A 42,297-nucleotide genomic window follows, 5' to 3' on the forward strand; every position below is an offset into this window, starting at 1 on the left:
GTAGGCGTCGGTGAAGCGCCCCTGCGCGATGAGCCGGATGTACTCCGGCACGTTGGTGTGGGCCGGACAGGCCCACTGGCAGTCCACGACCTTGTGGTAGTAGGCCGGGTCGGACAGGACGTCGGTGGGCCGCATGCGTGACCTCCGCAGGTCGTCGCGGTAGAGGCCCGCCGTCCCGGACCTGACACGCCGGTCGGAAGGCCCGGTCTATACTGCGGAGGGGTCGGCGGGCGGGGCAAGGAAGGGGGGTGGGTCCCCCGCCCGAGCCCGCCGTCCGACGCTACCGCACCCGCCGCCCCTTGCCCTTGAGGAAGTCCATCATCAGGTACTGCCCCAGGGTGAGCGTGGTGGTGAAATACGCCTTGCCGCGCGCGATCTGCGAGACCTTCTGGACGAACTGCACCAGGGCCGGGTCGCGGGCCAGCATGAACGTGTTGATCAGGATCCCGGACTTCCGGCAGGCGGCCACCTCGCGGAAGGTGCGCCGGAGGATGTTGGGGTCCAGCCCGCCCGAATTGGTGTAGATGCGGCCGTCCGGCAGCGTGAGCGCGCTGGGCTTCCCGTCCGTGATCATGATGATCTGCCGCATGTCCTTCTTCTGCGCGAGCAGGATGCGGCGTGCCATCTCGAAGCCTTCGGCCGTGTTGGTGTGGAACGGCCCCACCTGGGCGCGCGCGAGCTGCGACAGCGGGATCTCGGTGGCGCGGTCGCCGAACGTGAGCACCCGGAGCGAATCGCCCGGGAACTGCGTGCGGATCAGGTGGGACAGCGCCAGCGCCACCTTCTTGGCCGGCGTGAAGCGGTCCTCCCCGTAGAGCACCATCGAGTGCGAGATGTCGAGCATCAGCACGGTGGCGCAGGACGAGCGCCGCTCCGTCTGCACCACCTGCAGGTCGGAGTAGTCCAGCGGCAGCGGGAAGCCCAGGCCCTCCCGCTGGATGGCGTTCTTGAGCGTGGCCGGGATGTCCAGGTTGAGCGTGTCGCCGAACTCGTACGGGCGGCTGGCCGCGTCCGCCTCCACGCCCGTGGACAGGTCCGCCGTTTCGTGCTGCCCGGAGTCCGCGCTGCCCACCGCCGACAGCAGGTTCTTGAGCGCACGGTAGCCCAGGAAGTCCATGCCCTTCCCGGTCAGCTCGAAGTTCACGGACAGCGCGGCTTCGCGCGCTTCGTCGATCCGCTCCTGTCCGGTGACGTCGTAGGTGGCGCCGGGGAGGCGGGGCTCGCCCTCGCCCAGCGTGATGAAGCCCTCCTCCACCAGGCGCTTGACCAGGTCGTCCAGCATCTCGGCGATCTTCTGGCGCACGGCCTCGTCGCCTTCGCCTTCCCCCCGCAGCTCCGCCAGCATCTCGGGCGTGAGCTGCCCGCTCTTGAGGAGCGCCTCCAGCAGCGCGCGCTTCAGCGCGTCCGAGGAGTTGGTGTCCTCGTCTCCCGACCAGCCCCAGTAGGGATGGAAGTGGGGACCGCCGGCGAAGCCGGCGTCGAGAAGGAAGTCGGCCAGATGCTCGAGCAGCGACTCCAGGTTGAGCGCGTCGAGCCAGCCGCCCGTGAACTTGCTGTACGTGGTGAAGCGCATGGGTCCTCCGATGAAGCCGTTGCCGACCATACCCCGCGGGCGGCGGGTTGCGCCATCGCGCCCTTGGCCGCGTCCGCGCTCCGCCTACCTTGGGGCCATGCCCTCACCCGACCCCGCCGCGCTCCGCGCGCGCCTCCTGGCGTGGTACGACCGCGCCCGGCGCGACCTGCCCTGGCGACGCACGTCCGATCCGTACCGGGTGTGGGTGTCGGAGGTGATGCTGCAGCAGACCCGGGTGGAGACGGTCATCCCGTACTACGAGCGCTGGCTGGAGCGCTTCCCCACCGTCTCGGCGCTGGCCACCGCCGACCTGGACGATGTGCTGCCGCTGTGGAAGGGACTCGGCTACTACTCGCGCGCCCGCAACCTGCACCGGGCCGCACAGGCTGTGTTGGAGCGGCACGGCGGGGAGGTTCCCGCCGAGCCGGACGCGCTGCGCGCGCTCCCCGGGGTGGGGGCCTACACGGCGGGCGCGGTAGCCAGCATCGCGTTCGGACGGCCCGAGCCGCTGGTGGATGGCAACGTGCGGCGGGTGCTCTCGCGCTGGTACGACCTGGAGGCACCCGGCGACCGCGAGGTCTGGGCGCTCGCGCGCGACCTGGTGGACCCCGAGCGGCCGGGCGACTTCAACCAGGCCCTGATGGAACTCGGCGCCACCGTCTGCACGCCGCGCGCGCCCCGGTGTGAGGGCTGCCCGGTGGAAGGGTCCTGCCTGGCCCGGGCCCGTGGCACGGTCGAGCTGCGCCCCCCGCCCCGGAAGCGCGGGCCCGTCCCCCACGTGCACGTGCTGAGCCTGGTGGTCTGGACGGCCGAGGCGCGCACCCTCCTGGTGCAACGCCCCGAACGGGGCCTGCTGGCGGGCCTGTGGGAGTTTCCCGCCCGGGAGCTGGCCGGGCCGCCCGATCCGGGCCGCTGCGCCAGCCCGCTCCCCCCCGTGGAGCACGTCTTCAGCCACCTGAAGGCCACCTACCACCCCCTGCTGATCCGCATGGAGGACCCGCCGGATTCGGCCGAAGCGGCCCTGGAGCGGGTGGGGGCGGAGGGGGCCCGGCCGCGTTGGGTCACGGTGCCGGAGGCGGAGGTGTTGGCCCTGCCGGTGGCGCAGCAGAAGATCCTGGCGGCGTTGGTAGGGGTGGAGCGGTAGGGGATGACGGAGCGAGGCGAGCCGCAGGCGGTGGCGCAGCGGCAACGTGCCAGGTAGCCCTCGGACGGTCTACAGCGATGGTGCATAAGACGATGGACGTCGAGAAGCTGCTCGAGCAACTCGCCGACACGGACCACTTCGTGGTGTGTCGCGCACTGAAGACGCTCCGAGCGTTGTCCGCGCCGAGTGCCGAAGTAGTCGACCGCGTCCTCGCGCTACTCGCGTCCCCCGTGATCGCGGTGGAACAGAACGCCCTCGACACGCTCGCCTCGTTCAGGCATCGGGCCTTGCACGTCCATTCACGCATCGTCGGTCAGTTGGCGCGGCGCATCGGGGATGGCAGAGGCTGCGACTACAGTTGCTGCGGATACGCAGCCTACTACGCGCCCGTCGAACGGTACATCGCGACGCTGCTAGCGATCGCAGACCGCGAACGCATCGAGTGGGCTCTCACCGCGGATGTCGAGTACCTGGAGAAGGAGTCCATCCACGAAATCCGCTTTCTGGTCGCGGAGTTCTAGGCCGCGGAGCCCGGCGTCCGACTGGCGGGATTGTGCCGTCTGCGGAGGATCCGTCAGGGGGCGGCATGCTCGTTGCTTGATCCGGGGGATCGACCCTCGCTCCCCCAGGCCCATGCTCCGACCCGCCTTCCGCATCACCGCGGTGACCGTCGCCGGGATCGTGCTGATCCTCTACCTGGACGGGCAGTCCGAGCCCGTGGCGCTGACCCCACACGGGTCGCAAGCCCCTGCCTTCGCCTCCGCCACCGGGGCGGCCGGGTGGTTCCAGGGGGTCCGCCCGCGCTGCAATGCGGTCGAGGTGGAGACGGCACTCCGGTCCACCCCCGCCCCTTCCGGCTGGGAAGGGCGGGGGTTCGAGGCGGCCTGTCTGGCCCTGGCGGGGCGCACCGAGGCGGCCCGGACCCGGATCGCCGGGCTGTCGGGAGACGAGCGCTGGCGCGCGGCCGGCATCGTCTTCGATGTGGGGCACCCGGTGGCGGACGCCGGCGACGACGTCTCGGCCGCGCCGATCATGGAGCTGGTGGTCGAGTTCTGGCCCAACCACTACATGGCGCTCTACCACGCGGGTGCTGCGCGCACGGCGCTCGGCGAGGCCGAGGCGGCCCGGCCGCTCCTGGAGGCGTTCCTGCGCGAGTACCCTGGACAGGACGGGTGGACGCGCAGCGCGGAGCGGATGCTGGAGCGTTGATCCGAGGCGGCGTGATCCCTTCGCGCGGGGATGTCGCATTGGAGGACATCGATCTTCCGCCCTGGAGGGATCCATGTCCGCGTCGCACCCGCGCTCGCTTCGGCGTTCACCCGCCGCACCCGCTCGCATCCCGTTGCCTCTCGCCGTACTCCTCCTGGCCCCCGTCGTGGCGTGCGGGGACTCCGGCACCGCACCGCAGACGCCCGATGATCCACCACCCGTCCTGCTGACCGGAGAGGCCGTCGACGGGACGGGCGACGCCTTGGCCGACCCCGCGCTGACCGTCCTGCCGGACCTCCGTTCCGCTCGCCTGGAGAAGGAGGGGGGCGTGGTTCGGGTGCAGGTCCGATTCGCAGACGGCACCTACGACCCGGCGCTCCACGTCGTGCTCGTGCTCATCGACACGGACCTCGATCCCACGTCCGGTCTGGCTGGGGATGGGATCGGCAATGACGACACCCTGCTCGGCCCGGACCGGGTCCTGTTCCTGGATGCTCGGACGCCCCAGAACTCGTTCGCCCTCTCGTGCGCAGCGCCGACCATCGACGCATGTACGGGGATCGGAGGTGCGATCGTCAGCGTCACTCCGCTCCCCGGGCAGGGGCTGGACGTGGTCGCGCTGGAGGACCTGGGCGGTCCGGAGCAGCCGGTGGCCTTCAAGGTCGCCGTCTTCGCCCTCGAAGGTCTCTCGGAAGAAGGCGACCTCTTCCTGGACTACATGACCGACGTCGGGGACGCCCCGACGCGCGTGCAGTAGCGCCTCAGTGCTTCCCCCACACCTTCTCGCCCGCCTCGACCTGCAGCGCCAGCCGGTTCTGCCGCGGGGGCAACGGACACGTGGCGAACTCGGTGAAGACGCAGGGCGGGTTGTACGCGCGGTTGAAGTCCACCACGGTGCGCCCCTGCGCATCCGGCGCATCCACCCACAGGAAGCGTCCGCCTCCGTAGGTGGAAGCGCCGTTGGTCTCGTCCGCGAAGGCGGTGAAGAAGTTCACCGTGTCGTCCGAGTCCTTCCACAGATCGAGTCGGAACAGATCTCCGTTCACCTCGAACTCGACCGAGCCGGGAGACGGCGTTCGTCCGATGGTCCCCAGGATGTTCGGGACCTCGATGGTGTCCGGGGGCTGGTTCCACACGAAGCGCGCCGGCACCCACCATTCGCCGGTGACGGGGAAGCGCTCGATGCCATCGAACTCCGTACGAATCGGGCTGTCCGCGTCCTGCAGACGGACCGCGAGCCGCTCGTCCCGCTGGATCACGTGCCACTTGAGCGAGCCGTGCTGCAGATAGACCGGGCCGCCCCCGTCACCGGTGAGCATGGCGAAGGAGACGGGCTCGCTCTCACCGGAGAGGATCTGCACGCCGTCGGCGGCATCGAACCGTACGACGGCGCGCTCGGGCCCGCGGGTGAGGGTGAACGTGCCGAGCAGGGGCGGGACGCCGGGTGCGTCGTACACGAACGAGTTGCCCGGCGCGCTGCCCATCGTGCTCTCACCTTCGGGCAGCCAGAACAACCCCACCAGCGTCAGCCAGCCGTCCCGGGTCGTGAGCTTGGCGATCCGCCCGTCCATGTAGCGGTCGGCGTTCGCTTGGATGACGGCCCCATCCGGCCGCTCCAGCGGAGCGGGTCCACACGCGGACAGCAGAAGCGGCAGGAGCACCGGGAGCGGTGCGGCGGAGAGCGGGCCACGCAGCGACGATCGATGCATCGGATCAACCTCCCACGCGTTCGAGGCCTCGGCGCGCACGGTCCCGCCAGGGATCGAGGGTGGGGTCGCCGTCCTGCAAGAGGGTGAGGAAGCGCTGGTAGTGCAAGCGGGCGGCAGCGAGGTCGCCGCGCGCCTCCAGTGCCTCGGCCACGGCCAGGGAGCGCCGCGTCACCCACGCCAGGTCCGCCCACCGCCGCGTGGACAGGCGCCGCAAGGCGGCGTCATCGGCGACCGATCCTCCAGCCGCGGCCGCATCGTGCGTGAAGCGGTATGCCTCCAACGGGAACGCGAGCGAGGGCGCGGCCGTCTCCGCGGCGGACAGACCCGCCGCCAGCGCCGCCAGCCCTGCGGCGGTGTCCCCCTCCGCCAGGGTGACCCATCCCTCCAGCAGCGGCAGCAGGTCCGGGCGCGGCGGGGACGCCGTCCGCAGCTCGGCCAGGGCGGTCCGCGCCCCGGCCACGTTGCCCGCGGCCACCCGCAGCGCGACGGGAGCGAACGCGGTGGTCACCGGGTCCAACGGAGCGGAGCGTGCGAACCCACCGACGGAGGTGCCGAGAGCGGTCGTATCCGCGAATCCGCTCAGCACCAGGCTCTGGCGGGTCAGCGCCGCGAATCCAGGGGCCGTGGGTTCAGCATCGCGCAGCACCTGCTGCGCCTGCTCGATGCGACCCAGCGCGGCGTAGTAGCCCGCGAAGGCGTTCAGGACGCCGCCGCGCACGTCGGACGGAAGCATCGAGACCGCCTGCTCCATGAACGCGACGACGACGTGGGGTTGGCCACTCCCCGCGTTGAGATGCCCGATGGCCATGAACTGCGTCTGGTTCGGGCTCTCCTGGAGCATGCGCGTCATGACGTGCACGACGGTGTCCGCGGAGCGGCTGGCCGGCGGCCCCCAGAGCGTGCGTCCGGCCGCTGCCAGGAAGGCCAGCTCTCCGACCCGGGCGCGCCCACCCGCCTGATCCAGGTAGTGGTGGAAGCGCGCGCTGTCTCCCAGCGCCAGGGCCAACTCCGCCGGGTGCACGACCGCGGGGGTCAGGCTCGGATCCAGCTCCAGCACGCGGTCGAACGGGGCATACAGCGGTGCGGGGTCCCCCGCCTGGTTCTCCGGGGCGTGGAAGCGCACATCCCCCAGCAGGAACCACCCCTCGGCATCGTCGGGATGACGCGCCGTCAGCGCCTCGAGCGTGTCGCTCGCTGCGCGGTAGCTGCGCTCCACGAAGTCCTGCGTGGCGCGCACCAGGCTGCGGTCACGGTCGGGCAGCCGCTCGGAGAGGCGCGCCGCCGCGGCCGCATGCTCGGTGGCCCGGGCCGATCCCAGCTGCTCCTGCCACCCGTACGTGCTGGCCAGACGCAGGTGCGCGAGCGCGAACGCCGTGTCCTCCTCCAGGGCCGCTTCGAAGCGTACGGTGGCCGAGTCCCACAGCGAGCGGCGATAGAAGGCCTCGCCCGCGAGGAAATGGCGCACGGCGCCCGGGGCGGCGGTGGTGACGCTGGCGACGTCGAAGGACGGGAGCGGTGCACGTGAGCGCCACACGTCCCGGAGCAGCGCCAACGAGAGTGAGTCGACGAGGGAGAGCAGCGCGGCGGAGGGGCCGTTGACCGAGACGTCGGCCAGGCGTTGACCGTCCACGTTGTCGAGCTGGGCCGCGATGCGCACTTCCTCTCCGGCCTGGACCACGCTGCCCTGCAGCACCGACCCGGCACCCACCTCGAGCGCGAGCCGGGAAAGGGCGCCGGTCTCCAGCACGGCCTCCTCCGCGTACCGCTGGAAGGCGGCCAGCACGGTGCGCGGATCGACGGTACGGATGTCGCCGACCTGATCGAGGTTGGTGGACAGCAGGTCCACCATCCCTTCGCCCAGGTCGCCCACACCCACGCCGGTGACCCGGAACGGCAGCACGGCGATGACGTCCGCGCCCACCGCCACGTTGCCCGCAGACACGCTCTGGGGGCGAAGCCACAGGCCCGCGCCCGTGATGACCGCGCCCACCAGGAGCAGCGCGCCAGCGAGCCGCACCACGCGCGCGCCCCGGCCCAGCGGCGGGAGGACGGCCCCGTCCGGGAGGTCCTCCGTGCGCTCGACCCCGCCCCGGTTCACGTCGAAGACCCAGGCGAGGCCCAGCGCCACCGGGAAGCCGATCAGGACGGTCAGCACCGCCGCCCGCATCACCCAGCCGGGCGTGCCCAGGGCCGGCAGGACGATGTCCAACCCCTGGAGGACGGCGAAGGCGGCGGCCGCGTAGAAGGCGGCCACCTTGTAGACCCGGCGGCGTTTCAGCTCGCTCAGGAAGCGGTCCAGATCGCTGCTGCTCATGGGGGCACCTTACCGGCGGCCGGCCCCGGGCCGCCAGAGCGCGCGGCGGCCCGGGCCGAGCCTGCGATCAGACCCGCGGAGCGCGCGGACCGTGGCGCGAGGAGGGATCGCTGCCCCTCAGCCGGTCATCGGGTCGAACCCCTTGAAGGGCGGGCCCTGACGCTCCTGCAGCGGCTTGCGGTACATCCCCGTCTCGGTGCGCGAGATGCGGCGCTGATGGACGAGCGCCTCCAGGACCAGCTCGCAGGCGGCGGCCTGTACGCCGGACGACGCGCTGCGGGGCGCGAGCCCGACCGTGTGCACCAGGTCCAGCAGACCGGGCACGCCCTGGAAGCCCTTCATGCAGGCGTCCGCGGAGGCATCGTCGGAGATCTGGAGCGCGGAGCCGGTCTCGAAGTGCTCCACGATCCCGTCCACGTCGGAGCCGCCCGCCCGCTCGCGGAAGACCTCGTCGGCCGCGGCCCGGATCAGCTCCTGGCTGATCTTCATGGCGCCCTGCATCTCGCCCTCGTACTCGAGCTCCATCTTGCCGGTGATGGCCGGCAGCGCGGCGTAGAGATCCGTCACGCGCGGCACGGCCACGTCCTCGCTCAGGCGCAAGGCACGCCGCTCGGCGTTGGACACCACGCTCTCGAGCGCCGTGATGGGCATGCGCTGGCTCACCCCGGAGCGCTGGTCGATCCGTTTGTCACGCCGCGCCCGGAACGCCACGCGCTCCACCACCTCCGTCACGAACTCGGGGATCTCCAGGGTCGCGCCGTCCCGCTGGGTCCAGGCCTCCTGCAGCGTGATGTCCACGCCGGTCTGGACGTCCTCGGGATAGTGGGTGCGGATCTCCACGCCGATCCGGTCCTTGAGCGGCGTGATGATCTTCCCGCGCGCCGTGTAGTCCTCCGGGTTGGCGGTGAAGACCATCAGCACGTCCAGCATCAGCCGGATGGGATAGCCCTTGATCTGCACGTCCCCCTCCTGGAGGACGTTGAAGAGCCCCACCTGGATCTTGCCGGACAGATCCGGCAGCTCGTTGATGGCGAAGATCCCGCGATTGGCGCGCGGCAGCAGCCCGTAGTGGATGGTGAGCTCGTCTCCCAGCAGGTGTCCGCCGCGGGCGGCCTTGATGGGGTCGAGATCGCCGATCATGTCCGCGATGGTCACGTCCGGCGTGGCCAGCTTCTCCACGTAGCGGGCGTCCCGGTCCACCCACACCACGGGCGTGTCGTCCCCCTGCTCGGCCACCAGCAGGCGACCGTACTTGGAGATCGGGTGGAAGGGATCGTCGTTGACCTCGGATCCCTCCAGCACGGGGATGGCGGGGTCCAGCAGGCTCGTGAGCTGGCGCAGGATGCGGCTCTTGGCCTGTCCGCGCAGCCCGAGGAGGATGAAGTCGTGGCGGGCCAGCAGCGCGTTGACGATCTGCGGCACCACCGTGTCCTGGTAGCCACGCACGCCCGGGAAGAGCTCCTCACCCGCTTTGAGCTTGCGGACCAGGTTGGCGCGGATCTCGTCCTTGACGGTTCGGGGCCGATAGCCGGACGCGCGGAGTTCGCCGAGGGTGCTCGGACGGGGTGTGCTCATGCGATCCTGTGATCCTGTACCGGAGGAGGAAGGACGGTGCTATTGTCCGGGGCTTCGAGGAGATCCCTGCAATACCCCTGAACGAGCGCCGGTTTCAGCCGCGAGGATCCAGGCTCCGGTCCGGCGTGTCAGCGAGAGAGAATGGCCGATTCCCGCACGAAGAGGCTGATCCCGGCCTCGGCCCAGCCCCCCCTCGACCTGAGCCGCCTCATCCTCACCGACGAGCCGGACACCGAGGCCGTGCCGCTGGACGTCACCATCGTGGGTGGGGGTCCGGCCGGGCTGGCCACCGCCATCGAGCTGGCGCGGCTGGCCAAGGGCGCGGGACTGGAGCTCGAGATCGGCGTGCTGGAGAAGGCGGGGGGCCTCGGCGAGCACACCCTCTCCGGCGCCGTGGTCAACCCGGGACCGTTCCGGGAGCTCTTCCCGGACGTGCCCCTGGAGGATCTGCCCTTTCGCCGGCCCGTGGGCAAGGAAGGGGTCTACCTGCTGCGGGAGAGCGGCTCCACCCGGCTGCCGACGCCACCCACCATGAAGAACCACGGCAACTGGATCGCCTCCATCAGCGAGATCTGCCGCTGGATGGGAGAGCAGGCCGAGGCGCTGGGCGTCAACGTCTTCCCGGGCTTTCCCGCGGACGCGCTGCTGGTGGACGGCGACGCCGTGCGCGGTGTGCGCACCACGCCTTCCGGTCTCGGTCGGGACGGGCAGCCCGGCAACGGCTACGAGCCCGCCGGCGACATCCTGGGCCGTGTCGTCGTGTTGGCCGAAGGCACCCGCGGCACGCTGACGCAGGCGTGGCAGCAGTGGCAGAAGGTCACGTCGCCCAATCCGCAGATCTACGCGCTCGGGGTCAAGGAGCTCTGGGAAACCAAGAAGCCGCTCGACCAGATCATCCACACGATGGGCTGGCCGCTCCCCAACGACGCGTTCGGCGGCAGCTTCATGTATCCGCTGGAAGACAACCTGGTGGCGCTCGGTCTGGTGGTGGGGCTGGACTACCACGACGCCACGCTGGACGTGCACGCCCTGCTCCAGCGCCTGAAGCTCCATCCGCTCTTCCGACCCTATCTGGAAGGCGGGGAGATGGTGGAGTGGGGGGCCAAGACCATCCCGGAAGGCGGCTTCCTCTCCTGGGCCCGGCGCCGGCACGGCGCCGGTCTGGTGGTGGTCGGCGATTCCGCGGGCTACGTGGACGTGCCGTCGCTCAAGGGCATCCACTACGCGGTGCACTCCGGGATGCTGGCCGCGCGCACCATCTTCGCCGCGATCCAGAAGGACGACGTGTCCGAAGCGGGGCTGGCCGGCTATACGGCAGCGGTGGACTCCTCCTTCATCGCGCGCGATCTCGAGCGCACCCGCAACATGCGTCTGGCCTTCAAGGGCGGGTTCTACGCGGGCGGTGTGAAGGCAGGTCTGATGACCCTGACCGGCGGCCGCTTCCCGGGCGGGACGCTCACGGTGGACGAGGACGCGGCCGAGCCCAAACAGCTCACCGGTGCCGCTCCGGCCGCGCCCGCGCCGGACGGGAAGCTCACCTTCTCCAAGGTGGACGCGGTCTACAAGTCCGGGAACCAGACCCGGGACGACATCCCCTCCCACCTGGTGGTGGGGCAGGACATCTCCGCCGAGATGGCCACCCTGTACGAGCATCTCTGCCCGGCGGGGGTCTACGAGCAGAAGGACGGCACGCTGGTGGTCAACGCCCCCAACTGCGTGGACTGCAAGGCCACCGACGTGTTGGGGCCGCGCTGGACGCCGCGCGAGGGCGGGAGCGGACCGGCCTACCGGCGGATGTAGCGGGCGGGTCTCACCCGCCGCCGAAGTCCGAGCTCGCGACCGTCACGTGGTAGACGGTCTGCTGGCGCTCGTGGATCACGAGCGCCAGACCTTCGTCCTGCAGCTCGTTCAGCACGTCGGTGAGGATGGCGCCCAGCTCCCGCGACTTGCGGCCCGAGACGGACTCGAAGGCCAGATCGTGGAAGCGGTGCACGTGATCGGCGAACGGCGCGGAGAGACCCGCGAGCAGCGCGTGCGGGGGCGCGGCCGGCGGATTGAACGCGGCGTACGAGATGTCGACCGTCGTGCCGAACTCGTGCGAGCTCACGCCGGTGGCCGCGTTGGTGTTCACACGAGCCAGACGTCGCTGATGCTCCGTGGTGCGCAGCGCGCTCGTGACCTCGATGCGGAACGGCGCGACCCCCAGGGAATCGAGCCGCGCCTGGAAGCGCCGACCCAGCTCGCTGAGCAGCCCCTCCATCTCGGGCACCGCGTAGGCCGGTTGGGTGCCCCGGCGCACGATCCAGTGCTCGGTGCTGTCCGGGAGTTGGATCAGGCGACCCTCGGCATACAGCGAATCCCTCATCGAGTCCGAACCGACCCGCACGCCCAGCGCGCGGGCCCGCGCCACGTGCGCGGCGTTGCGGTGGACCCGCAGGCGCGCTTCGGCCCCGGGTGGAGCCACCGGGAGCGGGCGCAGGATCCGTTCGGAGCGACGGGCGCTGGCCTCCGCGCTGCGCAGCGCCGTGCTCATGGCGCGGCTCAGCTCCTCGGTCACCTCGGCCCGCGCCGCCGCCGCGGCTTCCTCGCGCTGCGTCTCCACCCACCCGCAGGCGGTGAGAGGGAGAGTCAGCGTCAGGAGGAGAACACGCATGGCGGCACCGTTCGACGTGGGCTTCGCGTGAAGGATGTTCGACCAGGCGGGGGGTCCCTGTCCAGTCGCGAGCCCGCGGCGTGAGGCCGCGATCCCCGTGGGACCGTACGCGGCGGGCGTCAGCCCCGGTCGACGAGGAACGCGCGGCTGCGCCACTCCAGGGAGGCCAGCAGACCCACGAAGACGGCCTCGCCGATCAGGTGGATCAGCCCGAATACGCTGGCGCGGTCGGCGAATGCGAATGCCAGGGCCAGACAGACCGGCACCCAGGCGAGGTTGGCGGCGACGAGCAGCCTGAGGAGGCGCAGGGGTCTCCGCGGCCGGACGGCCAGCGAGAACGAGAACGAGGCGTAGATCAGGTTGACCGCGCCCGTGAAGAGGAGCAGCCCGCGGGGCAGGCCTTCGAAGGCGCTGAGCGGTCCGGAGGCCAGCAGCACCAGCGTTCCTACGAGCGCGGCGGCGCCGCAATCCACCCAGAGCAGCTTCCGAAGGATGTGCGGCGGCAGCCCGAGCGGGGTACGCGCGCTCAGGGAACGGTCACCGTGCGTCGCCAGACGTCGTACTGGCGCCGCAGCTCGATCAGGGGATTCTCGGCAAAGCGCTCCGTGGCCACGGACAGCGCCAGCCAGGGCGCGTTCTCCGTGCCCGCGTCGGTCTCTCCGATATTCTCCGTGGCGTACGGTGCGTCCCCGCCGCGCGCCACCAGGATGGCGGCCATGGCCGCGGTCTGGCGGATGGTGTCGTCGTTGCAGCGCACGTCACCGCCGGCCGCCGAGCCCGCCTCCAGCGCGCGCATCAGCCGGTCCGGGAGGAGGTTGAAGCCGGCGGGGTCGTTCCAGCGATAGGCATCGAGCGGTCGCCGCACCACCTCCTCGCTCTCGAGCGTGTTGCCTTGCGAGCTGACGCCATGGCTGGCGTCGGCCATCACCCCGGCATAGCGCACGGAGCCGTCGTCCTCGGTGCGCGTACCCTGCCGGAGCGGTGTCGTATAGCCGGCCACGTGCACCAGGCCGTCGTGCATGGTGACCACACCGTACTGCCGCCGCTCCAACTCGTCGTCCCAGGCGGGGTCGGTCACACGCAGGATGATCTGCTCCGCCGTCAGGCCTTCCTGGATCAGCCGGAAGACCTGGTTGCGGTTGTCCACGTCGAAGCCCGCCTGGGTGGCGGCGGCGCCCTTGCCGGGCACCAGGGCCGCGACGGCGTCCCCGTGGGTGGGGACGCAGGAAGCCACGGCGACGCCGACGTCCCCGGTGGCGGGATCGACGCCCACGACCGACCACGTCGTCATCTCGAGCTCGGAGGGAGGTTCCGGGGCGATGGCGCATCCCGCCAGGACGACGCTCGCCACGAGGCACAGCCGGGCTCCGGTCACGCGCATGTGGGACACTCCGCAGGGGTGGCCGATCGTTCGCAGCCAACGTAGGTGGGCGCGCGCCGGGCCGGCCAGCGCCTCCGCGTCCATCGCGGAGGTTGCCGCGGGCCGACGCCGCCCGCAGCATGGACTGGCCGATCGGCGGTTCCCCTGCACCGGAGCGCACCCGTGATCCCCCACCGACGCGTTGGCCGACGTTCCGCGATCTCTGCGCTCCGATGCGGCGCATCGGGCACGGGGACCGCGCTGCTCCTCGCAGCCTGCACCGTCACCGATCCGGCGGCGGGCGGACCCCGCGACGCCCGCGTGGACGCCGTCTTCGCGGACATCGGGGCGGATGCGCCGGGCGCGGCCGTTCTGGTCCGCCAGGGGGGCGCCGTGGTCCACCGGGCTGGCTATGGCACGGCGCACATGGACCACGCCATCCCCATCACACCCGCCACGGTCTTCGACATCGCCTCCATCTCCAAGCAGTTCGGGGCCATGACGGCACTGCTGCTGGCGGCGGACGGAACGCTCGACCTGGACGCGGACGTGCGCACCTGGGTGCCGGAGCTGCCGGACTTCGGCCGCACCATCACCCCGCGACACCTGCTGCACCACACGTCCGGCATCCGCGACTGGCCCCACACGATGGGTCTGGGCGGCGTGGAGATGAGCGACGTCATCTCCTACGAGAAGATCCTGCGCATGCTGTTCCACCAGCAGGCGCTCAACTTCGATCCGGGCGCCGAGTACGCCTACTCCAACACCGGCTACAACCTGCTGGCCCTGACGCTCGAGCGCGCGTCCGGCATGTCGTTCCGTGCGCTCACCGAGGCACGCATCTTCGCTCCCCTGGGGATGACCCATACGCACTTCTCCGACAACACCAACGAGATCGTCCCCGGGCGGGCCGAATCCTACGCGCCCGTGGAGGGCGGCTGGGAGCGGAGGGTGAACCAGTTGAGCGCGTTGGCGTCGAGCTCGCTGCACACCACCATCGACGACTTCACCCGCTGGATGGAGAACTTCGAGACCGCGCGCGTCGGGGGACCGGAGATCGTGGGCCGCATGCGGGAGCGCGCGGTGCTGAACGGCGGAGACACCATCGACTATGCGTACGGACTGGTCGTGGGTGCCTATCGAGGACTGCCCACGTTCCGGCACGGTGGCTCCTGGGCGGGCTACCGCACCGAGTTCGTGCGCTTTCCCGAGCAGGATCTCTCCATCGCCGTCTTCTGCAACTTCAGCACGTGCGATCCCGGCGGACGGGCCCAGCGGATCGCCGAGGCCTGGTTGGAGGACCAGATGGAGCCCGCACCGGAACAACCGGCTCCGCGTGAGCGGCCGGAGCCGCTCCGCCTCACGGCGGAGCAGCTCGCGGCCTACACCGGTGCGTACTGGAGCCCGGAGGTGGATGCCACCTATCGTGTCGAAGCGCGCGACGGTGGGCTCCACCTGGACGACTGGCGCGGCAGCCCGGTCACGCTGGAGGGCGTGGAGCCGGATGCGTTCCGCTCCGACCATCCCTGGTGGCCGCGCGTGCAGTTCACGCGGGCCCGCGGGGGAGAGGTGGACGGGCTCACGGTCACGGGAGACCGGGTGCGCGCGCTGCGCTTCGAGCGCGTCGAGCGGTAGGCCTCGATCGGCACGATCCGGAACGGGTGCCTACTGGTCCCGGTTCACCGTCGTGAAGGTGCCCTCGACCGTCCCGGTCTGCGGTGTCGCATCGTTCCGCAAGCCCGAGAAGCGGAAGTGGCCGGAGACCGCCTCCGCCGTGGAGGACGTGATGGTGAGCGTACCGGTCACGGACTGCAGGTCGTGGCTGGTGCCCTCCATGTTCACGGTGGCGATGAACTCGCCCGGACCCGGGGACGCATCGGACGCCACGAAGTCGATGATGGTGTAGGTGCCCGGATCGGGCCGGCCCATCCCTTCCGTGACCCACAGCATGCCGCTGTCCCCACCGGGCGTGATGAAGGTCATGGACCACCCCACGCCGGCTTGACCGGACGAGACGGCGTAGCCGGTCATCTGGGCCGCGGTGCTGGTGGTCACGGTGACGGAGAACTCCCCCGACAGGCTGGGATCGACCGGCTGGGAGCTGCTGTCGCAGGCGGCGACGGCGAGGAACGCGAGAGCGAGCGCGGTACGGAGCGCGTTGTGCATGGCCATGAGGCGCCTCCTGGCTGGGACCGGGGTGCCCCTTCGGGCACGTGCAGGAGCCAAACGGGAGACCGCGCAGCGAGGGGACATCGAAGGCGTTTCGGAGCCCGGGCCGGCGCGGCCGGACGCTCCGGCCCCCGCCTCAACGGCCTGTCGACAGCCGTCGCTCGGCCCGGCGCACGTCCGGGGCGTCGGGCCGTAGGCCCGCCCGCAGGTAGGGCAGGGACTCCTCCACCAGCGCCCGACCGCGGGCCCGGTCCCCCAGGCCGCCGACCGTGATGGCCAGCCAGTAGGTCGCGCGGCCCCGGTCCGCGCTGGGCCCGCCTCCCGCGGAGGCGTAGCGTCCGTACGCGGCCTCCAGGGGGCCGAGCGCCTCCGGGAAACGACCCTGTCCCGCCAGGGCGATGCCGAGCCGCAGGCGGGCGTTGAACACCAGCGGATGATCCTCCTCCACGAGCCCGGCGAGCTGCTCCAGCGCGGTGCGGGCCTCGGTCTCCGCGTCCCGGAAGCGCTCCTGCTGCAGCCGGAGCGCGGAGATCGCCGTGTGGGTCTCGGCCACGGCGGTGTGCACGTCCCCGTGCACGCGGCGGCGGACGGCGAGAGCGGCGGACAGCAGTGTATCCGCAGCCCGGAGGTCGCCCGCCTCCATCTCGATGAGGCCCAGGTTGCGGAGTCCCGCGCCGAGCAGGACGGGCTGGTCGTTGGCCTGCCAGATCCGCACGCCTTCGCGATAGGCCTCGGCGGCGGCGGCGAAGTCGCCCGCGAAGAAGCGCAGGTTGGCACGGTTCGCGTGCATGGTGGCGAGGTGTGTGTCGTCCGGGCCGGCCCGGACACGCCACAGCTCGATCGCGTTCGCGTACGCCGTGTCCGCCTCCGGCCAGCGTCTCTGGCTGGCCAGCACCCGTCCCAGGGCCTCCCAGGAGCGCGCGATCTCGGGATGGCCGTCCGGGAAGAGCCGCTGCCAGATGGCACGCGCTGCGCGGTGCGCCTCCTCGGCTGCGGCCAGGTCGTTCTTCTGCGCGAGCACCACGCCGAGGTTGTGCGTGGCGATGGCCACGAACGGGATCTCGAGACCGGCGCGCTCGTGCAGCCGCAGCACGGTGCGGAACGCGGCCTCCGCATCGTCGAGCCGACCCTGATCCTGCAGCACCTGACCCAACCCCATCAGCTCCGAAGCGAACGCCAGCGAGTCGCCGCCCGTGCTCGCGGCCAGGCGATCGATGGCGGAGCGGTACAGCGCGGCCGCTTCGTCCAGGCGGCCCAGATTGCGGTAGGCGGCGGCGAGGTTGCCCTCGGTCGCCGCGATCTCGTCGGGGGAGGCGGCGTGCTCCACACGCAACGCGAGCGCCTCCCGCAGCGCGGGCTCGGCGAGCCCCGCGTCCCCGGTCAGCGTGCGGCGGACGCCGAGCTCGTCCAGCGCGCGCGCGAGCCCGGGGTCGGAGGCCGGGAGGCCGGCCCGCGCCTCACCCACCGCCCGATCCAGCAGCGTCTCCGCACCGTCGTAGTCACCCACCTTCCCCAGCAGGGAGCCGAGCGTCGTCAACAGGTCGACGCGCGTGGCGGGTGCGGCCGCGAGCGAATCGACGCGCGCTGCGCCCGCCACCAGGAGGTCCCGTGCCGTCACGGGGCCTTCTGGATGGAGGTCCGGGTCTGCGCCCTCGAACAGGCTGATCACGAACGCGCCGACGGCTCGGCCCCGCTCCGCCTCCACGCGGGCACGGTGCGCCTGCCAAAGCGTGGTCGTCGTGCCCAGCACCAACGCGGCGACGAGCGCGGCGGTGGCCGCGGACGCGGCCCGGTGGCGCTGCAGGAACCGGGAAAGGCGATAGGTCACCGTGTCCGGACGGGCCTGGACCGGCAGTCCAGCGAGCCAGCGCCGCAGGTCGTCGCCGAGCGCTCGCGCCGAGGCGTACCGTCGCGTGGGATCCTTGTGCATCGCCTTGTGCACGATCCGCTCGAGGTCGCCATCGAGCGCGCGGCGCGTGGCCGCGTCGAGCCCCGGGGCGCGCGAGAGGGCGGGAGGCTCTTCCCCGAGCACGCGCTCGAGGTCGATCCAGGTGCGCTCCACCCGCCCGAACGGCTTGCGCAGCGTGAGCAGCTCGTACAGCACGGCGCCGAGCGCGTACACGTCCACCGCGGTGGTGACCGGCTCCCCGCGGATCTGTTCGGGGGCCGCGTAGTCCGGCGTGAGGATCATCAAGCCGGGTCGGGTCAGCTCGCCGTCGCCCGAGTCGTCCTCGATCAGGTGGGCGATCCCGAAGTCGAGCAGCTTCACGGTGCCCGAAGGCGTCACCAGGATGTTGGAGGGCTTGAGGTCCCGGTGCACGACCAGCCCGCGATGGGCATGGTCCACCGCGTCGATCACCTGCAACGCCAGCCCCAGCCGGTCGCGGACGCTACGGTCCCGCGCGTACACGGTGAGCGAATCCCCCTCGATGAGCTCCATGACGAGGAAGGGGAATCCGTCCGGAGTGGTGCCTCCATCCAGGAGCGAGGCGATACCGGGATGCTGGAGGCGCGCGAGGATCTGCTGCTCGCGGTGGAAGCGCGCGAGCGCGTCGCCTTCGAGGCGTTCCTGTCGCGCCACCTTGAGGGCCACGCTGCGCTCGTAGACGCCGTCCGCGCGCTCCGCCCGGTACACGGTCCCCATCCCGCCCCGTCCGAGCACCTCCGCGATCCGGTAGCGGCCGACCTGCGTACCGGGCGCGAGGGTGCTCGCCCGGTCGCTGTCGCCCGTCAGGCCATCGGACAGCTCCTCGAGCGAGCGGTCGACGACCGCGCTCGTGCTCTCGTCCGCCTCCAGCAGGCGCTCGACGGCCGAACACAGATCCGCGTCGCGTCCGCACTCGCGGGCCAGGAAGGCGCGCCGCTCGCCAGGCGCCAGCTCCGACGCCGCGTGGAAGAGCGCTTCGATCCGGGACCAGCGCTCCGGATCCACCGGAGGTGGATGCCCGGGGGTCACCGCAGGCTCGCTCGCTGCACCGGAGATCCTCCGATCGGTGTGGGTCCCGCTACCCGGGTCCGGGAGAGCCGGGCTCGTCGCCGTCCGCACCCGTCCGCATCGCATCCTCCAGGAAGGCGCGTGCGAGCCGCCAATCCCGCTTGATGGTCCGGTCGGACACGTCCAGCGCGGCCGCGGTCTCTTCCACGGACAACCCGCTGAAGAAGCGCAGCTCCACCACCTGGGCCAGACGGGGACTCTGCTCCGCCAAACGGGAGAGCGCCCGATCGAGGGACAGCAGGGTCACGGCGGCGAGCCCCGGCTCGTCGGCCACGTCGTCGAACTCCTGGAGCGGGAGCACGACCGCGCCGCCTCCGCGCTTCTGGCTCAGGTGCGCGCGCGCCCGGTCCACCACGATCTGGCGCATGGCGCGGGCGGCGACGCGGAAGAAATGGACGCGGTCGCGCCACTCGGAAGCGGAGGTGTGGGCCAGCTTGACATAGGCCTCGTGGACGAGCGCCGTGGTGTCGAGCGTGGGGGAGTCGCCGCCCGCGAGCTGGTAGTGCGCACGGCGCTTCAGGTCGTCGTAGACGAGGTCGAAGAGCCGGTCCAGCGAGTCGGAATCACCGTGCCCGATCCGCTGGAGCAGCTCGGTGATGGGGGGCGGCTCGGGCATGGGTGGGGCTCCCCCGCCTGCGGGAATCCTCGGGGCGAGCCCCGTCGAGTCAGGGTGCGGCGCGACGGCCCGGGTCCAGGGGCCGGAAGACGACCAAGGCGCAACGGCGAACGTAGGCCAGCGGTCGCGGCGCGGGCAAGCGACGGCTCGCCGCTCCATGTCCCCTCCGGCGGTCCGATCCACGTTGTGCTCCCTGGAGATGCGCCCGCGCGGCGCGCCCGCCTCCCGAAACGGACGCACAGGATCATGAACCCCTCTCCGGCACACTCCGTGGACGCACGGGTCGATGGCCCGCCACCCGCCCGCAGCGCGCTCCTCCTGATCGCGGCCTTCGGGCTCCTCCTGCCCACACCCGTGCACGGGCAGGCCACGGCCCCGCCGAGCGCGCCCGGGACGGCAGTCCTGTACACGGGACCGTTGGACGCCGATACGCTGCCGATCCTGTGTGTCGACGGGGCGCGGGCGCGGTCCGGCTTCGTGACGGAGCGGACGTCGGCGGAATGGACACCGACGGTCGACCTGCGGGTCGCCCCCGTGGCGGGTTCCGCGGACAGCTTGTTCATCGCCTACGACGATGGCAGCACCGTCTACGAACGGACGGTCCTCTACGCAGGATCGGCCACGAGCCGACTGACCGCCTCCATCAACCTGGTCCCCTGGGACGACGGCCGGGGGGTGGACCTGTACTTCAGCGCGGACTGCTCGGTGCGGCTGGACCGCGGAGGCTGAACGGGCAACGGACCGGTCGCCATCCGCCATCCGTTGCAGTATATCGTCCGAGCGCGGGGAGCACCGGGGCAGGGCCCACCGACCCGCTGCAATCGGTCCGTTCCGCTGCCGGGAAAGACCGGCGAACACGGCCGTTTCCAGGCCCACGATGGAGGACGCCATGATGGCTCGTCAGCGACTTGTCCCGGCCATGCTCCTCGCAATGACCACGGGCGCGGTCGCCGATCTGGCCGGGCAGCAGGGCACCGATCCGTTCCTGTGGTTGGAGGAGGTGGAGGGTCAGCGGGCCATGGAGTGGGTCCTGGCCCGCAACGCGGAAACCCGGGCCGCCCTCCAGGCGTCGCCCTCGTACGAGCGGATGTACCAGAACACGCTGGAGCTCCTCACCTCCAGCGATCGCATCGCGTATCCCACCATGCGCGGTGAGTGGATCTACAACTACTGGACGGACGCAGAGCGACCGCGCGGCGTGTATCGCCGCACGACCTGGGACGACTATCTGGGCGGGGACCCCACCTGGGAGACCGTGCTGGACGTCGACGCCCTCGCCGAAGCGGAGGGGCAGCCGTGGGCGTTCCGGGGACTCACGTGCCTGCTCCCCGAGCAGCGCCGCTGCCTGGTCAGCCTGTCGCCGGGAGGGTCGGACGCGAACGAGGTGAGGGAGTTCGACCTCGAGCGCAAAGCGTTCGTGCCCGGGGGGTTCCACGTCCCCGTCTCCAAGAACTCGTTGGCGTGGGTGGACGAGAACACGCTGTTGGTCAGTCACAACCTGGACGAGTCGCGGACCACCACCTCCGGCTACTCGGCGGCAGTGCGGCGTTGGACGCGTGGGACACCGCTGGAACAGGCGCCCGTGATCGCGGAGGCGAATCGGGACGACATGGCGATGTTCCTCGGCACCCAGGAGACGGCGAACGGTGCGCGCGTGCTGGTGCTGCGCTTCATCACGATCTTCGACACCGAGTACAGGATCCTCGATGGCGAGCGTCTGGTTCCGATCGACATCCCCTCCGACGCGCGGTTGTCCATGGTCGGCGACCGCATGGTGCTCCACCTGATCTCGGACTGGACCGTGGGTGGAGAGACCTACCCGGCCGGTTCGGTGGTGAGCACGAGCCTGGACGAGTATCTGGCCGGTCGGCGGAACATCGAAACGGTGGTCGTGCCCGACGCGCGCTCGACCATCAACGGCGTGACGGCGACCCGTGACTATCTGCTGATCAACGAGCTGACCGAGGTGCAGGGGCACCTCTTCCGGTACTGGCGCGATCCCTCACGTGGTTGGTTGAAGGAGGAGATCCCCACGCCCCCGATGGGTTCGGTGGGCATCGGCGCCACTTCGGTGCATCACAACCGCTTCTTCTTCACGTACAGCTCGTTCATCCAGCCCAGCACGCTCTACCTGGCGGAGGAGGACGGGTCGGTCCGCGCCGTGAGGAGCCTGCCCGCGCAGTTCGACGCGACCCATCTGGTGGTGGAGCAGTTCCAGGCCGTGTCCCGGGACGGCACGCGGGTCCCCTACTTTGTCGTGCACCCGAGAGACATGCGCCTCGACGGCACCAATCCCACCCTGCAGTACGGGTACGGGGGCTTCCAGATCTCCAACACCCCCGCCTACCTGGGGGCGCAGGGCAAGGGCTGGGTGGAGAGCGGAGGCGTCTACGTCCTGGCCAACATCCGGGGCGGCGGCGAGTTCGGTCCCGACTGGTGGAAGGCGGCGCTCAAGGAGAACCGGCAACGGGCGTACGACGACTTCATCGCGGTGAGCGAGGACCTGATCGCCCGCCGGATCACCTCACCGGAACACCTGGGCATCATGGGCGGCAGCAATGGCGGTCTGCTGGTGGGAGCCGCCATGACACAACGGCCGGACCTGTACAACGCGGTGGTGATCCAGGTGCCCCTTCTGGACATGAAGCGCTATCACAGGCTCCTGGCCGGAGCGAGCTGGATGGCCGAGTACGGAGACCCGGACAAGCCCGAGGAGTGGGAGTACATCCGCAGGTACTCGCCCTATCAGAACGTGAAGGCGGATGTCGACTATCCGAAGCCGTTCATCTTCACGACGACGCGGGACGACCGCGTCCATCCGGGGCATGCGCGCAAGATGGCGGCGCTCATGCTGTCCCAGGGACACGACCTGTACTACTTCGAGAACGTGGAAGGAGGGCATGGGTCCGGCGTGACGCCCGAGCAGCAGGCCGAGTCGCTGGCGCTGTGGTTGGCCTATCTGCACGAGCAGCTCGGCCCGACGCGGCCGGTCAGTTGAACCCAACCCCTCGCATGTCCGCGTTTCCCGCCACCGCCCCGCGCAGCCGCCCTCGAAGGAAGGATCCATGGATCGTCGTGCCCTCCTGACCCGGGGTGGCCTGGGCCTGCTCGGCCTGTCCGCCTGGGGCTGCGCGTCCGCGCCCTCCACGCGCCGGGTGGATCCCGCGCTCCGCCTGGCGCCCGTGCGCGCGTCCTGGGACCGGGTGATCCGCACCACGGTGGGGCTGCGTCCGTACCGCCCGTCCGGGTTCGTGCTGAAGGCGGAGCCGTTGGGCGACACGCTCCTGATCCACAACTTCGGCCACGGTGGGTCGGGCATGTCGCTGTCGTGGGGCACGGCGCAGCTCGCGGCCGAGATGGCCCTGGAGCGGTCGGAGCGGCGCGCGGCCGTGATCGGCTGCGGCGTGGTGGGGCTGACCACGGCGCTCCAGCTCCTGCGCCGCGGGTTCGACGTGACGATCTACGCGAAGAGCGTCCCGCCCGACACCACGTCCAACCTGTCGCTGGCGAGCTGGACGCCGACCTCCGGCCTGCTCGGAGACGGTCCGCGCGCGGCGCTCTGGGACGACCAGTTCCGCAGGGCGGCCCGGATCGCCTGGACACAGCTCCAGCTCCTCGTGGGGCGGGGCTACGGCGTGTCCTGGATCGACAGCTATTCGGTGCGGGCGGATGCGCCGCGACCGGCGGCGCCCGGAGGCGAGCCGCCTCTGCTGCCGTCCGATCTGGCCACCCGCTCCCAGCTCCTGGGGCCGGGAGAGCACCCGTTCCCCACGGCGTACGCGGTGCGGCGGCCCACGCTGCGCATCGAACCGGGCATCTACCTGGACCGCCTCGTGGCGGACGTACGCGAGGCCGGCGGCCGCATCGTGATCCGGACGTTCGCGTCGCGGGCGGACCTGGTGGCGCTGGACGAACCGACCGTGGTGAATTGCACCGGCCTCGGTGCCCGCGACCTGGTCGGAGATCCGGAGCTCACACCGCTGAAGGGGCAGCTCACGCTGCTGATCCCGCAGGCGGAGGTGGACTACTCGACCTTCGGGTCCGCCACTCCCGTTCCGGGGGGCTTCGTCCACATGCAGCCGCGCGCCGACGGCATCGTGCTCGGTGGCACGAGCGTGGAAGGGGACTGGTCGCTCGAGCCGGATGAAGAGGCGCGCCGCCGCATCGTGGAGGCGCACATCGACCTGTTCGGCCGGATGGGGCGAGGGTAGCCGCGGCGGACCCAGACCCGGAACCCAGGCTTGCGCGCTCGCCTCGGGTGGTCCTAGGCGGTCTGCTTCTTCTTTCGTGGAGAAGATCCAGACGCGGTCTGCTTCTTTGGCGTGAGAGTCTTGTTGGCACGTAGCGGACGCCTCACATCCTCCGCGGCGTCCCCGACGACGCGCACAATCCAGGAGTTGATGCTCTCGCCCGAGGCGGCGGCGGCCACGGCAACGTCCCTGTGGAGATCGGAGCCGAGGCGCAGGTTCAATCTGCCGGAGAAAGGCTTCTCCGCCTCCTCGCCCCGTTCGCGGCAGACGCTCAAATAGTGGTCGACAGCTCGCTTGAGGGACTCCTTCAGCTCATCGACGGAGCCGCCCTCGAAGTAGATCTCGTCCCGAAGATCCACGACATGTCCGGTGAACAGCTCGAAGTCCGGATCGAACTCGAAAACCCCTGTATAACCCTTGTACTCGATCATGCCCTCGCCTCTGGCGTGGCGTGTCAGATCTCTCGCGCAGTCTCGAGATAGCTCCGCACCCGCTTGACCAGCCCTTTGCCGCATTCCTTTCGTGGATGCGGTCGATCGACACCGACCGTACGCGCCCGCCCCCCTACGGCTGCACCGCGCTCAGGATCCGCCCCACCGCCCGCGAGTACCGCTCCCACACCGCCGTGCGCTCGTTCAGCGCGTCGCGGCCGGCCTGTGTGAGCCGGTAGAACTTGGCTCTCCGGTTGTTCTCGGAGAGCCCCCATTCGGCTTCCACCAGGCGGCGCTCCTCCAGGCGATGCAGCGCGGGGTAGAGCGTGCCCTCCTCAATCTGCAGCTCCCTGTCGCTCTGCCCCTGGATCCAGCTCGAGACCTGGTAGCCGTGCATCGGCTCCCAGCTCAGCGCCTTGAGGATCAGGATGTCGAGCGTGCCCTGGATCAGATCGAGTGAGCCCTTCATCGGTCGCCTTTCGTGACGGTCACTCCGCGCGCAGCGCGAGCGCGGGATCGATGCGCGCGGCACGGAAGGATGGAATGGCGACGGCCACGAGCGCCACCGCCAGCAGGACGATCGGAATGCCGATCAGCACGAGTGGATCGCGCGGCGCCACCCCGAACAACAGGGACTCCATGACGCGCGCGCCCACCAGCGCGGCCACGATGCCGGCCCCCAGACCGAGCAGCGCGGGGGCCAGCCCCTCCAGCACGGTGAGCCGGACGATGCGGCCGCGGTCCGCGCCGAGCGCGACCCGCACGCCGATCTCGCGTGTGCGCGTGGAGACCAGGTAGGACAGCACGCCGTAGATGCCCACCGCCGCCAGCAGCAGCGCCAGCCCGGCGAAGAGGCCGATCAGCAGCATGTAGAAGCGGGTGGGCGCCACCTGGCGCGACACCGCCTCGCGGACCTGCTCGAAGTCGCGGATGGGCAGGTCCGGGTCCAGCGCGCGGACCTGCTCCCGGATCGCCGCGAGCGACACGGGGGCCTCGGCGCTGGAGCGTACGGTCACCCACACGAAGCCCGGTCCGTAGCGGCCATGCGGCACGTACATCTCCGGCACCGGCTCCTCGGTGACCGAGCGGCTGCGGGTGTCGCCGACGATGCCCACGACCTCCCAGTATTCCTCGGACCCGTACCCGAAATCCGCGGTCACACCGATGCGCCGACCGATCGGGTCCTCTCCGGGGAAGGCGCGCCGTGCCATCTCCTCGTTGATCAGGGTAACCTGGGGTCCACCGGCATCGTCACTGGCAAGGATCGGCCGGCCGCGCACCACGGGGATGCGCATCGTCTCCAGGTAGTCCGGACTGACCGAACGCACCGAGGCGGGGATCTCCTGCGACGGCTCCGGCTCGGGCTGCCCCTCGATGCGCAGGTCGCCGGTCATCGTGCCGCGCGCCAACGGCGCGCCGAACGCCGTGCCCACGGCCTCCACGCCCGGTAGACCGGCCAGCCGCTGCTCCAACGTGCGGTAGAACGTGCGGATCTCGGGCAGGGTGTCGTACTGCACATCGGGCAGGCTCAGCCGGAAGCGCGTGAGCGATTCCACCTCGTACCCGAGGTCTACCTGGTACATCTGGTTGAACGTGCGGAGCATCAGGCCGGCCGCGATCAGCAGCACCACGGACAGCCCCACCTCGAGCGCCACCAGCAGCCGGCGCGGACCCTGACGGGCGCTGCCGCTCCGGCCCCGGCCGGCGTGGGCGAGGTCGGCAGCCGGCGCGGACTCGGATGAGCGCAGCGCGGGGACCAGCCCCACCAGCAGGGTGACCACGACGACGATCGCCAGCGCGAAGAGCAGGACCGGGCCGTCCACGCGGACGTCCTCGATGCGTGGGATGGTGCCGGAGGACAGCCCGCGCAGCGCTCCGACGCCGCCACAGGCGAGCAGCAGCCCGAGCGCGCCACCGGCCGCGGCCAGCAGGCCGCTCTCCACCAGCATCTGCGTCGCCAGCCGACCGCGGCTGGCGCCGAGCGCACCCCGCACGGCCATCTCGCCGGTCCGGGCCGTGGCTCGCACCAGCAGCAGGTTGGCCACGTTGGCGCAGGCGATCAGCAGCACCGCGATCACCGACGCCAGCACCACCCACAGGCCGGCGCGCACGTCGCCGACCATGTCGTCCTGCAGGGAGACGATGGCGAAGCGCTTGTCCGTGTTGGAGTCGGGGAACTCGGCTGCGAGCGCGCTGGCGAGCCGGTCCGCCTCGGCCTGCGCCTGCTGGATCGTCGCACCCTCCGCGAGCCGTCCGACGGTCACCCAGGTATGGCACCCACGGCCACAGCCGTCGGGATTGATCTGTCGCGGCATCCAGATCTGCACCGTGCGCGGGAACTCGAAGCCCTCCGGTGCCACACCCACGATCTCGGTGGTCACGCCGTTGATCACGAGCGTGCGTCCGAGCACGTCGCTGGCACCGGCGAACAGCTGCTGCCAGGTGCCGTAGCTGATCACGGCCACGGGCGCGGCGTTGGCGCCGTGCTCGTCCTCGCGCAGGTCGCGGCCCAGCACCGGCGTGACCTGGAAGATGGACAACAGGCCCTCGGAGACCTGTGCGGAGGTGAGGAGCGACGGCTCGCCATCGCCTGTGAGCGTCACGTCCGACGTGGAGTAGCCGGCCAGCGCCTCGATGGCGGCGCCCTCATCGCGCACGTCCACGAAGTCCGGTTCGGACATGGAATTGGTCGGGTCCACCCACACGCGCACCAGGCGCTCCGCATCCGCGAAGGGCAGGGACCGCAGGAGGACGCCGCTGACCACGCTGAAGATGGCCGTGGTCGCGCCGATCCCCAGCGCCAGGGTGAGCACCGCCACCGCCGCGAACCCGGGATGCCGTCCGATCTGTCGGATGCCGTACCGCAGGTCCTGCCGCCACCGCCCCATCCGCTCCATCCGCTCCACCTTGCGTCGGCGACGGCCTGCGATCTCGGCGACCTCGCGCCGGATCCCCTCGTAGTCCCCGAAGCGGCGCCGCGCCTCCGCGCGGGCCTCCGCCTCCGACCAGCCCTCCCGCATCAGCTCGGCCACCTTCAGATCCAGGTGGAGAGCCAGCTCGTCGTCCACCTCGCCGTCCACGTCGCGCCCGAGAGGCGCGAGGCGGAGCACGCGGCGGAGACCTGGGAAGCGCTGCATGGACATCCGGGGTTGGGGCCGTCTGTTCCCCTATGATGACCAGGGGAAAGCTCGCATCGTTCCCCTAGGGCGACAAGGGGAAGCGGCCGCACGGGCACGGACGTGCCGTCCTGCCGCGTGTCGGACCCCTACGGCGGGCGCGGTGCGGAGGTTCCTCGCGGCGCGCCCACCGTCTCGCCCGCTGCCGCCCCGGGCCGAACCCGCCTATGTTGGCCCCGGACCTGTACGCTCCCTCGGCCCCCTGTCCGGACCCCATCGATGCCGCTGTCCCCCTCCCTCGCCCTCGCCTTCCTGCGCACGTCGCGGCGCCACCTCCTGGGCGAGTACCGACCCAAGATCGAGCGCTGCCTGGACCTGCTCACCGACCAGGACATCTGGTGGCGGCCGGACGCCGGCAGCAATTCGATCGGCAACCTGGTCCTGCACCTGTCCGGGAATGCGCGGCAGTGGATCGTGGCCGGCGTGGATGGGCAGACCGACCTGCGGGATCGCGACTACGAGTTCGCGGAGCAGGGACCCCTGTCCACCGAGCTGCTCCGGGCCCGCATGGCGAGCGCGCTCGGGGAGGTGGAGGCGGCCCTGGTGAGCCTGGAGCAACGCGCCGCGCAGGACCCCGCGCTCCTGCTCGAACGGCGCACGATCCAGGGGATGGACGTGAGCGTGCTGGAGGCCATCTACCACGTGGTGGAGCACTTCTCCCAGCACACGGGGCAGATCCTCTGGATCACCAAGATGCGGACCGGCTCCGATCTCGGGTTCTGGGTGGTGGACGCGGAGGGGGCTCGACCCAACTGGGGCTGAGGCTGGGGACCCCCGCAGTCCCTCAGTGGGGCTGAGGTTGGGGACCCCGCAGTCCCTCAGGACGCCTCGACCTCGACACCCTGGGCCGACCGGCGCGCCACCTGCAGGATGGTGCGCCAGGGTTGCACCACGCGGCCGTCGAACTCGGCGTCGATCAGCGTGCCGATGTCCGCGAGCAACGCGGTGAGCCGCGGCTCCGGAAGGCTCCGGTGGTCGGAGAACGTGCGCAGCAGCTCCAGGTAGCGGTCGCGCGGATACGCCACGCGCCAATCGAAGGTCCGCACCGCGACCGTCTCGAACCATCCTCCGCGGTCCACGTCCTCGATCTGCTCCGGGATGTGGCTCCAGGTGGCCGCGAGATCCCGCGCGGGCCACTCCGGCAGGTGGACCTGATAGACCGCCTGGACGCGCTCGAAGAACTCGCTGAAGCTGAGTCGCTGCACGTTCGAGAGGAGCACCAGGGCGCCGCCCCGGCGGACCAGCTCGGCGGCGCGGCGGACCCGGACGTCGGGATCGAGCCAGTGGAAGGACGTCGCGGCGATCACCGCGGCGAACCGCGCGTGCGGCGCGCCGTACGCCTCGAAGGGCTCCAGGACCACCTCGACATTGGGGAATCCCGCGAGCCGCGCCTGGGCGATCCGGGCCAGCGCCGGGCCGGGCTCCAGCGCGACGATCTCCAGTCCCTCACGTGCCAGTGGCAGCGTGGCCTGTCCGGTCCCGCAGCCGACCTCCAGAACGCGGTCCCCGCGCCCGAGGCCCGCGAGCCGGATCGCCTCCGGCATCACCGCGGCCGGGTAGCCAGGACGCACGCGGTCGTAGCACGCCGCCGCGCCGTCGAAGACCGAGCCGCTGTTCGCTGGTTGCCGCACGCACCGTGCTCCGGGACAAAGGGACCGCGAGTATCGCACCAGGGACGTCCCCGAGCCAGGGAAGCGCACGACCTCCGGCGCGACCACGCGATCGTTCGCGCGCGGCGACGCATTCGCGCGCCATCCTCATGACTCCGGCCAGACCACGTCCACCCCATTCAAACGCAGGAACGCCGCGCGCGGGCGCTCGCCGGCCCGTCGGAGGCGCACCACCCGCACCCGTGGGCGCGCCCCTTCGGGCGCGGGCACCACCGTGACCACGCCATCCGCCACGGCGATGCGACGTCCCCTGGACATAGGCGCCAATTCGTCCTCGCAGGGTACACCGCCCAGCGCCTCGAGCAGGGACACGAGCCCGGCGTCCGCCTCCACCACGACCTCGGCGGTGCCCGTGGACCCGTTGGCGTGGGTGGTCAGGGAGTCGGGATCGACCACGGGCGTGGCGTACTCGATGAAGAACACCGCGTCCCGGCCGGAGCCCGAGGGGACCACGTAGCGGAAGGGGCCGCCGCCGCTGCGCTCGACCGGGATGCCCACCCGCGTGGCCGCGGTGGCTACGCTCTCCGCCGGAGCGCCCAGCGCCAGGAAGGCGCCGCCCTCTCCGTCCTGCAGGAAGCGGCGGTACCCCAGCGCCAGGGCGTCCGTGGGCTCGCCCACGACAGCCATGAGTTCCACGCTGCTCCCGTCGGCGAGCTTCACGTGCCGGTTGCGGAGCCCGTTCGGGTGGAGCCGGCCCTCCTTGAGCGTGAAGCCGGCCTCGCGCCACGCACGCGAGGCGCCATCCAGATCATCCACGGGGACAACCACGTGGTCGATGCGGACCCGCGCCTCCGGCGCGGTACACCGCTCCTGACCCGCGGCCGGCCCGGACAGCGCGCCCAGGAGCAGCAGGACGGCGGACGCGAGGACGCGCCGCCGCCCGGAACGCCGCCGGACGGGGCTCCGCGGCGGGACTTCACACCGCCGCGGCTCCCCGTCGCACGTGTGCCTCAGCGCGGGACCCGCGCGTCCGCGCCCGGCTCGGCGATGACCCAGCTCGGCTGGCCCAGCGGCCGCTGGCGTGGCCAGACCTCGTCCAGGGTGTCCCCTTCGTACAGCCGACCGTTCTTCATCACGTACCGGATGGTGTTGCTGTTGCGGATGTCGTCCAGGGGGTTGGCGTCCAGCACCAGCAGGTCGGCCAGCTTGCCGCCCTCGATGGAGCCCAGCTCCTCCCCAGCCCCAGGGCCTCGGCGCCCATCTGCGTCGCGGCGCGCAGCGCTTCATGCTCCTCCAGCCCACCCGACTGCACGGCCCACAGCTCCCAGTGGTAGCCCAGGCCCTGCAGCTGCCCGTGGCTGCCGACGCCGATGCGTCCGCCCGCGTCGTAGATCTGCTTCAACCCGCGCGCGTGCTCCTCGAAGACGTACTCCTCGTCCATGAACCAGCCGTCGTTGCGGCGGCGTGTGCGCGAATCCAGGTCCTCGTGCGGCGTGAAGCGCCGCAGCTTCTCGTCCGCGTGCGGGTTCTCGGTGGCGTAGAAGTAGTTCTCCGAGAACGGACCGCCATACGACACCAGCAACGTGGGCGTGTACGTGATGGCGGAGCGGGCGGCCAGCTCCACCACGTCCCCGTAGATGGGATAGATGGGCAGCGAGTGCTCCTGACCGGGATAGCCGTCCAGCATCATGGTGAGGTCGTACGCGAACATCAGCCCACCTTCGGTGGTGGGCATCAACTCCTGCTCCTTGGCCGCCATGATGACCCACTGCCGCTGCTGGCGGTTGCCGGCCATGTACATCTTGATGGTCTTGGTGTCGTAGTACTCGCTGTAGCGCCGGAGGATGTCGCGCGCGTGCTCGAGGTCGCGGATCGGATCCTCGACGTAGTCACCGAACACGCCGGGCCCCGTCGAGTAGACGCGCGGTCCCAGCACCTCGCCCGCGTCCACGAGGTCCCCGTACGTGATCACGTCCGTGCTGGACGTCTGCGGATCGCGCGTCGTGGTCACGCCGTACGCCAGGTTGGCCATGTACATCCAGACCTGGCTCTTGTGGATGCCCCAACTGGGCCACATGTGGGAGTGGGTGTCCACGAACCCCGGCACGATCGTGCGGCCACTCACGTCGATCTCCTCCGCACCGGCCGGGATGTCCACCTGGCCGCGCGGGCCCACCGCGGCGATGCGGTTGTTGCGCACCACCACGTCCGCGTTCTCGATCACCTCGTCTCCCCGCATGGTGATCACGCGGGCGCCGCGCAGCGCCACCACGCCTTCGGGCAGGTCGCGCGTGGCCTGGATGCGGATGCGGGTCTCCGCGGCCTCGTAGGCATCGTCGCCGGAGGACGTCGTGTCGGACGGATTGGCCCGGCGCGCATCGGCGATCGAATCCTCCACCGCTTCGGCGCGATCCAGGTCGTAGACGAAGTGCGCGTTGCCGATCGACCAGTGCACGCTGCGGCCGTCCGACGCCCACGCCGGGAACTGCCCGCCCACCACGGTGAGCTTGCGGGCCGGGAAGGCCGCGTTGGCAGGATTGGCGACCGAGATGATCGGCGTCTCGCCACCCACGTAGGGGACGGTCACCACGTACAGGTCGTTGTTGACCTGCGCGAGGGCCTGGTCGCCCCGGGGCGCCTTGAGGATCACCGACGCCGTGTTGGGCGAGGGCGCCTCGGGGCGGGTGTTGCCCACCACCTTGACGTGCTGCCGCTCGTCCGTGCCGTCCCAACGGATGGAGACGAGCCCGTTCTGGCCGTGCGTCAGCCAGATGCGGTCCGGATCCGTGGCGAAGTGCGGCGTGGAGCGGCCCTCCGTGGGCGCGATGGCCGTGGCGTCCCCGCCCGCGGCCGGGATCCACACCAGGTCCTCCTCGGCACCGGGCGCGTTGGGGCCGGTGGCCTCCTGGTAGGCGCGCGCGGGCCCGCGGATGGCCACGATGCGCTCTCCGTCCGGAGACCAGGCGAGCTGCTGCCAGGTCGCGGCCATGCGCGTGAGCTGCTGCGCCTGTCCCTGTCCGTTCGCGCGGCGGCGGTGGATGTGGCCGCCGTCCGGCGTCCACGTCACCCAGGCCACCCACTGTCCGTCCGGCGACCAGGTCGGATACGCCTCGGTGGTGCCGGCCGGTCCCTCGGTCAGCCGCCGCGGCGTGCCGGACGGGTAGTCCATGACGTAGAGCTTGTCGAGCGCGGTGAAGGCGAGGCGTGCGCCGTCCGGCGAGGGCACCGCATCGCGGATCTGCCGCACGGTGAACTCCGGCGTGTCCGCGATGTCGTAGGAGAAGCGTACCTCGGGTCCCATCGCGATCTCCTCCCGCACGCGGAAGGGAACGGCGACCGGATCCCCACCGGCGACGGGCACGCGCCAGATCCTGCCCCCCCAGGACGCCACCAGCTCACGCGAATCCGGCGTGAACGACATGCCGGGCAGCGCGTCGCGGTCCGCGATCGACTCCAGGTCGTCACGCTGCACCGGGTAGACCAGCCAGCGCTCGGCGCCGCTCTCCAGGTCGCGCAGGCGCAGCCCGGTCTGGTCCTCGAAGCGCGATCCGTACACCAGCCAGCGGCCGTCCGGCGAGAGCGTGGGCCGGAACGCGGAGCCGTAGCGCGACGAGCGCGTGTAGGTGCGACCCGTGTCGCGATCGTACACCGCGATCTGGTACTGCGGGAACGACGCGTTGTAGTCCCAGCTCCGCATCCGGCGTCCGTGCCAGATCCAACGGCCGTCCGGGCTCACTGCGGCGCCGACCGTCTTCAGGGGATCGGGATCCTCCATCAGCACGCGGCCGCTGCCGCCGTCCACGTGGCCCATCCAAAGCTTGACCACGCCGAGCCGCGACTCGCTGCGCGAGGCCAGCACGTATTCGCCGTCCGGCGTCCATTCGGGCGAGACCCAGCCGTTGTCGTTCCCCTTGGTGATCTGCGCCGTGTCGCCGCTGGCCAGCTCCAGCGTCCACAGGTTCTGCCCGCCGGAGCGGTCGGAGACGAAGAGCAGCTTCGAGCCATCCGGGCTGTAGACCGGCTGCGCGTCGAAGGCGAGTCCGCTCGTGATGCGACGGGCGTCGCCCCCGCCGATCGGCACCGTGTAGAGGTCGCCGAGCAGGTCGAACGCGATGGTGCGTCCGTCGGGGCTCACGTCCAGCGAGATCCAGGACCCCTCGTCCGTATCCAGCGTGAAGGAGCGCTCCGCGGGCAGCGGGAGCGAAGCCTTGGACGCGCTGCTGTCCCCGGCGGCCGGGGTTTCCTGGGCCGCCAGCGCGGGCGCCAGCAGCGACGCGAAAAGGAACGCGCCGGTCCCGAGCGCAGTCGAAGACAGGGTGGGCGTGTTCATGGCGGAGCGTCCTCCCGGAGGCGTCGTGCGTGCGTTGCTCATGATGTAGGATACGGGGGAGAGGCGGCGCGCAGCCATGAGCCGGGACGGAACGCGGAGCGGGAGTGGACGGATGACGGCGGTACCCTGGACCCTCGGAGGACTCGCACTGGTGGTGGCCGCGGGCTGGGTCTCCCCGTTCGCACGCACGCTCGCGGGCGCGCTGGCCTGTCTGGCCGGCGTGGCCGTCGCGTTCTTCGGCGTCCTGTCGACGCCGCCGGAGGTGGGTCAGGCTTTCGGGGGCAGCGCGCTCATGGCGACCGGCAGCATGGCCATGGCCATGGCCTCGTTCCGCCGCTGGGTGCTGGTCGCGCTGCTGTTCGTGGTGGGCATCCCCTTCTCGATGGTGCTGTGGATGAGCCTGCGTCTGGTCGCGGCCGACGCCGCCACCGTCCAGTCCACCGCGCTGCAGTGGGTGGCGCTGGGTGTGGTCGTGGCCCTGGGCGCGTTCGGGGTGGAGCTGGCGGCCGCCTGGTCCACCCGCGCCCGCAAACCCAAGGGCTGAGGTCTCCGTGGGAGACGCACCGGTGGACGTGGTGCGCCACTGGATGGCGGTGCTCCTGGTGATCGGCTACCCGCCCGGCGTGCTCTACTGGTACGCCGTCCATCCCTTCGCGGAGCGCTGGCGGCGTCTGGGACCCGCGGTCTCGCTGGCCATCCTGCTGCCCGCGCTGGTCGGGGCGGTCCTGGCCGGTCTGGCCGTCCGGGCGTCGCTCATCGGGGCCGATCTGGGCTTCACGTGGGCCACCGTCCTGCCGGGCCTGCTGCTGTACGGGCTGGGCCTGGGGGTGGAGCGCCGCTGCCGGCGTCAGCTCCGCCTCCGGGTGCTGGCCGGGGTGCCCGAGCTGTCCCAGGCCCGACCCGGCCGCCTCCTCACGGAGGGCATCTACGGCCGGGTGCGGCACCCGCGCTACGTGGCCGTGCTGCTCACCACCACCGGGTGGGCGCTGGTCGCCAACCACACGGGGGCCTACGTCCTCTCGCTGGCCGCCTCGCTGGCCCTGTTCGGGGTGGTGGGGCTGGAGGAGCGGGAGCTCGCCGACCGGTTCGGTCATGCCTGGACCGAATACGCTCGTCGGGTCCCCCGTTTCGTGCCCCGACCCGGTCACTGACCCGGCGCGGGCCCACGCCCCCCGCGGTGTGGGATCGGCACACAGAATGCACCCTCCAGATGCACGGCCCGTGGTGGAATCGCGACACAAAGTCGCGCAAGTGCGCTCCCATGCATGCTTTGCAGGGGTGCCACACCGGGGCTCCCCCTGGAGTGTGTCAGGCATCGATGAAGCTGGTCCAGCATCTCCTGCTGCTGGTGCTCGGCGTGACGGCGGTCGTGGGACTGGGAGTGCGTCTGCGCTACGGCGGCGGCAAGCCCTTCCCCGAGCTCACCGTGGCGGAGGGCATCGATCAGGACCGTCTCGAGAAGGTGGCGGAGCTGGCGCTCCCCCCGGCCAAGGTCATCGTGACCGCCGAGGGCCGGACGTTCTTCGTGGCCCACCCGGCCATGGAGGCGGACGGGGCCAAGCTCTTCGAGATCGTGGACGGCCGCCCCATCGCCTATCCCAACGAGGCCTTCCAGGCCCAGTTGCGTGCGCCTTCGGCGCTGGCGCTGGACGGGGACGGACGCCTGTGGGTGCTGGACGGCGGTTCCATGGGCATCGAGCCGCACCGGATCTACGCCTTCAACCTGCACGCCAACCGGGTGGTGCACGAGCACGCCTTCGTCCCGGACGTGGCCGAGATCGGCTCGTACTACGCCGACATGCAGGTGACGCGCGACGGGAACTACGTCTTCATCGCCGACGCGAGCATCGTGCGGCGCAATCCCGCGCTGGTCATCTACGACGTGCGCAAGCGACGCAGCCGCCGCGTGCTGGAGGGCCATCCCGGGTTCATGCCGCAGGACTGGATCGTGCGCACGGCCCAGCGGGACCTGGTCTACTACAAGGGACTCGTGGCCTTCAAGGCCGGCTTGAGCGGCGTGGCCTTGAGCTGGGACGGCGAGTGGCTCTACCTGACGGCGCTGTCCCACGATCGCCTCTACCGCATCTCCACCGAGCTGCTGACCGGGACGGAGCCGCGCGGAGGCCTGGCGTCGCACCTGGAGGACGTGGGCCGCAAGCCACTGTCCGACGCGGTGGCGTTCGACCGCTGGGGCAACGTGCTGGTGGGGGACGTGGAGCATGGAGGCGTGGCGCGCCTGCGGGGCGACGCCGTGCAGATGCTGATCCGGGGCGAGCAGATCCGCTGGCCCTCGGGCTTCTGGAGCACCGGCGAGGGGTGGGTCTACATCGCCGACGCCGGCCTGCCGGACGTGCTGTTCCAGTCGCCGCTGCACCGGGCGGAGAGCGCTCCGTACGTGCTCTGGCGCTTCCGGCCCTCGCCGCCCAACCGCATGGCGTTGCGGGAGTAGCGCGGGTCGGAACCCCCGGCAGCGGCCGACGTATTCCACGTCCACCCGTCGGACGCCCCATGCCGTGCAGGAGGAGCCGTGAACGCCGCAGCCTCGCAGGTCGCCACCCTCGGCGGCGGGTGCTTCTGGTGCTTGGAAGCCGTCTACGAGCAGCTCCAGGGTGTCACGTCGGTGGTGTCCGGCTACGCCGGCGGGCACCGCAGGAATCCCAGCTACGAGCAGGTCTGCACCGGCACCACCGGCCACGCCGAAGTGGTGCAGGTCACGTTCGATCCGTCGGTCATCACCTACCGGGAGATCCTGGAGGTGTTCTTCGCCATCCACGATCCCACCACGCTGAACCGGCAGGGTGCGGACGTGGGGACGCAGTACCGCTCCGTGATCTTCCATCACTCCCCGGAGCAGGAGGCCGAGGCGCGTGCGGTGATGACCGCGCTCGAGGCCGAAGGCATCTGGGACGCGCCGCTGGTCACGCAGGTGGAGCCCGTGCCGGAGTTCTTCCCGGCGGAGGCGTACCACCAGGAGTACTTCCGCAACAACCCGGGCCAGGGCTACTGCCGTGCGGTGGTGGCGCCCAAGGTGGCCAAGTTCCGGCAGCGCTTCCTGCACAAGCTGAAGGGCGCCACCCAACCGGCTCCGTGAGCGCCGCACCGGGCGGGATCGGCCCGCGCGCACGCACGCGGTGGCGGCTCCTGTCGCGGGTCGCGGCCGTGGCGCTGTCCCTCCCCGTCTCCCTGTCCGCGCAGACCCGGCGGGACGCACCGCTCGGACACGGCGTGCACAGCTTCGTGGACGAGGAGACCTACGCGGTGCAGGGTCGCTCCTTCCGCGAAGCCTACGCGCAGATCCAGGCGGAGGGGCCGGCCGATTCCGCCGGGCGCCGCAAGCACGGTCTGACCTCCTACGAGCTGGAGCCGTCGTGGCAGTTCGTGGAGAGTCGGCGCGCCTGTCGCATGCGGGTGGTGAGCATCGTGGCCCGCGTGCGCGTGCGCCTGCCCGACTGGACGGAGGCGGAGTCGAGCGACGCCGCGTCGAAGGCCGCCTGGGACGCCTACATCACGGAGCTGCGCAAGCACGAGCACACGCACCGCGACTACGTGCTCGAAGCGGCGTCCGCGCTCTTCGACGAGCTGCAGGGTCTGAACGCGGCGCGCTGCGACGACCTGCGCAGTGACGCCAGCACACGCACGGCGCGCGCGTACCGCGCGTTGCAGGAGCGGCAGGCCGCGCTGGACGCTGGCGAGGCCGGGCGGTGATCTCCCGCCGGGGAGGCGCGGCGCCCGTCCTGATGCTGGTGCTGCTGATGTTCGCGGTGGCGCTCGGCTGGGTGGCGCGCGAGCGGCAACAGGCGGTGGCGGCGCAGCAGGAGGCCATCCCGCCCGCCCGGGTGCTGGTGCGCACGGGGGCCGTCCCGCGCGCCGTGCGCGAATCCTCCGGGGTGGCCGTCAGCCGGACGCACCCGGGGGTGCTGTGGACCCACAACGACTCCGGCGGGGACGCCGAGCTGTTCGCGATCGACCTGGCAGGCGAGGTGCTCGGCCGGGTGGAGCTGGACGGGGCGGGCGCGCGCGACTGGGAGGACATCGCCCTGGGGCCCTGCCCGGCCTCCTGGGAGGAGCCGGCGAGCTGCCTGTACGTGGCCGACACCGGCGACAATGCCGGCGTACGCCGCGACGTCACGCTGTACGTCCTGCCGGAACCCGCGCCGGATGCGCGCGAGGTGAAGCCCAGGGCCGAGCTCGACTTCACGTACGACACGGGTCCGGACGACGCCGAGGCCGTGGCGGTCACGGCGGAGGGCGACCTGATCGTGGTCACCAAGGGGCGCCACGGACACGTGACGCTGTACGAGCTCGGGCACGAGGCGCTGGATGAAGCCCTGGGACAGAAGGGGCGGGTGACGCTCGGACCCGGCCAGCGGCTCCCGATCGAGCCCGACCGCCGGCTGCAGCGCCTGGTCACCGGCGCGGCCATCTCGGCGGGCGGCCGCCTTGCCGTCCGGACCTACCCGGAGGTCTACTTCTTCGACCGGACGGACGCGGGCTGGACTCTTGCAGGGGCCTGCTCCTTCTGGAACCGGAACATGACCGGGGAGGCCATCGACTTCCTGGACGAGCACCAGATGGTGGTCACGGGGGAGTGGGTGCGGAGCCGCCCGGGCGACATCTTCCGGGTCCGCTGCGATGCCGAGGACGGAGGACAGGAGCGCTGATGGTTCGCAACATCGCGGGAGTGGTCGTGGGCCTGGCCCTGGGCGTGCTCGCCATCCTCCTGGTGGAGATGGTGGGGCAGGCGATCGTGCCGCTGCCGCTGGATGCCGAGCGGAGCGATCCGGCCATGCTGGCCGCCGCCGTGGCCTCGGTGCCCATGACGGCGTTCCTGTTCGTGGTGCTGGCCTGGGCCGCGGGCGCCTTCGTGGGCGCCTGGATCGCGGCCCGGCTCGGCAGCCGGGGCGCCGCGGCGGTGGTGGTGGTCATCCTGCTGCTGACCAGCGTGTACAACATGGCCGTCCTGCCCAACCCCCTCTGGTTCTGGGTGCTCGGGGTGCTGGCCTTCCCGGCGCTGGGCGTGCTGGGGGCGCGGATGGGGGAGCGGGGGCGGCCGGCGTCCGCCCACGTCTGAGCGGATCCTCCGGATCGAAGCGTTGCCACACCCCATGTGAACCCGCCGCGGGCGGGCTGACCGGACGTCAGCGCGCTGCCCCACCTCGCGGCCAGATCCCCCAAGCCAGCACGCCCACGGCGGCCGTCCCCAGCACCGCCACCTCCCCCGTCCACCAGGCCAGCGCGCCCAGGGCCACCGCCGCGAAGACGGGCAGCCCGCGGCCGGCCGCGGGGCGGGAGACCGGGCGGGTGCCGTCCAGGGCGGACTGGAACAGCCCCCGCACCACGCCCTCCCCGCCCGCACCCAGGTGGCGGCCCAGCACGGTGGAGCCCGACAGGGCGACCAGCGTGGGGACGGCCCGCACCGCGAGGGCACGGGCCGCGTCCGGATTCTCGGCCACATTGAGCGACTGGTAGCGGACGCGGCCCTCGAAGTCGCGGGCCACGCCTTCGACCAGCGGCATCATCGCCTTGCAGTGCGGGCAGGTCGGAGACCAGGCCAGCACCACAGAGGCGTCAGGCATGGCGCGCGGCCTTGTTGGTGCGGAAGCCGAACAGCGAGTAGGCCGGGCACCAGCCGATCAGGCCGGTCAGCAGCGGCACGAAGCCCAGGAACTTGAAGACGGTCCCGAGCGTGCCGGTGACCACACCGCCCCAGCCCAGGCCCAGCAGCGCGAGTCCCACGATGACGCGCGCGGCGCGGTCCCAACCCGCTTCGTTGATCATGACGTCCTTCCAGGCTCGGTGGGTGGACGCCGGAGTGGCGTCCTCTAGGGGAGAGAGCCGGGGAGGGGTGCGGAGGATTCAGGGGGGAGCTGGAGGTGGGCCCATTGTGGCATGGAGTGTGTATGCATTCAAATGCATATTGCCTGAATGGCATACGAGATGAACCCTCCGACGCGAGGGATTGATCTGATGGCGACCAAGTTCCGTGAGATTCGTGAGCGCCTCACTCCCGAGAGACAGGAGCGCATCCGCGAGCGCACCAAGGAGCTTCTGGAGGAACTGCCACTCCAGGAGTTGCGCCAGGCGCGAGCCTGGTCGCAGGAGGAGCTGGCGGAAGTGCTCGGCCTGAACCAAGCGACGATCTCGAAGCTTGAACGTCGCACGGACATGTACTTGAGCTCGCTCCGTCGCTTCATCGAAGCGATGGGCGGAGAGCTCGAGATCACCGCCAGCTTCCCAGAAGGTCGGGTTCGGATCCAGCTCTTCGAAGACCTGGAGGCGGCCAGGCCCGCCAAGGGATAGCGGGCCTCCCTCCCGGAGATGTCCAAATTCCAGGACGTCCCGGCGACGGGAGGACGACCAGGGAGCGGCACGCGGCCGCGGGTGAACTGAGTCGGGAGGGGGCGGGGCACCGCGTCCATATTGGTGCCGATCCATAAGGTTCGGGCCCAAACCCTATTTTTGGGTCGCGCTTGGATAAGGCAGCTTCTCCTGGGAGGCGAGAGGCAGGCCGCCCGAACCCAATCCCCCGGCGCCTGGCACCTCCCCACCCCCGCAACTTAGGTTCGCCTAACACCGAGATCCGCTCGGGTCCCCCGCCCCGCGCATTCTGGACAGCCTCGTGATCGCAGCCACCCTGCTCGCCGCCTCCCTCTCCCTTCCCGCCCTCACCGCCTCCACTCCCGCTCCCGACACCGTCCGCGGTCGCGTGACCGACGGCACCTCCACGGCCGTGGCCGACGCGCGCGTGGTGGTGACCGAGTTCGGGCGGGTCGTCACCACGGGCCCCGATGGCCGGTTCGCCCTGCCGCTGCCCGACGGCCACTACACGGCCGTGGTGGACCATCCGGGCTTCGCGGCGCGCCGCATCGTGCTGGACGTCCCTGTCTCCGGCCTGGTCGAGGTGGAGCTCGCCGCCGCCCCGCTCCAGCTCGATCCGCTGAGTGTCACCGCCGAGCGTGCGCCCTCCGCGGCGTCGGGCTCCCCGCTGCCCATCACCACGCTGGAGCCCGAGGCGCTCGATCGGCGGCGCATCCGCTCGCTGGCCCGCGCCATCGACGGGCTGCCGGGCGTGGACGCGCTGACCACGGGCGAGCAGATCGGCAAGCCGGTGGTGCGGGGGCTGTCGGGCGCCCGGGTGCTGGTGCTCGAGAACGGCCACCCGCTGCGCGACTACTCGTGGAGTGACGAGGACGGCCCCGCCATCGACCCCGCACTCGAAGACCGCGTGGAGGTGATCCGCGGACCGGCCAGCGTGCTCTACGGGTCGGACGCGATCGGCGGCGTGGTCAACGCGCTGCCGGCGCCGCTGCCGTACGCGGGACCCTCCCGCACCAGCGTGGGGCTCACCCTGGCCTCCAACGACCGCGAGGCGGGCGGATCGCTCCGGCACGAAGGCGCCTCGGGAGCCTGGGCCTGGCGCGTGGCCGGCGTGGGCCGGCTGGGCCAGGACATCCACACGCCGAGCGGGCCCATCGACAACACCGGGTTCTTCGCGGCGGCGGGCGAGCTGGCCCTCGCGCGGCACTCGGAGCGCGGCACCACCACGCTGCGCTATTCCCGGCAGGGCGGGGAATACAAGCTGCTGGAGGCCAACGGTCCCCCTCCGGGCGTGGAGGAGGCGGATGAAGGCCCCGAGCGGAAGTCCGCCGACGACCGCATCCAGCTCGACGGCAATTACGTGCTGGGCGGCACGCGGCTGGAGACGCGGGCCCAGTGGCAGCGGCACTGGATCGCCGAGCTGTCGGACGATCTCTCCACGCCGGGTCAGAAGATCGAGACCGAGGTGTTCAACCTCGCGCTCAACTCGTTCTCCGGGGACGTGCTGCTGCATCACGGGGGCGAACGGGTCGGCGGCACGGTGGGGGTGAGCCTGCTCCGTGAGATCAACGACACGCGGGGTGCGGTGCCGCTGGTGCCGGATGCGACCACGTCCTCCGCCGCGCTGTTCGCGTTCGAGCAGGCGAGCGTGGGGCCGATCCGGCTGCTGGCCGGCGTGCGGGCCGAGACGCACTCCATCGATGCGGACGCCAACGCCGACCTGGCTCTGGCCGCGCAGACGCGGTCCAGCGACGTGGTGGTGGGCAACGTGGGGGCGGTCCTGAACCTCACCGGCAACCTGTCCGTGGCCGCCAACGTGGGGCGGGCCTTCCGGGCGCCGAACCTGTTCGAGCTGTTCACGAACGGACCCCGGCTGGGCGAGGCCCGCTACGAGATCGGCGATCCCGAGCTGACCCCCGAGACCAGCGTGAACCTGGACGGCTCCGTGCGGTGGGATTCGCCCCGGGTGCACGCCGAGCTGTCCGGCTACCACAACCGGATCGACGACTTCGTGTTCGTGGCCCCGACCGGCGAGTTCCGGAACGGGCTCCGGGTCTTCCGCTACGCCCAGGCCAACGCCGAGCTGGACGGGGGCGAGGCCCTGGTGCGGGTGCGGCCCACGGACCTGCTCACGCTGGAGGCCCGCTTCGACGCCGTGGAGGGCCGGCGGGTGGCCAGCGACGAGCCCCTCCCGTTCATCCCGCCCCCGCACGCCGCGTTCGAGGCCGAGCTGCACCCGGGCCACTGGACCACAGCCTTCACGCACCCCAGAATCGGGGTGGAGGTGGAGGCGGTGGCCGAGAAGGAGGACGCCGCCGCCAACGAGCTGGCCACGGGCGGGCACGCCGTGCTGAACCTGGACCTGGGCGGTGAGCTCCACCTGGGCGCCCGGGACTTCAACGTGGACCTGCAGGTCCGGAATGTCACGAACGCGGAGTACCGGAGCTTCCTGAGCCGGTACAAGGAGTTCGCGAGCGATCCGGGGCGGTCGGTGGTGTTGTTGGTGGGGGTGGGGTTGTAGGGGGTTCGACCCTCGGGACCAGCAGCGAGTGGGCGTAAGAAGTCAGCTTGGGCTACCGCTGTGAGCTCAGAGGGCGCCGAGCTCGCGGGCGATTCACGCTACTGGCTCCGGACTCAGAACATGGGGATTTATGAGCTATTGGCCTCCGGGGCTAGCGTCGTATTGCGTCAAGCGATAGGGATCGGCCAAAGGTACTCAGATGATTCACACGAATAGGACATGATCACGTGAGCAGGGCCAATCACGGGCCAGCCAGCAGCCGTGTAGACGATCCAGAGGCTGTGCGAAGCATGCTGCGTCGACACCTTCTTGATCTTGGATTCTCGCAGAACGGGCACGGCTAT

General features: G+C 71.2%; 38 protein-coding genes. 19 read left to right on the plus strand and 19 right to left on the minus strand.

Going from position 1 to position 42,297, the window contains the following annotated elements:
• Positions 1–280 precede the first annotated feature (280 nt).
• The gene (locus R3E98_20360; protein MEZ4425759.1) at positions 281–1,573 is read right to left on the minus strand and encodes a VWA domain-containing protein; all 1,293 of its coding nucleotides are present in this window, start codon (positions 1,571–1,573) and stop codon (positions 281–283) included.
• Between the two features lie 97 nt (positions 1,574–1,670).
• On the opposite strand from R3E98_20360, the gene mutY reads away from it, so the two are divergent.
• The 4 genes from mutY to R3E98_20380 all read left to right on the plus strand — a co-directional run bounded on the left by mutY (position 1,671) and on the right by R3E98_20380 (position 4,683).
• Positions 1,671–2,717: an A/G-specific adenine glycosylase gene (gene mutY / locus R3E98_20365; GenBank protein MEZ4425760.1), complete on the plus strand. Its 1,047-nt coding sequence runs from the start codon at positions 1,671–1,673 to the stop codon at positions 2,715–2,717.
• 92 nt (positions 2,718–2,809) lie between these two features.
• Entirely contained in the window at positions 2,810–3,238 is a 429-nt protein-coding gene (locus tag R3E98_20370) for a hypothetical protein (protein MEZ4425761.1), read from the plus strand.
• 112 nt (positions 3,239–3,350) lie between these two features.
• Positions 3,351–3,926: a tetratricopeptide repeat protein gene (locus R3E98_20375; protein MEZ4425762.1), complete on the plus strand. Its 576-nt coding sequence runs from the start codon at positions 3,351–3,353 to the stop codon at positions 3,924–3,926.
• A gap of 73 nt (positions 3,927–3,999) precedes the next feature.
• Positions 4,000–4,683, plus strand: a complete 684-nt coding sequence (locus tag R3E98_20380) for a hypothetical protein (protein MEZ4425763.1) — start codon at positions 4,000–4,002, stop codon at positions 4,681–4,683.
• A gap of 4 nt (positions 4,684–4,687) precedes the next feature.
• Here R3E98_20380 and R3E98_20385 read toward each other — a convergent pair whose 3' ends face one another.
• From R3E98_20385 to R3E98_20395, 3 genes are all read right to left on the minus strand, one after another.
• Complete coding sequence (locus tag R3E98_20385) at positions 4,688–5,635, minus strand: DUF1684 domain-containing protein (protein ID MEZ4425764.1); 948 nt, start codon at positions 5,633–5,635, stop codon at positions 4,688–4,690.
• Positions 5,636–5,639: 4 nt separating this feature from the next.
• Complete coding sequence (locus R3E98_20390) at positions 5,640–7,949, minus strand: hypothetical protein (protein MEZ4425765.1); 2,310 nt, start codon at positions 7,947–7,949, stop codon at positions 5,640–5,642.
• 117 nt (positions 7,950–8,066) lie between these two features.
• Positions 8,067–9,524, minus strand: a complete 1,458-nt coding sequence (locus tag R3E98_20395; protein MEZ4425766.1) for a sigma 54-interacting transcriptional regulator — start codon at positions 9,522–9,524, stop codon at positions 8,067–8,069.
• Positions 9,525–9,665: 141 nt separating this feature from the next.
• Here R3E98_20395 and R3E98_20400 point away from each other — a divergent pair, with 141 nt between their 5' ends.
• Positions 9,666–11,324 (plus strand): electron-transfer flavoprotein:ubiquinone oxidoreductase, encoded by a 1,659-nt coding sequence (locus R3E98_20400; GenBank protein ID MEZ4425767.1) that lies wholly within the window; start codon positions 9,666–9,668, stop codon positions 11,322–11,324.
• Positions 11,325–11,334: 10 nt separating this feature from the next.
• Here the strand turns inward: R3E98_20400 and R3E98_20405 are convergent, their stop codons facing one another.
• From R3E98_20405 to R3E98_20415, 3 genes are all read right to left on the minus strand, one after another.
• The gene (locus R3E98_20405) at positions 11,335–12,177 is read right to left on the minus strand and encodes a DUF5715 family protein (GenBank protein ID MEZ4425768.1); all 843 of its coding nucleotides are present in this window, start codon (positions 12,175–12,177) and stop codon (positions 11,335–11,337) included.
• A gap of 119 nt (positions 12,178–12,296) precedes the next feature.
• The gene (locus R3E98_20410) at positions 12,297–12,650 is read right to left on the minus strand and encodes a hypothetical protein (GenBank protein MEZ4425769.1); all 354 of its coding nucleotides are present in this window, start codon (positions 12,648–12,650) and stop codon (positions 12,297–12,299) included.
• A gap of 53 nt (positions 12,651–12,703) precedes the next feature.
• Positions 12,704–13,558: a DUF1028 domain-containing protein gene (locus R3E98_20415; protein MEZ4425770.1), complete on the minus strand. Its 855-nt coding sequence runs from the start codon at positions 13,556–13,558 to the stop codon at positions 12,704–12,706.
• A 300-nt stretch (positions 13,559–13,858) separates the two neighbouring features.
• On the opposite strand from R3E98_20415, the gene R3E98_20420 reads away from it, so the two are divergent.
• Positions 13,859–15,172 (plus strand): serine hydrolase domain-containing protein, encoded by a 1,314-nt coding sequence (locus tag R3E98_20420; GenBank protein ID MEZ4425771.1) that lies wholly within the window; start codon positions 13,859–13,861, stop codon positions 15,170–15,172.
• Between the two features lie 30 nt (positions 15,173–15,202).
• On the opposite strand, the gene R3E98_20425 is transcribed toward R3E98_20420, so the two are convergent.
• From R3E98_20425 to R3E98_20435, 3 genes are all read right to left on the minus strand, one after another.
• Complete coding sequence (locus tag R3E98_20425; GenBank protein MEZ4425772.1) at positions 15,203–15,709, minus strand: hypothetical protein; 507 nt, start codon at positions 15,707–15,709, stop codon at positions 15,203–15,205.
• A gap of 133 nt (positions 15,710–15,842) precedes the next feature.
• Positions 15,843–18,662, minus strand: a complete 2,820-nt coding sequence (locus tag R3E98_20430) for a serine/threonine-protein kinase (protein ID MEZ4425773.1) — start codon at positions 18,660–18,662, stop codon at positions 15,843–15,845.
• Between the two features lie 49 nt (positions 18,663–18,711).
• Complete coding sequence (locus R3E98_20435; protein ID MEZ4425774.1) at positions 18,712–19,317, minus strand: sigma-70 family RNA polymerase sigma factor; 606 nt, start codon at positions 19,315–19,317, stop codon at positions 18,712–18,714.
• Between the two features lie 246 nt (positions 19,318–19,563).
• Between R3E98_20435 and R3E98_20440 the strand changes: the two genes are divergently transcribed.
• From R3E98_20440 to R3E98_20450, 3 genes are all read left to right on the plus strand, one after another.
• Positions 19,564–20,046 (plus strand): hypothetical protein, encoded by a 483-nt coding sequence (locus R3E98_20440; GenBank protein MEZ4425775.1) that lies wholly within the window; start codon positions 19,564–19,566, stop codon positions 20,044–20,046.
• 160 nt (positions 20,047–20,206) lie between these two features.
• Positions 20,207–22,315, plus strand: coding sequence for a prolyl oligopeptidase family serine peptidase (locus R3E98_20445; GenBank protein ID MEZ4425776.1), 2,109 nt, complete (start codon positions 20,207–20,209; stop codon positions 22,313–22,315).
• Between the two features lie 67 nt (positions 22,316–22,382).
• Entirely contained in the window at positions 22,383–23,528 is a 1,146-nt protein-coding gene (locus R3E98_20450) for an FAD-dependent oxidoreductase (protein MEZ4425777.1), read from the plus strand.
• A 53-nt stretch (positions 23,529–23,581) separates the two neighbouring features.
• Here R3E98_20450 and R3E98_20455 read toward each other — a convergent pair whose 3' ends face one another.
• The 3 genes from R3E98_20455 to R3E98_20465 form a co-directional block, all read right to left on the minus strand.
• Positions 23,582–23,998 (minus strand): type II toxin-antitoxin system HicB family antitoxin, encoded by a 417-nt coding sequence (locus R3E98_20455; GenBank protein MEZ4425778.1) that lies wholly within the window; start codon positions 23,996–23,998, stop codon positions 23,582–23,584.
• Between the two features lie 133 nt (positions 23,999–24,131).
• Positions 24,132–24,467, minus strand: coding sequence for a PadR family transcriptional regulator (locus R3E98_20460; protein MEZ4425779.1), 336 nt, complete (start codon positions 24,465–24,467; stop codon positions 24,132–24,134).
• A gap of 19 nt (positions 24,468–24,486) precedes the next feature.
• Entirely contained in the window at positions 24,487–27,135 is a 2,649-nt protein-coding gene (locus tag R3E98_20465; protein MEZ4425780.1) for an ABC transporter permease, read from the minus strand.
• Positions 27,136–27,393: 258 nt separating this feature from the next.
• Here R3E98_20465 and R3E98_20470 point away from each other — a divergent pair, with 258 nt between their 5' ends.
• Positions 27,394–27,936 (plus strand): DinB family protein, encoded by a 543-nt coding sequence (locus R3E98_20470; protein MEZ4425781.1) that lies wholly within the window; start codon positions 27,394–27,396, stop codon positions 27,934–27,936.
• A gap of 56 nt (positions 27,937–27,992) precedes the next feature.
• On the opposite strand, the gene R3E98_20475 is transcribed toward R3E98_20470, so the two are convergent.
• From R3E98_20475 to R3E98_20490, 4 genes are all read right to left on the minus strand, one after another.
• Entirely contained in the window at positions 27,993–28,805 is an 813-nt protein-coding gene (locus tag R3E98_20475) for a class I SAM-dependent methyltransferase (protein MEZ4425782.1), read from the minus strand.
• Positions 28,806–28,931: 126 nt separating this feature from the next.
• Positions 28,932–29,612, minus strand: coding sequence for a VOC family protein (locus R3E98_20480; protein MEZ4425783.1), 681 nt, complete (start codon positions 29,610–29,612; stop codon positions 28,932–28,934).
• 182 nt (positions 29,613–29,794) lie between these two features.
• On the minus strand, positions 29,795–29,974 hold the full coding sequence (locus R3E98_20485; protein MEZ4425784.1) for a hypothetical protein: 180 nt from the start codon (positions 29,972–29,974) through the stop codon (positions 29,795–29,797).
• On the minus strand, positions 29,917–33,114 hold the full coding sequence (locus tag R3E98_20490) for an amidohydrolase (GenBank protein MEZ4425785.1): 3,198 nt from the start codon (positions 33,112–33,114) through the stop codon (positions 29,917–29,919). Before R3E98_20490 ends, R3E98_20485 begins: the two co-directional genes overlap by 58 nt.
• Positions 33,115–33,226: 112 nt before the next feature.
• Here R3E98_20490 and R3E98_20495 point away from each other — a divergent pair, with 112 nt between their 5' ends.
• The 7 genes from R3E98_20495 to R3E98_20525 all read left to right on the plus strand — a co-directional run bounded on the left by R3E98_20495 (position 33,227) and on the right by R3E98_20525 (position 38,185).
• Positions 33,227–33,658, plus strand: a complete 432-nt coding sequence (locus R3E98_20495; GenBank protein MEZ4425786.1) for a hypothetical protein — start codon at positions 33,227–33,229, stop codon at positions 33,656–33,658.
• Positions 33,659–33,665: 7 nt separating this feature from the next.
• Entirely contained in the window at positions 33,666–34,265 is a 600-nt protein-coding gene (locus R3E98_20500; GenBank protein MEZ4425787.1) for an isoprenylcysteine carboxylmethyltransferase family protein, read from the plus strand.
• Positions 34,266–34,432: 167 nt separating this feature from the next.
• Positions 34,433–35,563, plus strand: coding sequence for an L-dopachrome tautomerase-related protein (locus R3E98_20505; GenBank protein ID MEZ4425788.1), 1,131 nt, complete (start codon positions 34,433–34,435; stop codon positions 35,561–35,563).
• 78 nt (positions 35,564–35,641) lie between these two features.
• A complete protein-coding gene (gene msrA, locus R3E98_20510; protein MEZ4425789.1) occupies positions 35,642–36,205 on the plus strand; it encodes a peptide-methionine (S)-S-oxide reductase MsrA in 564 nt (187 codons plus the stop codon).
• Positions 36,202–36,819 carry a DUF922 domain-containing protein gene (locus R3E98_20515; GenBank protein MEZ4425790.1) on the plus strand — a complete coding sequence of 206 codons (618 nt, stop codon included), beginning with the start codon at positions 36,202–36,204 and terminating at the stop codon, positions 36,817–36,819. Before msrA ends, R3E98_20515 begins: the two co-directional genes overlap by 4 nt.
• Positions 36,816–37,775: a hypothetical protein gene (locus R3E98_20520; GenBank protein ID MEZ4425791.1), complete on the plus strand. Its 960-nt coding sequence runs from the start codon at positions 36,816–36,818 to the stop codon at positions 37,773–37,775. Before R3E98_20515 ends, R3E98_20520 begins: the two co-directional genes overlap by 4 nt.
• Positions 37,775–38,185, plus strand: a complete 411-nt coding sequence (locus R3E98_20525; GenBank protein MEZ4425792.1) for a hypothetical protein — start codon at positions 37,775–37,777, stop codon at positions 38,183–38,185. The genes R3E98_20520 and R3E98_20525 overlap by 1 nt, the downstream gene beginning before the upstream one ends.
• Positions 38,186–38,252: 67 nt before the next feature.
• Here R3E98_20525 and R3E98_20530 read toward each other — a convergent pair whose 3' ends face one another.
• Complete coding sequence (locus tag R3E98_20530; protein ID MEZ4425793.1) at positions 38,253–38,690, minus strand: thioredoxin family protein; 438 nt, start codon at positions 38,688–38,690, stop codon at positions 38,253–38,255.
• Entirely contained in the window at positions 38,683–38,892 is a 210-nt protein-coding gene (locus tag R3E98_20535; GenBank protein ID MEZ4425794.1) for a DUF2892 domain-containing protein, read from the minus strand. The genes R3E98_20530 and R3E98_20535 overlap by 8 nt, the downstream gene beginning before the upstream one ends.
• A gap of 189 nt (positions 38,893–39,081) precedes the next feature.
• Here R3E98_20535 and R3E98_20540 point away from each other — a divergent pair, with 189 nt between their 5' ends.
• Both R3E98_20540 and R3E98_20545 read left to right on the plus strand, forming a co-directional pair.
• Positions 39,082–39,414, plus strand: coding sequence for an XRE family transcriptional regulator (locus tag R3E98_20540; GenBank protein MEZ4425795.1), 333 nt, complete (start codon positions 39,082–39,084; stop codon positions 39,412–39,414).
• A 319-nt stretch (positions 39,415–39,733) separates the two neighbouring features.
• Positions 39,734–41,953 (plus strand): TonB-dependent receptor, encoded by a 2,220-nt coding sequence (locus R3E98_20545; GenBank protein ID MEZ4425796.1) that lies wholly within the window; start codon positions 39,734–39,736, stop codon positions 41,951–41,953.
• Positions 41,954–42,297 lie beyond the last annotated feature (344 nt).

It is taken from the genome of Gemmatimonadota bacterium (genome assembly GCA_041390125.1).
Taxonomy (GTDB): Bacteria; Gemmatimonadota; Gemmatimonadetes; order Longimicrobiales; family Gaopeijiaceae; genus JAGQIF01.

What these genes read in the sequence shown, in the direction of transcription:
- R3E98_20360 (MEZ4425759.1), bottom strand. Translation starts at nt 1,573, where the DNA reads ATGCGCTTCACCACGTACAGCAAGTTCACGGGCGGCTGGCTCGACGCG.
- mutY (MEZ4425760.1), top strand. Translation starts at nt 1,671, where the DNA reads ATGCCCTCACCCGACCCCGCCGCGCTCCGCGCGCGCCTCCTGGCGTGG.
- R3E98_20370 (MEZ4425761.1), top strand. Translation starts at nt 2,810, where the DNA reads ATGGACGTCGAGAAGCTGCTCGAGCAACTCGCCGACACGGACCACTTC.
- R3E98_20375 (MEZ4425762.1), top strand. Translation starts at nt 3,351, where the DNA reads ATGCTCCGACCCGCCTTCCGCATCACCGCGGTGACCGTCGCCGGGATC.
- R3E98_20380 (MEZ4425763.1), top strand. Translation starts at nt 4,000, where the DNA reads ATGTCCGCGTCGCACCCGCGCTCGCTTCGGCGTTCACCCGCCGCACCC.
- R3E98_20385 (MEZ4425764.1), bottom strand. Translation starts at nt 5,635, where the DNA reads ATGCATCGATCGTCGCTGCGTGGCCCGCTCTCCGCCGCACCGCTCCCG.
- R3E98_20390 (MEZ4425765.1), bottom strand. Translation starts at nt 7,949, where the DNA reads ATGAGCAGCAGCGATCTGGACCGCTTCCTGAGCGAGCTGAAACGCCGC.
- R3E98_20395 (MEZ4425766.1), bottom strand. Translation starts at nt 9,524, where the DNA reads ATGAGCACACCCCGTCCGAGCACCCTCGGCGAACTCCGCGCGTCCGGC.
- R3E98_20400 (MEZ4425767.1), top strand. Translation starts at nt 9,666, where the DNA reads ATGGCCGATTCCCGCACGAAGAGGCTGATCCCGGCCTCGGCCCAGCCC.
- R3E98_20405 (MEZ4425768.1), bottom strand. Translation starts at nt 12,177, where the DNA reads ATGCGTGTTCTCCTCCTGACGCTGACTCTCCCTCTCACCGCCTGCGGG.
- R3E98_20415 (MEZ4425770.1), bottom strand. Translation starts at nt 13,558, where the DNA reads ATGCGCGTGACCGGAGCCCGGCTGTGCCTCGTGGCGAGCGTCGTCCTG.
- R3E98_20425 (MEZ4425772.1), bottom strand. Translation starts at nt 15,709, where the DNA reads ATGGCCATGCACAACGCGCTCCGTACCGCGCTCGCTCTCGCGTTCCTC.
- R3E98_20435 (MEZ4425774.1), bottom strand. Translation starts at nt 19,317, where the DNA reads ATGCCCGAGCCGCCCCCCATCACCGAGCTGCTCCAGCGGATCGGGCAC.
- R3E98_20440 (MEZ4425775.1), top strand. Translation starts at nt 19,564, where the DNA reads ATGAACCCCTCTCCGGCACACTCCGTGGACGCACGGGTCGATGGCCCG.
- R3E98_20445 (MEZ4425776.1), top strand. Translation starts at nt 20,207, where the DNA reads ATGATGGCTCGTCAGCGACTTGTCCCGGCCATGCTCCTCGCAATGACC.
- R3E98_20450 (MEZ4425777.1), top strand. Translation starts at nt 22,383, where the DNA reads ATGGATCGTCGTGCCCTCCTGACCCGGGGTGGCCTGGGCCTGCTCGGC.
- R3E98_20455 (MEZ4425778.1), bottom strand. Translation starts at nt 23,998, where the DNA reads ATGATCGAGTACAAGGGTTATACAGGGGTTTTCGAGTTCGATCCGGAC.
- R3E98_20460 (MEZ4425779.1), bottom strand. Translation starts at nt 24,467, where the DNA reads ATGAAGGGCTCACTCGATCTGATCCAGGGCACGCTCGACATCCTGATC.
- R3E98_20465 (MEZ4425780.1), bottom strand. Translation starts at nt 27,135, where the DNA reads ATGCAGCGCTTCCCAGGTCTCCGCCGCGTGCTCCGCCTCGCGCCTCTC.
- R3E98_20470 (MEZ4425781.1), top strand. Translation starts at nt 27,394, where the DNA reads ATGCCGCTGTCCCCCTCCCTCGCCCTCGCCTTCCTGCGCACGTCGCGG.
- R3E98_20490 (MEZ4425785.1), bottom strand. Translation starts at nt 33,114, where the DNA reads ATGAACACGCCCACCCTGTCTTCGACTGCGCTCGGGACCGGCGCGTTC.
- R3E98_20495 (MEZ4425786.1), top strand. Translation starts at nt 33,227, where the DNA reads ATGACGGCGGTACCCTGGACCCTCGGAGGACTCGCACTGGTGGTGGCC.
- R3E98_20505 (MEZ4425788.1), top strand. Translation starts at nt 34,433, where the DNA reads ATGAAGCTGGTCCAGCATCTCCTGCTGCTGGTGCTCGGCGTGACGGCG.
- R3E98_20525 (MEZ4425792.1), top strand. Translation starts at nt 37,775, where the DNA reads ATGGTTCGCAACATCGCGGGAGTGGTCGTGGGCCTGGCCCTGGGCGTG.
- R3E98_20530 (MEZ4425793.1), bottom strand. Translation starts at nt 38,690, where the DNA reads ATGCCTGACGCCTCTGTGGTGCTGGCCTGGTCTCCGACCTGCCCGCAC.
- R3E98_20535 (MEZ4425794.1), bottom strand. Translation starts at nt 38,892, where the DNA reads ATGATCAACGAAGCGGGTTGGGACCGCGCCGCGCGCGTCATCGTGGGA.
- R3E98_20540 (MEZ4425795.1), top strand. Translation starts at nt 39,082, where the DNA reads ATGGCGACCAAGTTCCGTGAGATTCGTGAGCGCCTCACTCCCGAGAGA.